This is a genomic window from Janthinobacterium sp. P210006 (genome assembly GCF_036231885.1).
Classification (GTDB): Bacteria; Pseudomonadota; Gammaproteobacteria; order Burkholderiales; family Burkholderiaceae_D; genus Janthinobacterium; species Janthinobacterium violaceinigrum.
Map to the genome: position 1 here is coordinate 797,146 of NZ_JAZARD010000001.1, position 57,398 is coordinate 854,543.

At 65.9% G+C, this 57,398-nt stretch carries 46 protein-coding genes (2 of these 46 only partly in view); 16 read left to right on the top strand and 30 right to left on the bottom strand.

The features are described from left to right. The 3 genes from VPH41_RS03520 to VPH41_RS03530 form a co-directional block, all read right to left on the bottom strand. On the bottom strand, positions 1-1,971 hold the 5' portion of the coding sequence (locus VPH41_RS03520; protein ID WP_328568982.1) for a M1 family metallopeptidase. The gene continues 405 nt to the left of window position 1, outside the view; the window shows 1,971 of its 2,376 coding nt (coding positions 1-1,971); it begins with the start codon at positions 1,969-1,971; its stop codon lies off the left edge, out of view. A gap of 165 nt (positions 1,972-2,136) precedes the next feature. Continuing rightward, positions 2,137-2,598 carry a MarR family winged helix-turn-helix transcriptional regulator gene (locus tag VPH41_RS03525; protein WP_287779716.1) on the bottom strand — a complete coding sequence of 154 codons (462 nt, stop codon included), beginning with the start codon at positions 2,596-2,598 and terminating at the stop codon, positions 2,137-2,139. Positions 2,599-2,663: 65 nt separating this feature from the next. Then, positions 2,664-3,530: an oxidoreductase gene (locus tag VPH41_RS03530; RefSeq protein WP_328568983.1), complete on the bottom strand. Its 867-nt coding sequence runs from the start codon at positions 3,528-3,530 to the stop codon at positions 2,664-2,666. A gap of 145 nt (positions 3,531-3,675) precedes the next feature. On the opposite strand from VPH41_RS03530, the gene VPH41_RS03535 reads away from it, so the two are divergent. Further along, the gene (locus VPH41_RS03535) at positions 3,676-4,614 is read left to right on the top strand and encodes a LysR family transcriptional regulator (RefSeq protein ID WP_328568984.1); all 939 of its coding nucleotides are present in this window, start codon (positions 3,676-3,678) and stop codon (positions 4,612-4,614) included. On the opposite strand, the gene VPH41_RS03540 is transcribed toward VPH41_RS03535, so the two are convergent. Together VPH41_RS03540 and VPH41_RS03545 are read right to left on the bottom strand one after the other, a co-directional pair. Next, positions 4,599-5,420 (bottom strand): sugar phosphate isomerase/epimerase family protein, encoded by an 822-nt coding sequence (locus tag VPH41_RS03540; protein WP_328568985.1) that lies wholly within the window; start codon positions 5,418-5,420, stop codon positions 4,599-4,601. The two genes, VPH41_RS03535 and VPH41_RS03540, sit on opposite strands and share 16 nt — an antisense overlap. Next, entirely contained in the window at positions 5,420-6,259 is an 840-nt protein-coding gene (locus VPH41_RS03545) for a phytanoyl-CoA dioxygenase family protein (RefSeq protein ID WP_328568986.1), read from the bottom strand. Before VPH41_RS03545 ends, VPH41_RS03540 begins: the two co-directional genes overlap by 1 nt. Positions 6,260-6,368: 109 nt before the next feature. On the opposite strand from VPH41_RS03545, the gene VPH41_RS03550 reads away from it, so the two are divergent. After that, entirely contained in the window at positions 6,369-7,322 is a 954-nt protein-coding gene (locus tag VPH41_RS03550) for a LysR family transcriptional regulator (protein WP_226941521.1), read from the top strand. A gap of 25 nt (positions 7,323-7,347) precedes the next feature. On the opposite strand, the gene VPH41_RS03555 is transcribed toward VPH41_RS03550, so the two are convergent. Continuing rightward, entirely contained in the window at positions 7,348-8,418 is a 1,071-nt protein-coding gene (locus VPH41_RS03555) for a hypothetical protein (RefSeq protein WP_328568987.1), read from the bottom strand. 316 nt (positions 8,419-8,734) lie between these two features. Between VPH41_RS03555 and VPH41_RS03560 the strand changes: the two genes are divergently transcribed. Continuing rightward, entirely contained in the window at positions 8,735-9,154 is a 420-nt protein-coding gene (locus VPH41_RS03560; protein ID WP_152284411.1) for a hypothetical protein, read from the top strand. A 192-nt stretch (positions 9,155-9,346) separates the two neighbouring features. On the opposite strand, the gene VPH41_RS03565 is transcribed toward VPH41_RS03560, so the two are convergent. Together VPH41_RS03565 and VPH41_RS03570 are read right to left on the bottom strand one after the other, a co-directional pair. Continuing rightward, complete coding sequence (locus VPH41_RS03565) at positions 9,347-10,849, bottom strand: hypothetical protein (protein WP_328568988.1); 1,503 nt, start codon at positions 10,847-10,849, stop codon at positions 9,347-9,349. Beyond that, entirely contained in the window at positions 10,846-11,721 is an 876-nt protein-coding gene (locus VPH41_RS03570) for a hypothetical protein (RefSeq protein WP_328568989.1), read from the bottom strand. The genes VPH41_RS03565 and VPH41_RS03570 overlap by 4 nt, the downstream gene beginning before the upstream one ends. A 168-nt stretch (positions 11,722-11,889) precedes the next feature. Between VPH41_RS03570 and VPH41_RS03575 the strand changes: the two genes are divergently transcribed. Continuing rightward, positions 11,890-12,819 (top strand): hypothetical protein, encoded by a 930-nt coding sequence (locus VPH41_RS03575; protein ID WP_328568990.1) that lies wholly within the window; start codon positions 11,890-11,892, stop codon positions 12,817-12,819. Positions 12,820-12,884: 65 nt separating this feature from the next. Here VPH41_RS03575 and acpA read toward each other — a convergent pair whose 3' ends face one another. Further along, positions 12,885-15,005: an acid phosphatase gene (gene acpA / locus VPH41_RS03580; protein ID WP_328568991.1), complete on the bottom strand. Its 2,121-nt coding sequence runs from the start codon at positions 15,003-15,005 to the stop codon at positions 12,885-12,887. Positions 15,006-15,180: 175 nt separating this feature from the next. On the opposite strand from acpA, the gene VPH41_RS03585 reads away from it, so the two are divergent. Together VPH41_RS03585 and VPH41_RS03590 are read left to right on the top strand one after the other, a co-directional pair. Further along, positions 15,181-16,452, top strand: coding sequence for a cytochrome-c peroxidase (locus tag VPH41_RS03585; RefSeq protein ID WP_328568992.1), 1,272 nt, complete (start codon positions 15,181-15,183; stop codon positions 16,450-16,452). Positions 16,453-16,602: 150 nt separating this feature from the next. Then, positions 16,603-16,932 (top strand): hypothetical protein, encoded by a 330-nt coding sequence (locus VPH41_RS03590; protein WP_152284406.1) that lies wholly within the window; start codon positions 16,603-16,605, stop codon positions 16,930-16,932. Positions 16,933-16,989: 57 nt separating this feature from the next. Here VPH41_RS03590 and VPH41_RS03595 read toward each other — a convergent pair whose 3' ends face one another. The 4 genes from VPH41_RS03595 to VPH41_RS03610 form a co-directional block, all read right to left on the bottom strand. Beyond that, a complete protein-coding gene (locus VPH41_RS03595; protein WP_328568993.1) occupies positions 16,990-19,023 on the bottom strand; it encodes a sensor domain-containing diguanylate cyclase in 2,034 nt (677 codons plus the stop codon). Positions 19,024-19,233: 210 nt separating this feature from the next. After that, positions 19,234-21,045 carry an ABC transporter ATP-binding protein gene (locus tag VPH41_RS03600; RefSeq protein WP_328568994.1) on the bottom strand — a complete coding sequence of 604 codons (1,812 nt, stop codon included), beginning with the start codon at positions 21,043-21,045 and terminating at the stop codon, positions 19,234-19,236. Further along, positions 21,035-22,786 (bottom strand): ABC transporter ATP-binding protein, encoded by a 1,752-nt coding sequence (locus VPH41_RS03605; RefSeq protein WP_328568995.1) that lies wholly within the window; start codon positions 22,784-22,786, stop codon positions 21,035-21,037. Before VPH41_RS03605 ends, VPH41_RS03600 begins: the two co-directional genes overlap by 11 nt. A 186-nt stretch (positions 22,787-22,972) precedes the next feature. After that, complete coding sequence (locus tag VPH41_RS03610) at positions 22,973-23,830, bottom strand: phasin family protein (RefSeq protein ID WP_328568996.1); 858 nt, start codon at positions 23,828-23,830, stop codon at positions 22,973-22,975. 383 nt (positions 23,831-24,213) lie between these two features. Here VPH41_RS03610 and VPH41_RS03615 point away from each other — a divergent pair, with 383 nt between their 5' ends. The 6 genes from VPH41_RS03615 to VPH41_RS03640 all read left to right on the top strand — a co-directional run bounded on the left by VPH41_RS03615 (position 24,214) and on the right by VPH41_RS03640 (position 32,071). After that, a complete protein-coding gene (locus VPH41_RS03615; protein WP_328568997.1) occupies positions 24,214-25,488 on the top strand; it encodes an amidohydrolase family protein in 1,275 nt (424 codons plus the stop codon). A gap of 86 nt (positions 25,489-25,574) precedes the next feature. Then, positions 25,575-26,093, top strand: coding sequence for a GNAT family N-acetyltransferase (locus VPH41_RS03620; protein WP_328568998.1), 519 nt, complete (start codon positions 25,575-25,577; stop codon positions 26,091-26,093). After that, positions 26,090-26,623, top strand: coding sequence for a GNAT family N-acetyltransferase (locus VPH41_RS03625; RefSeq protein WP_287779750.1), 534 nt, complete (start codon positions 26,090-26,092; stop codon positions 26,621-26,623). The genes VPH41_RS03620 and VPH41_RS03625 overlap by 4 nt, the downstream gene beginning before the upstream one ends. 134 nt (positions 26,624-26,757) lie before the next feature. Then, a complete protein-coding gene (gene xylB / locus VPH41_RS03630) occupies positions 26,758-28,233 on the top strand; it encodes a xylulokinase (protein WP_328568999.1) in 1,476 nt (491 codons plus the stop codon). A gap of 225 nt (positions 28,234-28,458) precedes the next feature. Then, positions 28,459-30,087 carry a methyl-accepting chemotaxis protein gene (locus VPH41_RS03635; RefSeq protein WP_328569000.1) on the top strand — a complete coding sequence of 543 codons (1,629 nt, stop codon included), beginning with the start codon at positions 28,459-28,461 and terminating at the stop codon, positions 30,085-30,087. A 169-nt stretch (positions 30,088-30,256) separates the two neighbouring features. Beyond that, positions 30,257-32,071: a putative bifunctional diguanylate cyclase/phosphodiesterase gene (locus VPH41_RS03640; protein ID WP_328569001.1), complete on the top strand. Its 1,815-nt coding sequence runs from the start codon at positions 30,257-30,259 to the stop codon at positions 32,069-32,071. Here the strand turns inward: VPH41_RS03640 and VPH41_RS03645 are convergent. The 12 genes from VPH41_RS03645 to VPH41_RS03700 all read right to left on the bottom strand — a co-directional run bounded on the left by VPH41_RS03645 (position 32,062) and on the right by VPH41_RS03700 (position 48,541). Next, on the bottom strand, positions 32,062-34,512 hold the full coding sequence (locus VPH41_RS03645) for a TonB-dependent siderophore receptor (protein ID WP_328569002.1): 2,451 nt from the start codon (positions 34,510-34,512) through the stop codon (positions 32,062-32,064). The two genes, VPH41_RS03640 and VPH41_RS03645, sit on opposite strands and share 10 nt — an antisense overlap. Before the next feature lie 79 nt (positions 34,513-34,591). Further along, positions 34,592-35,533 carry a FecR domain-containing protein gene (locus tag VPH41_RS03650; RefSeq protein ID WP_328569003.1) on the bottom strand — a complete coding sequence of 314 codons (942 nt, stop codon included), beginning with the start codon at positions 35,531-35,533 and terminating at the stop codon, positions 34,592-34,594. Then, positions 35,530-36,072: a sigma-70 family RNA polymerase sigma factor gene (locus VPH41_RS03655; protein WP_328569004.1), complete on the bottom strand. Its 543-nt coding sequence runs from the start codon at positions 36,070-36,072 to the stop codon at positions 35,530-35,532. Before VPH41_RS03655 ends, VPH41_RS03650 begins: the two co-directional genes overlap by 4 nt. Positions 36,073-36,220: 148 nt before the next feature. Beyond that, positions 36,221-36,574 carry a DUF3325 domain-containing protein gene (locus VPH41_RS03660; RefSeq protein WP_152257559.1) on the bottom strand — a complete coding sequence of 118 codons (354 nt, stop codon included), beginning with the start codon at positions 36,572-36,574 and terminating at the stop codon, positions 36,221-36,223. Next, complete coding sequence (locus VPH41_RS03665) at positions 36,574-38,196, bottom strand: PepSY-associated TM helix domain-containing protein (RefSeq protein ID WP_328569005.1); 1,623 nt, start codon at positions 38,194-38,196, stop codon at positions 36,574-36,576. Before VPH41_RS03665 ends, VPH41_RS03660 begins: the two co-directional genes overlap by 1 nt. Continuing rightward, entirely contained in the window at positions 38,193-38,540 is a 348-nt protein-coding gene (locus tag VPH41_RS03670; RefSeq protein WP_152283293.1) for a DUF3649 domain-containing protein, read from the bottom strand. The genes VPH41_RS03665 and VPH41_RS03670 overlap by 4 nt, the downstream gene beginning before the upstream one ends. 2 nt (positions 38,541-38,542) lie before the next feature. Then, positions 38,543-39,289, bottom strand: coding sequence for a DUF4198 domain-containing protein (locus VPH41_RS03675; protein ID WP_152283294.1), 747 nt, complete (start codon positions 39,287-39,289; stop codon positions 38,543-38,545). Positions 39,290-39,364: 75 nt separating this feature from the next. Beyond that, positions 39,365-41,626 (bottom strand): TonB-dependent siderophore receptor, encoded by a 2,262-nt coding sequence (locus tag VPH41_RS03680; RefSeq protein WP_328569006.1) that lies wholly within the window; start codon positions 41,624-41,626, stop codon positions 39,365-39,367. A 311-nt stretch (positions 41,627-41,937) separates the two neighbouring features. Then, on the bottom strand, positions 41,938-44,328 hold the full coding sequence (locus tag VPH41_RS03685) for a TonB-dependent siderophore receptor (RefSeq protein WP_328569007.1): 2,391 nt from the start codon (positions 44,326-44,328) through the stop codon (positions 41,938-41,940). An 83-nt stretch (positions 44,329-44,411) separates the two neighbouring features. Then, complete coding sequence (locus VPH41_RS03690) at positions 44,412-46,835, bottom strand: TonB-dependent siderophore receptor (protein WP_328569008.1); 2,424 nt, start codon at positions 46,833-46,835, stop codon at positions 44,412-44,414. A gap of 87 nt (positions 46,836-46,922) precedes the next feature. Then, on the bottom strand, positions 46,923-48,047 hold the full coding sequence (locus tag VPH41_RS03695; protein WP_328569009.1) for a FecR family protein: 1,125 nt from the start codon (positions 48,045-48,047) through the stop codon (positions 46,923-46,925). An 8-nt stretch (positions 48,048-48,055) separates the two neighbouring features. Beyond that, positions 48,056-48,541, bottom strand: a complete 486-nt coding sequence (locus VPH41_RS03700; RefSeq protein ID WP_287779785.1) for a sigma-70 family RNA polymerase sigma factor — start codon at positions 48,539-48,541, stop codon at positions 48,056-48,058. 183 nt (positions 48,542-48,724) lie between these two features. On the opposite strand from VPH41_RS03700, the gene VPH41_RS03705 reads away from it, so the two are divergent. Continuing rightward, positions 48,725-50,356 (top strand): alpha-D-glucose phosphate-specific phosphoglucomutase, encoded by a 1,632-nt coding sequence (locus VPH41_RS03705; RefSeq protein ID WP_328569011.1) that lies wholly within the window; start codon positions 48,725-48,727, stop codon positions 50,354-50,356. A gap of 45 nt (positions 50,357-50,401) precedes the next feature. On the opposite strand, the gene VPH41_RS03710 is transcribed toward VPH41_RS03705, so the two are convergent. The 5 genes from VPH41_RS03710 to groES all read right to left on the bottom strand — a co-directional run bounded on the left by VPH41_RS03710 (position 50,402) and on the right by groES (position 55,463). After that, complete coding sequence (locus VPH41_RS03710; protein ID WP_193317525.1) at positions 50,402-51,940, bottom strand: POT-type proton-dependent oligopeptide transporter; 1,539 nt, start codon at positions 51,938-51,940, stop codon at positions 50,402-50,404. Positions 51,941-52,057: 117 nt separating this feature from the next. Beyond that, positions 52,058-52,627, bottom strand: coding sequence for a GNAT family N-acetyltransferase (locus VPH41_RS03715; protein WP_328569012.1), 570 nt, complete (start codon positions 52,625-52,627; stop codon positions 52,058-52,060). Between the two features lie 94 nt (positions 52,628-52,721). Further along, on the bottom strand, positions 52,722-53,234 hold the full coding sequence (locus tag VPH41_RS03720) for a hypothetical protein (RefSeq protein ID WP_226941416.1): 513 nt from the start codon (positions 53,232-53,234) through the stop codon (positions 52,722-52,724). Between the two features lie 238 nt (positions 53,235-53,472). Next, entirely contained in the window at positions 53,473-55,122 is a 1,650-nt protein-coding gene (groL, locus tag VPH41_RS03725; RefSeq protein ID WP_152283302.1) for a chaperonin GroEL, read from the bottom strand. Positions 55,123-55,172: 50 nt separating this feature from the next. Beyond that, entirely contained in the window at positions 55,173-55,463 is a 291-nt protein-coding gene (groES, locus tag VPH41_RS03730) for a co-chaperone GroES (protein WP_010400979.1), read from the bottom strand. Between the two features lie 534 nt (positions 55,464-55,997). Between groES and VPH41_RS03735 the strand changes: the two genes are divergently transcribed. From VPH41_RS03735 to VPH41_RS03745, 3 genes are all read left to right on the top strand, one after another. Beyond that, positions 55,998-56,744, top strand: coding sequence for a hypothetical protein (locus VPH41_RS03735; protein ID WP_328569013.1), 747 nt, complete (start codon positions 55,998-56,000; stop codon positions 56,742-56,744). A gap of 156 nt (positions 56,745-56,900) precedes the next feature. Further along, the gene (locus VPH41_RS03740) at positions 56,901-57,164 is read left to right on the top strand and encodes a hypothetical protein (RefSeq protein WP_035821615.1); all 264 of its coding nucleotides are present in this window, start codon (positions 56,901-56,903) and stop codon (positions 57,162-57,164) included. Next, on the top strand, positions 57,164-57,398 hold the 5' portion of the coding sequence (locus VPH41_RS03745) for a cell division protein ZapA (RefSeq protein WP_034747344.1). 77 nt of this gene lie beyond the right edge of the window; only the first 235 of its 312 coding nucleotides appear in the window; it begins with the start codon at positions 57,164-57,166; its stop codon lies beyond the right edge, outside the window. The genes VPH41_RS03740 and VPH41_RS03745 overlap by 1 nt, the downstream gene beginning before the upstream one ends.

The window sequence follows — 57,398 nt, forward strand, 5'->3', positions numbered from 1 at the left end:
CAGCGCTTCGGCGTAGGCGTTGCGGTCTTTGTTGGTGACGGTAAAATCGTCGTGCTGGTTGTAGAAATCCTTCAGCTCCGGGTGCGCGTCGACCCGGCGCGGCATGCCCTTGTTGGCGCGGCTCGTGACGGATTCGGGCTGCGCATCCTTCTGCGCCTTCTTCCACGCCTTTTCCGTGTCCGGATTTTTCGAACTCACGCCATATTCGGTGATGCCGTCGATGCTGATGTCGACCGGGTCGGTGGTGTAGAACCAGCCGCGCCAGAACCAGTCCAGGTCCGTGCCGGAGGCGTCTTCCATGGTGCGGAAAAAGTCGGCGGGCGTCGGGCGTTTGAACTTCCAGCGCTGCGCATACTCCTTGAACGCGTAGTCGAACAGCTCGCGCCCGAGGATGGTTTCGCGCAGGATGTTCAGGCCCGCCGCCGGCTTGGCATAGGCGTTGTTGCCGAACTGCAGCAATGACTCGGAATTGGTCATGATGGGCACCTGGTCGCGGCTACGCATGTAGTCGACGATCTCGCGCGGCTCGCCGCGCGAGGCCGGGTAGTTTTCTTCCCACGCCTGCTGCGCCAGGTATTGCACGAAGGTGTTGAGGCCTTCGTCCATCCACGTCCATTGGCGCTCGTCCGAGTTGATGATCATCGGGTAGTAGTTATGGCCCACCTCGTGGATGATCACGCCGATCAGGCCATATTTTGTGCGCTTGGAGTAGGTCAGCTCGCCCGTCTTCTTGTCCTTGACGGGGCGCGGGCCGTTGAAGGAGATCATCGGATACTCCATGCCGCCCACGGGGCCGTTGACGGAAATGGCCGTCGGATACGGGTAGTCGATGCTGTACTTGTTGTACTGCTCGATCGTGTGCACGATGGCTTGCGTGCTGTACTTTTCCCACAGCGGGTTGCCCTCTTTCGGGTAGTAGGACATGGCCATCAGCTTGCTGCCGCCCTTGTTGTAGCCCTGCGCATCCCAGATGAACTTGCGGCTCGAGGCCCAGGCGAAGTCGCGCACGTTGGCCGCCTTGAAGTGCCAGGTCTTTTGCGCGCGGCTGACGGACTTTTCGGCCGCTTCCGCCTCTTTTTGCGTGACGATGACGACGGGCTTGTCGCTGGTGCGCGCTTTTTCCAGGCGTTCGCGCTGGGCGGAAGACAGCACGTCCTGCGGATTTTGCAGCTCGCCCGTGGAGGCGACGATATGGTCGGCCGGCACCGTCAGCTGCACGTCGTAGTCGCCGAATTCCAGCGTGAATTCGCCCGAGCCGAGGAACTGCTTGTGCTGCCAGCCGGCCGCGTCGTAATAGGCCGCCATGCGGGGAAACCACTGCGCCACTTCGAACAGGGCGTTCTTGTCGTCGAAGACTTCATAGCCGGCGCGTCCGCCCAGCACCTTCTGTTCGTTGATGCGGTAATCCCAGTCGATCTGGAAGACGAAATCCTGGCCCGGCTTCAGGGGCTGCGGCAGGTCGATGCGCATCATGGTGCGGTTGATTACGTACTTCAGGGGCTGGCCATCCGCGCCTGCCAAGCGGCGGATATTGAAGCCGCCCTGGAAGTCGCCGCGCGCGAGGATGCCGCGCAAGCCTTCGAACTTCATCGTGTCTTCGCCTGCCGTCCTGGCCCAGGCCTGGCGCGATGGCGCCGTGGCCACGCGGCGCGCGTCGGAATCGGGCTTGTAGATATTCTGGTCCAGCTGCACCCACAGGTAGCCGAGCGTGTCGGGCGACTGGTTATGGTAGGTGATGGTGCCGCTGCCGGCGATTTCGCGTTTGGCTTCGTCCAGGGTGGCGCGGATCGTGTAGTCGGCGCGCTGCTGCCAGTAGGCGTGGCCCGGCGCGCCGGACGCGGTGCGGTAGGTATTCGGGGTGGGCAGTATCTCTTCGAGCTGGCGGAACTTGTCGTCGAATGGCTCTGCAGCGAAGGCCGAGACGGTAAAGCAGAAAGCCAGCGAGGCTACGGAGCCGAAAGGTATGCGCATAGTCACCCTGATGTTGTTGTAAGGAAATAGTGGCAACTATTCTATACGCAGGGTGAGGCCATCCTTGTATCGATTTGTAATAAAGAAAGGCGGATTTCGCGCCAGCATTTGCCATGCGCAGCCGAAGCACGTGTCTGCCTGATTTTGCTCGGAAAAGCGGGGCGTTTACTCACTTTTCATCAGGCTGTCGCGCAACTGGTTCAGTTGTTGTTTCATGTCCACAACTTGTTCCACGCTGCAGTGGCTGGCCGTCAGGATGGCCTCGGGCAGCAGGGCCGCTTCGTGGCGCAGCTGGTCGCCATGTTCTGTCAGGGAAATGATGACCTGGCGTTCGTCGCTGGCCGCGCGCGTGCGCGTCAGCAGGCCCGATTGCTCCATGCGCTTGAGCAGGGGCGTCAGGGTGGCCGAGTCGAGAAACAGGCGCTCGCCCACTTCCGACACGGTCAGGCCGTCGCGTTCCCACAGCACCATCATCACCAGGTATTGCGAATAGGTCAGACCCAGCTTGCGCAGCAGCTTGCGGTACAGCTTGTTCATGGCGAGCGAAGTCGAGTACAGCGCAAAGCACAGCTGGCTGTCCAGGCGCGGCACCTGGTGCAGCGGGTTGGGGGCGGTGGTGGTATCCATGGGCACAGTATATATAGCGCGCTACTTAGTTGCAAGCTACCGCGCCACCCTGCTGCCTGGCGGCGTCACAGGGTATTCAATGCCGCCAGCGCCTGCGCGTCGAGCCTGAGCGCGCCGGCCGCGATGTTTTCGCGCAGGTGCGCCACCGACGAGGTGCCGGGAATGACCAGCATATTCGGCGCGCGCTGCAGCAGCCAGGCCAGCGCCACCTGCATCGGCGTGGCCTGCATGGCAGCTGCCACCTGGTTCAGGGCATCGGACTGCAGCGGCGAAAAGCCGCCCAGGGGGAAGAACGGCACGTAGGCGATGCCTTGCGCGGCCAGCGTGTCGATCAGCGCATCGTCCGCGCGGTGCGCCAGATTGTAGTGGTTCTGCACGCAGACGATGGGGCTGATCCGCTGTGCCTCGGTCACCTGGCCGGCATCGACGTTGGACAGGCCGATATGGCGCACCAGGCCTTCCCGCTGCAGCTGCACCAGCACGGACAGCGGCTCGGCAAGCGACGAGCCGTCCGGGCCGGCGATGCCCGGCGCGCGCAGGTTGACGACGTCGAGCACGTCCAGGCCCAGGTTGCGCAGGTTGTCGTGCACGGCGTCGCGCAGCTGTTGCGGCGACGCGGCCGACAGCCAGGACTGGTCGGCACCGCGCATGAAGCCGATCTTGGTGACGATGGTCAAGCCGCTGCGGTACGGGTGCAGCGCTTCGCGGATGATCTGGTTGGTGATATGCGGGCCGTAAAAGTCCGACGTGTCGATATGGTTGACGCCCAGTTCGACCGCTTCGCGCAGCACGGCGACGGCGGCGGCGCGGTCCTTCGGCGGACCCCAGACGTGCGGGCCGGCCAGCTGCATGGCGCCGTAGCCGGTGCGGTTGAACGCGATGTCGCAATGGGCGGGCGTGAATGGGGCGAGGGCGGGGGAAGAGGTGTGCATGGAAGCTCCGGTGTGGTGGTCGAGGACAGGAGCAGCCATCGTAACGGCGATTGCGCTGTATGATAATCGGGTCAATCCGGCACAGGCTGTACTCAATTACGTACAGTGAATTACGTCCAGTGAATTACGCACAGTGAGAATCCCCATGCATGCAGACAGTCCTTCCATGGCCGACCTGGCCGCCTTTGCCCAGGTGGCCCGCCACCAGGGGTTCCGCCAGGCCGCGCGCGCCAGCGGCCAGTCCGCGTCGGCGCTGAGCGAGGCGCTGCGCCGGCTGGAGCAGCAATTGGGCATCCGCCTGCTGGAACGCACGACGCGCAGCGTCACGCCGACAGCCGCCGGCGCATTGCTGCTGACGCGCCTGGGTCCCGCGCTCGATGAAGTAAGCAGCGCGCTCGACGTGCTGAACGACTTGCGCGACAGCCCGCGCGGCACCTTGCGCCTGAACGTGCCCGTCATCGCGGCGCGCTTCTTCTTGCAGCCCATGGTCGACCAGTTCCTGCGCGCCTATCCGCAGATCCGGGTCGAGCTGGTGGTCGATAATAATTTTGTCGACGTCGTCGCCAGTGGCTGCGACGCGGGCATTCGCTATGGCGAGCGGCTGGAGCAGGACATGATCGCCATCCCGATCGGCCCCCGCACGCAGCGCTTTGCGGTGGCGGGCGCAGCGTCCTACCTGGCGCAGCGGGGCGTGCCCATGCATCCGCGCGACCTGCTACAGCACGCCTGCCTGCTGGGGAAATTCCTCAGCGGCGCGATTCCACCGTGGGAGTTCGAGCGCGACGGGCAAAAAGTGAGCGTGGAGCCGGACGGCCCATTGATCGTCACGCCGACGGCGGCCGACCTCGCGGTCAGCATGGCCGTCGCCGGCCATGGACTGGTGTATCTGTTTGAAGAGTGGCTGCAGCCGTATATCGATGCGGGCCAGCTGCAGCCGGTGCTGGAAGACTGGGCGATGCCTTTTCCCGGTCCGTTTTTATACTATGCGGGCCGGCGCCATTTGCCAGCGCCGCTGCGCGCCTTCATCGATTTCGTGCAGGCCAATTTTGCGCCGCCTCCGCAGCTTTCTCACTCCGCGGGATAGCGCTGGCGCAGCAGCTGCAGCATGGCGACGTTCTGTTCCCAGGCGTCGGCCACCGGCTGTTGCGTCCAGGGCAGCGTTTGCAAATACGGCGCGGGGCCGAATTCGGGCGTGAACGTCATGCGCGCGGCGCCGGCTGCGCGGCGCAGCGCGACGATGGCATCCCACCACGCCAGGTGGGCGTCGAGCGCCGCTTTTGCTTCCGGCGCGCGGAAGTCGGCCACCTGCGGCCCTTGGGCATGGCCCACGCGCGCATGCACGTGGCGCACCAGCGGCAGCACTTGCGCCAGGGTCTGCGGCTGGTCTTCCAGCAGGGATTCGCAGGCGCAGCACCAGTGCGACAGGTCGGCCGTCAATGGCAACGCAGGATACTGCGCCAGGTAGGGCAGCAGCAGCATCGGATGGCCGGAAAAGCGGCTGCGGTGGATTTCATGCACGATGGGCACGCCGTGCTTTTCCGAGATGGCGGCGGCCAGGTCGAGCAGCTGCGCGTTTTGCGCCGGCGTATAGAAATCCTTGCCCGTGTGCGTGTTGACCAGCACGGGGCGCGCCAAACAGGCGTTCTCCAGCAGGTCGGCCAGGGCCGCGCGGTGCAGCTCGAAATCGCTGTGGAACACGGTTTCCCACTGTGCGGCGATCAGCTGCAGTCCCGCCCTGGCAATGCTGTCCGTCCATTCCCCGCGCAGGGCGGCGTCCAGCGGCAGCGACATTTCGATGCCGTCGAAGCCGGCCGCCAGTACCTTGTCGATGAAGACCTCGGGCGCCAGCTCGTTATTGCCCCAGTGGGCGGCGTAGACTTCGATGCGCATCAGACGAAGCCCCGCACGGGGAACGCCGCGTCGCGCTGTATCCAGTTGTGGGCCGCGTACTCGGTCTGGCCGTCTGTCGCGTGCAAAGTATAAGCGTGGCGCGAGACGGGCGAGCGGTTCGGCGCGCTGTAATGGGGCAGCAAGCCGTGGAAGCAGACGAGGGCGCCGGCCTTGACTTCCAGCGGCACGGCCGTGCTGTCGTCGGGCCAGGGCGTGGTGTCGAGTTTTTCCACGCGCACCTGATCGCCGTTGCGGATGAAGCGCTCGCGCAGGGGGCCGCGGTGGCCGCCCGGTTCCGCCCACAGGCAGCCGTTTTCCAGGGTCGCGTCTTCCAGCGCGAACCAGAAGGTGGTCACGCTGATGGGCGTGGTCTCGAAGTATGTGGCGTCCTGGTGCCAGCGCACTTCGCCGCCGATGCCGGGCTGCTTGAAGATGTACATCGATTGCCACACCTGCGCATCCGCCAGGCCCAGGTCGCGCGCCACTGCGGCCAGTTTCGGGTCGCTGGAAAAGCTGCGGAAGACGGGGTCCAGGTCATGCATGGCGTGGCCGATCTTGTTGATCGACAGGGACTTTGCCTGCTTCAGCTGGCCGTCCGCGCCGAACGCTTCTTCCTCGAAGAAGCAGCGGATGGTGTTGTCGGACGCGAGAAAATAATCGTTGGTGTTCTTTGCCTGGTCGCGCGTGGTGAAAATGGATTGACTCTGGCTGGGATCGAATTCGTTGACAATCTGTTCGGCGCGCGCGCGCAGGGCGGCGATTTCATCCGCCCCCTTGAAGCCGGGCAGGATGATGTAGCCGTCGCGTTGGTACTGTTCTTGTTGTTCGATCGTTAGCATGGCGGCGGCTCCGGAGGTCAATGGAAAGCGCCATTGTAGGATGGGCGGGGGCCGCAAACAATCGCCCCGCGGTTGACAGATTGTCGTCAAAACGAAGACAATCTTTGACATGGATCAATTAAAAGCGATGGAAATCTTTGTCGAAGTGGCGCGCCAGCGCAGCTTTACCGTGGCGGGGCAGCGCCTGGGCCTGACGCGTGCCATGGTCAGCAAGACCATCATGCAGCTGGAAGAGCGCCTCGATGCGCGCCTGCTGCACCGCTCCACGCGCGAAGTGAGCCTGACGGACGCGGGTCGCGCCTATCTGGCGCCGTGCATGGCCACCGTCAGCCAGGCACAGGAAGCGGCGCGCATGGTGGCGCACGTGGCGCAGGCGGGAGCCGGTTTGGCCGGGCCGCTGCGCATCCAGGCGCCATCGAGTTTCGGCAGCGCGTGGCTGGCCGATGCCGTCGCCCGTTTCAGCCTGCTGCACCCGCAGGTGCAGGCCGAACTGTTTGTCGACGATGCCCTGCTCGACCCCATACGCCACGGTTTTGACCTGACCATCCGCGTGGGTGGCATCCCGGACAGCAGCGCGCTGGCCATGCGCCCGCTGGCGCCTTGCCGCGCCGTGCTGTGCGCCAGCCCCGCCTACCTGGCGCAATGGGGCGTGCCGCAGGCGCCGCAGGATCTGTTGAAGCATCAATGCCTGCACTTCAGCCACCTGACCGATGGCACGAACTGGCATTTTCAGAAGGGAGTCGGGGAGCGGCGCGAGGAGGTCAGCGTGCGCGTGCAGGCGGGTTTTACGGCGAACAATGGCCTGGTGCTGCACCAGGCGGCGCAGCGGGGATTGGGCATCGTCTACAGCACCACGTTCCTGGCCTGGCGCAATCTGCTCGATGGCAGCCTGGTGCCCGTGCTGTCCGATTGGGAACTGCCCCTGAATCACTTGAGCGCCCTGTATCCGGCCAGCCGCCAGCCATCGCCCAAGGTGCGCGCGCTGATCGATTTCCTGGTGGCCGAATACCAGCCCGTGCCGCCGTGGGACCGCGAGCTGGCAGCGGCCGGATTTTTCAGCTGAGGGTCAGCGAAGGTTCAATTGAGGCTCAATTGAGTGCGACGGGTTCCACCGTCCACGCGCCATCGGCATACACGCGCTCGTCGTCCAGGTACACGGCTTCGGTGACGGCGAAGATGTCGACGTGGTAACGCGCATCCTTGCGCTTGAACTGGGGTTTTGTATAGACGCCGTGCTTGGCGCCCAGCGACAGATGGATGCCGCACATGCGTTCGTACGTACCGATGTCGTTGACCAGCTGCTCGCGCGAAAAGGCGCGGTTCATGCCGAAGCCCAGTTCGCGCACCCACACTTCGCCTTCGTGGGCGCGGATGATCTCCAGCATGGCGGTAAATTCCGGCGTGGCGTTTTCCGTGCCTGTCACTCTGCCTTTTTCGATGATCAGCGTGATCGGCGTGTCGGGGCGGTTGACCATGAAGTGCGTATCGCCAAAGACGAAGATGCGCACGCGCCCGTTCACCGCTTCCAGGTCCTGCGCTTCCGTAAACACTTCGCCCAGCGGGAACTGGCCGCCGATATTGTTCATGCCGCGGTAGTCGCCGATATTGAGCTTGGCCGATTCGAACGGCGAAGCGAAGACCAGCTGTTCGCCGCCGCTGTCGACCATGCCGTGGCGGGCGCTGTCGATGCGCGCCTTCAGTGCATGGCCCACGCCGCGGTAGTAGGCGGGGTCGTAGGCCAGCGAGGCGATGTAGTGCAGTCCCTGCACGCCGGGCATGCGCGACAGGTGCACGTGCTCGATCACTTTCAGGCCCCGCTTGAACAGCTCGATGCGGATGCGGAACGCTTCCAGGCGGAAGCTGGTGGACTGGATCAGCACGACGAGGCTGCCGGCCGGCAGTTCGGCAAACGCGGCCAGCACGGTATCCGGCGTGACCTCGTCGAAATCGACGAAGGTGGCGTCCGGCAAGGCCTGGCGGTACGCTTCCGTCAGCACGACATTGAGCCAGCTGCGCTTGTCGCAGACGATCAGGGCCGGTTCGTCCGGGCGGTGACAGATGGCCATGGCCAGCAGGTCGGCCACGTTTTGCGCGGCCACTTCGGTGGCGGCGGCGCTGATGGCATCGAGCCGGCTGGTGTCATTCTCGGGAAGCGTCATGGTGCGGAGGTGTCTGGCGTGAAGGAATCGCAGCATTATAAGGCGATTGCCACTGGGCACACCATTCCCCATCCGGCGGAGGACACGGGGCTGCCGCGCCGTCGATTATCTTGTGTAGTGCTTTACGGCAATGTATTATTTGATAAATGGTATGACAGCGGGTATGGCAGCGCGCCTGGAAGCGGCCAGCCGCAGCGGCCAAGGCACGCATGTGCACGGTACGCTCACGGTACGCTTTCAGTGATGCAGGGACAACAAGCCAACAGGCGATGATGAAGAGTGTGATGTGATGAGCATAATCGGACAAGATATTCCCATGGAACGGCCTGATGCGGATGGACGCGCGGCCGTGTTCGTTCCCGTCTCGGGCGTCAAGGAAGATGTCTTGTTGACTATACGCAAGGGAGCGGCCATCGTCGGCTTTGCCAACCACGACCGCACCATTACCGTGTATTTTGAAAGCAACCGCTTTGACGACCCCGTGCTGGCCAAGTGGGAGCACAAGGCGCGCAAGGCCTATGACCGCCTGGTCGACAATGCGCCCACCGTGTCGAAGCTGACCACCAGTCCCGCCAATTTCGAGCAGATCGGCTACATCAATGGCAAGGGCATCACCATCCGCCGCATGGAAAGCCTGCAGCGCTGGCTCGCGTATTCGGATGCGATGGCTTCGTGTCCGGAAAACGACATCATTCCCCGCACGGTGATTGCCAAGGTTGACGCTGTCAAGGTCTAAGAGCGGCTGATAGGGTGCCCAGGAAAGCGCCCAGGGCGTTGTTGCCTGCCCCTCGCTGTATTAAAGTACTGTCTTCGGGGCGGCGCCTGGCCCTGGGCATTTTCTCGGCCGCTCCTGGCGTGCAGGCGACGCCGACAATATTGTCGGATTGCGCGTGGCGTTGCCCCGCTAATCCGACCTCGCTTGACCCGATCACACCACGACGATATTAGCCTGCGCCTTGAGCGGGCAGGGCAGGCTGTCGTCGAAGGTGATTTCGATGGCGCTGGCGACGAACATGCCGCCGATGTGCTGGGCGGCGATTTCCGGCGGCGTGCCGGGCTTGGTCAGGTTGACGTCTTGCGCGAAGACGAAGACTCTCCAGGTGCCGAAGACTTTTTGCCCATATTGCAGCAGGGTCCGGTAAGCCCGCTTCAAGTCCAGGCTGCCTGCGTACACGCCATCGTTGGCGCCCGGGTCGAAACCCAGGCCGTCGTCGGTCAGCGATTCCACGAAATACAGGCCCTGCGGCGCCTGGAACAGCACGAACGCATACAGCTCCGGGCCGCGGAAGACCACGCCATTGTCGCGCTTGAAGCTGGCGCGTATCCACAGTGGTTCGTAGGCTTGCACGACGGCGGGCGTATCCGTTTCCACGGGACCGGCCACATGGATGTTGACCTGCGTCTCGTTCACCGCATGCTGGTAGGTGGCGCCCGTGGTGTAGCGCTCGTATTGCCAGCTGATGTCGGCCGTGTAGGGCAGGCCCGCATTCGGCGCTTCGGGCAAGACCCACTGCGCCACTACGCGTTCGGCCAGGGTCAGTTCCCCTGCGGCGGGCGGTGTGGCTTCCTGGCCACGCCAGAACGGGTCCGCGATATCGGAGCAGGCGACGGCGATGGCGCCCGAGGCGATGGCCGACGCCACGCCCGCCACCGTGAACTCGGGCTGGCCCGAGCCGGCCCCTTCCAGCGAGCAGCAATGCACGTCGGGTTCCGTTTCCTCGAAGCTGCCGCCCACGCTGAAGCTGGCTTTGCCGGAACCGAGCGCGGCGGAAATGATGGCCACCAGCGCGGCGATGATGGCGATGATGATGGCGAGTATTTTCCACCACGGGTCGGAAAACGGCAGTTCGCCATGCGTGCCCGCATAGGCGGGATTCGGCGTCCAGACGAGGGTCATGCCGGTCGGCACGATGGGCCCCAGGCCCGGCGGGCAGCGGCAGTCTTTCCCGTCGCCGCCCGTGCTGCCCCAGCGCTTGCCGGGCAGGTGGCCCTGCGGCTTGGACAGTTCCAGGGTGCCTTCCTCGACCGTGCAGGTGTAGGTATTGGTGGCGCTGTCAAAGCGCGTCTGCGAGACGAAGATTTGCTGGATCGAGCGGCGCGGCGTGTAGCCGTCCGCCTTGGCGACAAAGCTGACCAGGCGCTTGCCGGGCGCCGCATGCTGGAAGTCGGCATCCCACGTCACCAGCATGGCCGCGCCGGCGGGAATGCTGGCAAAGAAAAAGGTGCGCGACACGGGCACGATGCCTGGATCTCCCACGCTTTCCAGGTACACGGTGACATTGCTCAATGCGCTGCTGGACATGTTGGTGACGTGGGCGGCGATGCGCAAGCCATAGATGGCATTGTCGAAGATGCCATCCGGCAGCATGATGTTGGTGACGGGCTCGATCGCGAACGGCCGCGTCAGCACCTGCATGGGGGTGTCGCTCATGATGCCTGCTCCTCGGGGCTGTGCGCCGCTTGCGCTTGGTCTTTCTCCAGATCAATGACGATATACGTGATGCCGCCCATGACCTTGCCTTCCTGCGTCTCGAGCACGCGCAGCAGCGCATATTGGCGTGGCGGCAAGGACTCGGCGCGCACGCTCAGGTACGCAGCCTGCGCCTGGCCCCGCGGCACCTCGAGCGCCAGCTTTTGCTCGCCGGGCGCGTCGCCATTGCAGTGCGGCGTGCGCGCCAGCCCCGCGATCAGCCGCGCCTCCTTGGCCGGCTGCCATCGGTCCAGGCCCAGGGTGGCCAGCAGGCGGGCAGGCAGTTCGCCGCCCTGTTCGATGAGCAATTCCACCTTCCTGGCTGCGCGGGGCAGGGCGGCCACCGCGATGGCCAGCAGCTGCGCGCGCCGCGCCGCCAGCACCACGGTGACATTGCGCTGGGCGATCTGCTCGTGCAGGGTGGGCTGGAAGGGAAAGCCGTTGGGCAAGGGATCGGGCAGCGGGTTGATGTCGCCGGCGCCGTGCGCCACGGCCAGCAGGCATTCGTGGCCGCCATTGACGATGACGGGCACCCAGGGCACCAGGCACAGCACTTCCTGCGTGGCGCCGGGCGGCAGGTCGGCAAACGCGGAACCGATCTGCGTGGCGGCGCCGACGGCAATCTGGCCGGACGGGTCGGCCCAGTAAAAGTCCACGCGCACGCCGTTCGAGGCGCTGTTGCCCGTGTTGTGCACGCGGCCCCACAGGTAATTGCTGGTGCCGGCAATGGGGGCGCCGGGCGGGCCATTCGGATCATTGCCCGGCACGACCCAGATATCGGCGCTGTCCCACCACCAGGGCTGGCCGTCTTCGATGATCAGGTGCGCTGGCATGGTGATCTCCTTGTCCTTGGCCGGTGCTTGTAGCTTAGGCCGGGGCGGCGAATGCTTTTTGATTGGTATCAAGGCCATGGAACACGGCGCGGGTGCGCCCTGGCGGTACGCGCGTAAGGTAAGATTGCGGCAGAATGCAGTGGAATGACTCCAGGAAAAGGTTGGAATGTGCTTGAAACAGTGAATGACGTTTGCATCAACGCCGCTTGCGGCCGGACCCTGCTGCTGCGCGTGGCGCATTGCCCGTTTTGCGGCGCGCGCCAGGTGGCTGCCGCGCCCGTGCTCGAGAAAATAGCGGCGCCACCACCACCGGTCCCGCGCATGCCGCCGCCGGTGCCCGTCGCCCCACCGATTCCTGCGCCTGCTCCCATTTCCGCGCCGCAGCCCGCGCCGGCTCCCGCACCCGCTCCGCCGCCCGTCCCGCCGCCTGCCGCGCCAGCCAAGGCGCCGCCCGCGAAACCGGCCGCCCGGGGTTCGGTGCCGCCGCCGCGTCCGCCCGTGCGCTTGCGCACCTGGATCGCGGCGGCGCTGGTGCTGACGGGCATCTGGTTCTTTAACAAGCCCGCCGACAAGCCGGCCAGCGTGGCGGAACAGGTCGAGGCCGCCGCGGCGCTGGCGGCGCAGTGCGACCTGGACGGGGCGCGCAGCGCGCTGGCCGTGCTGAAAAGCGCCAAGGCGCCCGCGGCGCACATCAAGCGCTTGCAGGCAAGCATCACCAAGTCTGCCGCCGCCTGCGACAGGCAACAGCAGCGGGCGCAGGCGTGGACGGCGCTGCAGGACAGCGTCAGCCAGGCCCTCGATGGGGGCAAGCCGGATCTGGCCGCCGCGCGCCTGGCCGCGTACGTCAAGCGCTGGGGCGACGATCCCGATACCCTGGAACTCGACGCCAAGGTGAAAGTGGCGCAGGCCAGCGCCCAGCTCGATGCGGCTGACGCCTGCCTGGCCAGGTCGGACCGGGTGTGCCTGGAAAGCAGCCTGATCGCCGCCGAGCGCTACAAGCGCCCGGAACTGGCGGCGCGCACGCAGGCGCTGCGCGCGGCCTTGTCGCAATTGCTCGAGCATTCGCTGCTCGATGCGGCCCCGGGAGCGGGCCAATAATACCGGGATAAAAAACGCCCGCCGCGGCCAGGCCGGGCGGGCGTCGCGTCTGCCGGCGGGCGCGATTACTCTTGCGGCACCAGGGCCAGCGCGGCGCTGAAGTCGCCCATCGGCTTGCCGCCGTTGGCCACCAGCGCCTTGTCGCGCGTGGTCAAGCCGTCCAGCACGGGCAGCGCAAAGCGGTGCGTGATGGCGCGCAGGATCGAGGCCGAATCGTATTGCGTGTGGTCGACCAGTCCCTTCTTCACGTAGGGCGAGACGAGGATGGCCGGCACGCGCGTGCCCGGACCCCAGCGGTCGCCCTTCGGCGGCGCCGCGTGGTCGTAGAAGCCGCCGTTTTCATCGTAGGTGACGATGACCAGCATGTTCTTCCACTGCGGACTCTTTTTCAGCTGGGCGATGACGCTGGCGATGTGCGCGTCGCCATCGGCCACGCTGGCATAGCCCGCATGCTGGTTCAGATTGCCCTGCGGCTTGTAGAAGGCTACGGGCGGCAGCTTGCCGGCGCTGGCATCGGCCAGGAACTGGCTGTCGAAGTCGCGCAAGTGGGCGGCGCGGTAGGCGGGCGCCTTCACCGGGTCCATGTTGGCAAAGTAATTGAACGGCTGGTGGTGGAACTGGAAGTTCGGCGGGCTGGGGAAGCTGCTGCCGCGCGCGCTGGCCGTGGCCAGGGCCGTCGTGTCCTTCCAGGCGCCCGCATACCAGGCCCAGTCGATGTTCTTGCCCGACAACAGGTCGCCGATATTCGTCTGCGTCTGCTGAGGCAGGGTGGTGGCCTTGCCCGTGTCCGCATACAGCTTGCTGCTGTCGCCAGAGGCCGGCGCGTTGCTGCTGGGCTGGAATGGCGGCTGCATGGTGTTCACGGCATAGAACATGCCTGTGCTGTCGGCCGGCGTCAGCGCGCCGTCGTTGGCATAGCCGGGCGCGCCGTTCAGCACCGTGGCAGGCGCCGTGGCGGATGGCGTCAGGCGCACGAAGTTACCGTTGGCATCGACGTCGATCTTGGCAATCGAGCCCTTGGCCACCGAGGTGTCGGCGTTCGGATAGGTGGGCGCGCAGGCGCAGATCAGGTACTGGTGCGTGAGGAAGGAGCCGCCAAACGCGCCGATGAACAGGTTGTCGGCCAGCGCATACTGCTTGGCGATGTCCCACAGCTGCATCTTGCTGCCGTCGTAATAGCCCATGGTCAGGCCGCCCGCGTCGGAATATGCCGCGAACTTGTCGTTGGCGCCGCCGTTGATCTGCATCTGGTTGTTATAGAAGCGGTGCACCAGGTCGCGCGTGATCACCGATTGCGGCATGTACAGGGGGCTGCTGACGTCGTCGATCTGGAACGGCTTGTTCGGCAGGTTGGCCGACTGCGCCTGCGTGATGACGGTGCTCTGGCCGGCCGCCGCCATGCCGCCCCAGGTGGGCGGCAGCACGGGCAGGGTGCTGCCGTCGATGTCCTTCTGCGCCACATAGGATGAGGTCGAGGTGGGATTGACGCCCGGCACGCCGTTCGCGCCCGGGAACAGGCCGTACAGATTGTCGAAGCCGCGGTTTTCCGCGTAGATGACGACGATGGTCTGGATGTTGTTCAGCGCCAGGCTGCCATTCAGGGCGGCCAGAGCGTCGGCGGGCGCCGCCTGGGCGCTGGCGCTGGCGATCAATGCCGTCACGCTGGCGTTTTCCGCCTTCAGTTTGGCCAGTTCGTCGCCGGCGGCCTTGTTGAAGTCGGACGCCAGGCCCGCTTCCGACACGCCCAGGCGCGCGGCCAGCTTGCTGCTGGCGGCCGCGAAGTCGCCGCCGTTGCCGTCCATGATCTGTGCCAGTTCCGTCGACAGGGCGCTGACGAACGCGCTGTGGCCGCTGGGGGCGCGCAGCAGCAGTTTTTGCGTGACCTTGCTGCCGACGTCGCCGATGGCTTCGTGGCGGATGGCGTCCGTGCCGATGGTCACCAGCACGGCGCCCTGGCCGTCGAGCGTGTAGCTACCGTCGGCGGCCGTGCGCACGGCGGCGGAGGCGCTGTCGCACGTCAGCTTGGTCGTGGCGCTCTCCAGGCACACCTGGGCGTTTTCATAGTAGCTGCCGATGACCTGGCCCTGGGTGCTGGGCGTGATCGCGTAGTCGCTGCCGCAGGCGGCCAGGCCCAGCGACAGTAACAACGGCAGGGGCCGTAAAGAGGTTTTTGCGTGCAAGTTCATGTTCATGCCTTCTGGGTGGAAAACGTCGCATGCTAGGCAGGCAATATGTCAGCTGCGTGACATGTCAGCGCCTGTTACATGACGTAATGTACGGACTTGATACATTACTTTTTGCAGGGGCTTGTCACGCAGTTGTCACATACCGTTGCTACGCTGCCAGCCCATGAAGAAACCGATGCCCTCCCTGCTGCTCGCCACGCTCGGCGCGATCAGCGCCGCCTGCCTGCTGGCCGCCTGCCGGCCCGCGCCGCAGAAAGACGCACCCGCCGCACCGGCCGCCTACCTGGCGGGCGCGTATGCGCCCACCCTGAAACACCAGCCTTCGGTGGCGGCCATGACGGCGATGGGGCGCGCCATGTTTTTTGAACCCAGCCTGTCCGTGTCGGGCAAGCTGGCCTGCGCCAGCTGCCACAGTCCCGAACATGCGTACGGTCCGCCGAATGCGCTGGCCGTGCAGCTGGGCGGCCCGGAATTGAAGGATGCGGGCACGCGCGCCGCGCCGTCGCTGCGCTACATCCAGAACGCGCCGGCGTTCACCGAGCACTATCACGACGACGATGGCGACGATAGCGTCGACGCGGGTCCCACGGGCGGGCGCAACTGGGATGGCCGCGCCCAGTCCGGCCACGAACAGGCGCTGGCGCCCCTGCTGTCGCCGCGCGAGATGGGCAACCGCGACGGCGCCGCCGTGGTCGCCAAGCTGCGGGCCGGTCCGCTGGCGGCGCAGTTCCGCCAGACGTATGGCGACGATATCTTCGAGCAGCCGGAGCAGGCCCTGCGCTGGGCGCTGATGTCGCTGGAAGTGTTCCAGGAAAGCCCTGCCGATTTCTATCCGTACACGAGCAAGTACGACGCCTTCCTGCGCAAGCAGGCCAGCTTGACGCCGCAGGAAACGCGCGGCCTGGCCCTGTTCAACGATGAAAACAAGGGCAATTGCGCGTCCTGCCACATCAGCCGCATCAGCCCCGGCGGCGCCTTCCCCCAATTTACCGACTACGGCTTGATCAATATCGGCGTGCCGCGCAATGCCTCGCTGCCGGCGAATGGGGACCCTGCGTACTTCGACCTGGGACTGTGCGGCCCGGACCGCACCGACTTGGCGGAGCACAAGGAATACTGCGGCAGTTTCAAGACGCCGTCCTTGCGCAACGTGGCCCTGCGCAAGGTGTTTTTCCACAACGGCAGCTTTGACAGCCTGGAGCAGGTGTTGCGCTTTTACGTGCAGCGCGACACGGCGCCGCAGAAATGGTATCCAAAGGATAAAAATGGCAAGGTGCGCAAATACAACGATATGCCGCCGGGAATGGAAGCAAATGTGAACGTGGAAGCGCCGTTCGACCGCCAGCCGGGCCAGGCGCCCGCCCTGAACGAGCGCGAGATCGCCGACGTGATCGCTTTCCTGCACACGTTGACGGATGGCTATCGGCCGGCCCCTGCCGCACATTGAGCGAGACATTGAAAAGATATCAAGATACCATTGCTTACAAATGCGCCGTCAAAGCGTGTTTTTATGTGCGTTAGCGCACGCTGGAAAAATTTAGGCCGGTGTATATTGCGAACTGATCTGTGTCTTTTGATAACAATGAAAGGGAATATCATGAAAGTAAGCAAAAATTGGATGACCGTGTGCGCCGCCGGGATGATGGTCGTGGCACTGGCTGCCTGCCATAAGAAGGACGATGTCGCTGCCGGTCCGGCCGAGCAAGCGGGCCAGAAGATCGATGCGGCCGCCGCCAAGGCTGAAGCCGACATCAAGGCTGCCGCCACCAAGGCCGACGCTGCCGTGAGCCAGGCCGCTTCCGATACGGGCGCCAAGATGGACCAGGTCGCCGCAGACGCCGACAAGAAAATGAGCGAAGCGGCCGATGCCGTGGGCAAGAAAGTGGAAAAAGCGGGCGAAAAGATGCAGGACGCCGCGCACAAGTAATCATCGTACTGACTGCGCCAGGGCCGGCCGCTGCCGGTCCGGCCCCCGCAGCGGCCGTCAGCTGATGGCCGCTGCGGCGACGGCGCCACTGGCGCCAGCCGGGCTGCCATGCGCCGCCGTCGCCGTACTTGTATTGTCAAGCCCGTCCGTTCCCCCCAGCACCACGCTCAAATCGACAAAGCCGTCGCGCCACGCGCGTTCCAGGTCTTGCTCCACCGCTTCCAGGGTCGTTCTTTCCACCTGCTGAAAACCACGCAAGCCATAGGCCCGGTTGCGCCCGTGCGCCTTGGCCAGGTACAGCGCCATGTCGATGAGGTTGACGCTGCGTTCCCACGTGAGCGGCCGTCCCAGCGGCGCCAGCGGATAGGGCGCAAATCCCACGGACACGTGCACCTTGATGGCCTGTCCCTGGTAGTGGACGTCCTGCGCGGCCATGCCGTTGAGGATGCGCCGCGCGATATCGTCGAGTCCGTCGCGCGCGACGGCCGGCAGGAAGGCGAGGAATTCCTCGCCGCCCCAGCGCACGATCATGTCCGTTTCGCGCAGTACGTCATGCAGGGTTTCGGCGATGGTGGTGAGCACCAGGTCGCCCGCCGCATGGCCGTAGCGGTCGTTGATGTGCTTGAAATGGTCGACATCGAGCAGGAACAGGGCGCCCACGACATCGGCGCCGCCGTAGGCCTGCTGGGGCTTGCCTGCATGGCTGCGCATGAATTCCTGGAAGTGGCGGCGGTTGTACAGGGCCGTCAGCGGGTCGCGCGAGCTTTGGCGCTTGAGTTCCTGGTTCTTGACTTTCAGCTGCACGTTCGCATGGCGCACCTTGCGGTACAGCAAGCCGACGATGACGGACGCCATGGCCAGTACCAGCGCCAGCAGCCACCACACGCGCTGCTGCAGGCGGCGGTTGTCGATCTCCGTGCTCTTGAGCTGGTTTTCCCGGCTCAGCAGCTCGATCTGGCGCTGCTTCTTCTCCGCCTCATATTTTTCCTGCAATTCGTACACGGCCTTCTGCCGCTGCTTTTCGAACAGCTGGTTGGAAATGTCGCGTTCGCGGTGGTACGCGGTGACGGCGCCGCGCAGGTCGCCCGCCTTTTCCAGCGCCGTGCCGTATTCCAGCAGCACGGCCTGCATGTCCGGCTGGTTGGCCGTGCGTTCGTAGTAGGCCAGGCCCGTGGCCACGCTTTGCTTGCCCTCCTGCAGGCGGCCCTGGCCGATCAGCGCCTGGCCGATGTTCAGGCGCGCCGTCGCTTCCACCTGCTCGTTGTTGACGAGCCGCCCCGCCGTGATGGCTTCATTCGCATAGCGCAGCGCGCGCGCGTAGTCGCCTTCCTTCAGGTAGCTGTCCGACAGGTTGACGAGGGTAACGGCCACCATGCCGCGGGCGTCCAGCTGGCGTTCCAGCGCCAGGGCCGCCAGCAGGGCGCGCTGGCCCCGCTGCGGCTGCTGCGCGTCGAGCGCCAGCCCGTACTCCGTATTCTTTGCCTGCGCCATGCGGCCCGGCGATGCCAGGGTGCTGGACACGGCCAGCAATTCATCGAGCACCTCGAAACCCTTGTCGTATTCGCGCATCTGCGTGTACAGCAGGGTGAGGGCATTCAGGGCCGCTGCCAGGCTGGTGGGGGAGCTGCTCTGGCGCGCCAGGTCGACGGCCGCCTGCAGCTTGGCCAGCGCAAACGGGAAATTGCCTTCCTCGGCCCACGACTGGCCCGCGCTGATGGTCGCCTGCACGCGCACGGGCAGGTCGTCCGTGCGGTTGGCGATGCGTTCCGCTTCAAAGGCCAGCAGGTGCGAGGCGCGGCGTTCGTTCATGGCAAACGTGATGTAGGCCTTGCATAGCATGCCTTTCGCCAGCGCCACGTCGTTCTTGTTCAGGCGGGCGTAGGCGATCAGCTCCTCGGCCAGTTGCATGGCGAGGTCGTTCTGTCCCAGGCGCATGCGGACGGTGCTCAGCTGGGTAAGGAATTCCGCGCGCACGGGCAGGGGCGCGCTGCGCGCCTGCGTTTCCACCTCTTGCAGGCGCTGCAGGGCGCGCGCGGGCACGAAGCGGCCATCCTCGCGCACGGCGGCGATCTGCTGTTCAAGGTTGCCCACCTGGGCATGGATGGCAGGCGGCAGCAGGCAGGCCAGTACCAGCAGCCAATGCGCCTTTCGCCACGATGCCCGTCTCTGTCTGCCTGCCAACTTCCCGCCCCCGCAATGACCCACTGTCTGCAACTGATTATATTCTGTTGCAATCAAGAAATATCATGCGGGGCGCAGAAATTTGCGAAAGTGCACACTGCCGGCATTGACAAAACAATATTATTGCGCCAGCTGCTGCAGCAGATACAGGCGCTGGTACAGGCCGCCCTCGATCTGCATCAGCGCGTCGTGCGGCCCCGCTTCCGTGATGCGGCCGTGGTTGAGCACGATGATCCGGTCGGCTTCGCGGATGGTCGACAGGCGGTGGGCGATGGCGATGATGGTCACCTTGCCGCGCAATTCATTGAGGGCCAGCTGCACGATCTGCTCCGTCTGGCTATCGATGCGCGACGTCGCTTCGTCCAGCAGCAGGATGCGCGGCTGGCCGGCCAGCGCGCGGGCAATGGCGATCAGCTGCTTCTGCCCCGACGACAGGCGCGAGCCGCCTTCGCCCAGCGGCGTGTCGTAGCCGTGTTCCAGCGCGGCGATGAAGTCGTGCGCATGCGCGGCGCGCGCGGCCGCCTCGATCTGCGCCTGCGTGTAGCCGCGGCCCATGTCGATGTTTTCGCGCGCCGAGGCGGCCAGCAGGAAGGGGTCTTGCGGCACCAGGCCCACGTCGGCGCGGAAACGCTCGTTGTCGATGTTGTCGAGGGCGACGCCGTTGATGGCGATGCTGCCCTGGGCGACGGGATAAAAGCGCAGCAGCAGGGACAGCAAGGTCGACTTGCCGCTGCCCGTGTGGCCGACGATGCCGAAGAACGCGCCCTGCGGGATGGTCAGCGACAGGTCGTGCAGCACGGGCTGGTTTTCCACGTAGGCAAAGGTCAGGTGCGCGATGTCCACGGCGGGCGTGCTGCCGTCGCTGGCGCCATGCCGGGTGGCGGAGGCGGCCTTGCCCGGCGCGTGTTCGAGCGCCTGCGCTTCGTCCAGCAGGGCCGAGACGCGGGCCGTGGCCACCACCGACTGCTGCAGCTGGCTGAACTGCATGGTGATCTGGATCAGCGGCTCGATCACGCGCGCGATGTAGCTGATGAACGCATACAGCACGCCCACTTCCACTGCGCCCATTTCGCGCCGGCCGAAGCTGAAGATGACGACGGCCAGCAGCACGATGTTGAGCATGTCGAGCGCGGGGCGCAGCAGCCAGGCGTTGGCGCGCAATTCCTGCATGCGCGCCGTGTAGTGGTCCTGGTTGATGCCCGTGAAGCGCGCGCCGAAGCGCTTTTCCGCATTGTTCGCCTGCAGCACGCTCATGCCGCCGATCGATTCGGCGATCTGTCCGTTGATTTCGCTGCGCAGGGCGCGCGCGCGCGTGACGGCCGGCGCGCTCCAGCGCTGGTACAGGAAGACGATGACCAGCACGGCAGGCAGCAGGGCCAGCACGATCAGCATCAGCCGCCAGTCGAGGAAGGCCATGGCGGCCATGGTGCCGACCAGCACGATGGAGCTGTCGAGGATGACGAACAGCACCTGCACGTACAGCGATTTCACGGCTTCCGTGTCGTTCGTGACGCGGCTGACCAGCTGGCCCGTGATGGCGCGGTCGAAGAAGGCCATGGGCAGGCGCAGCACGTGTTGGTAGACGGTTTCGCGCAGGCGCTGCACCGAGCGCATGGCCAGGCCGGACAGGCGCACCAGCTGCAGATAGCGCAGGCCGGAAGCGACCCAGCCCGTCAGCAGGCAGCCGCCCAGCAGCAGGGACATGCGCGTCCAGTCCAGGTTGCGCGGCAGCAGATGCTGGTCGATCAGGGCCTTGCCCAGGATCGGCCCCGTCACTTCCAGGGCGGCGGCGAGGATCAGCCAGAACGTGGCCCAGTACAGGTGGCGCAGGTCGGGCGCGGCGGCGCGGCGCAGCAGGCCGATCGCTTGCGCGGCCTGGCGGCGCACGGATTGCGTGGCGGTGGCGGCTTGGTCGTTCTTCTTAGATGGCATCGAGGCTGGCCTCCAGTTGTTGATAGCGCCACTGGCTGGCGTACCAGCCGTCGCGCTGCATCAGCGCGTCGTGGTTGCCCGTTTCCGTCACGTGGCCATCGCGCAGCACCAGGATCAGGTCTGCGTTGACGACGGCGCTCAGGCGGTGGCTGGCGATGATGGCGCTGCGCTCGGGGCGCTTGCTGCGCAATTCTTCCAGGTGCTGCAGGATGCGCGTTTCCGTGCCCGTGTCGACGGCCGACAGCGCATCATCCAGGAGCAGCAAGCCGTTGTCGGCCAGCAGGGCGCGGGCAATGGCCACGCGCTGGCGCTGGCCGCCGGACAGGGTGATGCCCTTTTCGCCCACGTGGGTCTGGTAGCCGTCGGGGAATTGCAGGATGTCCGCATGGATGTCGGCCAGTTGCGCCGCCCGTTCCACTTCCTCGCGCGTGGCGCCGGGACGGGCCAGCGCGATATTGTCGGCGATGGTGGCGGAGAACAGGAAGGACTCCTGCGGCACCCAGCTGATGGCCGCGCGCAGCGCTTGCAGGGTGTAGGCGTCGAGCGGCTGGCCATTCCACGTGGCCGTGCCCGATTGCGGCGTGACCTGGCGCAGCAGCACGCGCAGCAGGGTCGACTTGCCGCTGCCCGTGGGACCCACCAGGCCCAAAGTCTGGCCCGGTTGCAGGCGCAGCGAGATGCCGGACAGCGCGGGCGCCGTCTGGCCCGCATACGCAAAGCCGATATCCTGCAATTGCAAGGGGCCGGGCGTGAGGGTGTCGATGCTGCCATGGTCGTCGATGGCCAGCGGCGCGTCGAGCATCGGCTGCAGGCGCTGCCAGGCGGCGCGGCCCCGTTCGATCAGGGACAGCACCCAGCCGGCGGCGAACATGGGCCAGATCAGCTGGCCCAGGTACATGGAAAAGCTCGTCAGCGCACCGATGGTCAGCTGGTCTTGCCACACGAGGTAGCCGCCCAGGCCCAGGGTCAGCGCCGTGGCGGCCGTCAGGGTCAGGCCGACGGCCGGTTCGTACGCCGCTTCCCAGCGCTGCGCCGTCAGGCTGGCATTGGCCGCGTGGCCGGCCAGGGTGGAAAACTGCTTGCTGCTGCGCTCTTCCAGGCCCAGCGCGCGCAGGGTGCGCACGCCCGACAGCGATTCCTGCACATGGTCGTTCAGCGCGGAAAAGCGTTTCAGCGAATCCGTCGACGCCGTGTGGATATGGCTGGAGATGCGCCAGAAGGCCAGTCCCATCAGGGGGAAGGGCAGGAGGGCGATGCAGGCCAGGCGCCAGTCCACGCCCAGCAGCATGATGCCCAGCACCATCAGCAGGGTCAGGGTGCCGTCGAAGCCGGCCAGCATGGCTTCGCCGGCGGCCATTTCGATGGCGTCGATGTCGTTCGTCGCCAGCGCCATCAGGTCGCCCGTGCGCTGGTTCTGGTAAAACGACGCGCCCTGCTGCGACATGCGCGTGTAGAAGCGCGTGCGCAGCATCACGCCCAGCTGGTAGGCGGCCTTGAACAGCGTGATGCGCCAGCCCACGCGCAGGAAGTAGATGACGACGCCGACGGCGAGCAGGGTCAGCAGCTCCAGCCACAGTTCGGCCGCCGTCATGCGGTGCGCGGCCAGCGCGTCGATGATGGCGCCCACGCGGCGCGGGATCCAGACGGTCAGTGTTGCCACGCCGGTCAGCATGACGGCAGCGGCGGCATACGCCGGCCAATGCTGACGCACGAAGCCGGCGATGAGCCTCGATAAACTCATGGTTACCTTTTGTTTTGAATAATGGGGTGTCGCGGGGCGGAAGGACGGGCACGCGGACGGAAAGTACGCGTAGGATACAACAAGGCGGAAAAGCGCGCTGTGGACGGGCACGCAAAAAACGGGCCGTAGCCCGTTGTTTTGCGCGATGCGGCGCCGCTGCCTGGAACTGCAGGCTTGACTGCTGGCTTACTTGCGGCTGCTGCCTTTGCCGCCGCCCAGCATGTCGAGCTGCTTCGATGGCGCGCCCTTGGGCGCTGGCTTGGCTGCCGGCTTCACGGCGACCTTGGCCACGGTCTTGCCGGCGGCGCTGGCCGGCTTGGCGACTGGTTTGCTTGCAGGAAATGACTTGGCCGGGGCCGGCGCGGCCGCTTTTGCTGGCGCGGCGGCGGGCGCCGGTGCGGGCTTGGCTGCCGGCTTGGCTTCGGCCGCTTTCACGGCGGGCTTGTCGGCCACGGCCTTGCTGGCCACGGCTTTCTCGGCGACCTTGTCGGCGACCTTCTCGGCCGCCTTGGCGGGGACAACTGCCGGCTTGGCTGCCGGTGCGGCGGCTGGGACGGGCGCTGCCTTGGCCGCTTCGGCGGGCTTGGCGGCGGGCGCAGGCGCTGCGGCTACGGGCGCCGGTGCGGGCGCGGCGGCCGGCTTCGGTGCAGGCGCGACGACGGCCAGCACGGGCTTGGCGGCGACGGCAGCGGGAGCGGCAGCAGGGACGGCCGCATCGAGGCGGGCCTTGGCCGAGGCCAGCAATTCAGCCTGGGTGCTCGAGGCGATGCCGAACAGCTGGCGGCTGTACGCAAGCACGCTTTCGATATTCGGCTGCGCCTGGCTGCTGCTGTAGCTGAAGAAATCGCGCGGATCCTGCGTTTCCAGCAGGTGCTGCGCCGTTTCCGCCGTCTGCGACAGGGCCGCCTTGCCGGCGTTCAGGTTCAGGGCGATGATCTTTTCGGCGCTTTCGAAGACTTTGCTGGTCAGGGTGCTGAAGATCTGCAGCTGGCTTTCCAGTTGCGATTTGGCGGCGCTGGAAATTTGTTCTGGAAGCGGAAACATATTTACTCCTTTGTACGGATTAAAATGCTGGCAAAACGCTCTGCAAAATCCCGAAAACCAGAGTTGGCCGCGTTTTGTAAAGTGGGTAGCGTGCTGAGTAACGGGTCAGAGCCTGATTATGATGCAACGCAATATGAATATTCTAGCGGTGATTCGAGTTAGTTGAAAGTTATTTTATTTAACCCGTGCGGCGCCTGCCCGCCCCATTCATGGGCCCGGCAGCATTTGCAGGAAGTTTGCGCACGCGCAAGGTGTTGCCAACGAATCTATGGCTACGCTTTTGGGAGTAGCTACGTTCTTGCACTGCAGCATTGCGGGGAAGTGGATAAGATGGCAATCAGCTGGCAGCGCCAGGCACCGTAGTCAACCGAAGGAGTGTCCGCATGGACCTAGTCATCCGCAATGCCAGCCTGCCCGATGGGCGCCGCGCCATCGATATCGCCATTGACGGCGGCCGCATCGCCGCCGTCGGCCCCGCCTTGCCCGTGACGGGCGCGCGGGAGATCGATGCGGCCGGCGACCTGGTCACGCCGCCGTTCGTCGACGCGCACTTCCACATGGACGCCACGCTCAGCTATGGCTTGCCGCGCGTGAACGCGTCCGGCACTTTGCTGGAAGGCATTGCCCTGTGGGGCGAGCTGAAACCGCAGCTGACGCAGGATGCACTGGTGGAGCGCGCCCTGCAGTATTGCGACTGGGCCGTGGCGCGCGGCTTGCTGGCCATCCGCTCGCACGTGGATATCTGCGACCCGCGCCTGCTGGCCGTGGAAGCGCTGCTCGATGTGAAACGCCAGGTGGCGCCCTACCTGGACCTGCAGCTGGTGGCCTTTCCGCAGGATGGCATCCTGCGCAGCCCCGGCGCCTTCGACAACCTGAAGCGCGCGATTGCCATGGGCGTCGACGTGGTGGGCGGCATCCCGCATTTCGAGCGCACGATGGCCGACGGCGCGGAATCCGTGCGCCTGCTGTGCGAATTTGCCTGCGAGCGGGGCCTGATGGTCGACATGCATTGCGACGAGTCGGACGATCCGCTGTCGCGCCACATCGAAACCCTGGCCTTCCACAGCCAGCGCCTGGGCATGCAGGGCAGGGTCACGGGTTCGCACCTGACGTCCATGCACTCGATGGACAATTATTATGTGAGCAAGCTCCTGCCCCTGATCCGCGAGGCGGGCGTGGCGGCGATTGCCAACCCCCTCATCAACATCACCCTGCAGGCGCGCCACGATACGTATCCGAAGCGGCGCGGCATGACGCGCGTGCTCGAGATGCTGGCGGCCGGCATCCCCGTCGCCTTTGGCCACGACTGCGTGATGGACCCGTGGTACAGCCTCGGTTCGGGCGACATGCTGGAAGTGGCGCACATGGGCTTGCACGTGGCGCAGATGACGGGCCAGCAAGCGATGCACGACTGCTTCCTGGCCGTGACGGAAACGCCGGCGCGCATCCTGGGCCTGGACGGCTATGGCATCGCGCCCGGCTGCCATGCGGATCTGCTGATCCTCGATTGCGGCAGTACCGTGGAAGCGCTGCGCCTGCGCGCGGCGCGGCGCCTGGTGCTGCGGCGGGGGAACATCGTCAGCGAGGCGCCGCGCGCGCAATCGCGCCTGCATCTGCCGGGCCGCCCGGACAGCGTGGATTTCCGCCTGGGGCGTTGACGCCGGCGCGCCTGCGCGCGTGCACGGCTGGACGGCCCTGTCCAAATCACTGACAATCAGCGTAACTTGTTTGCCGGAGCTTTACCTTGAAAGAAATTGACATCCGTCCCGCCCAGGAATCCGACTTCGAGGCCATGTGGCCGATTTTCCAGACGCTGGTGGCCGGCGGCGACACCTACACCTTCCCCGCCGATACCTCGCGCGAAGAGTGCCACGCCTACTGGTTCGGCCCCGGCGTGCAAAGCTTTGTCGCCATGATGGGCACGGAGCGCCTGCTGGGCATGTACAAGCTGGTGGCGAACCCGCCGGGCCACGGATCGCACGTGGCCAATGCCTCGTTCATGGTCGACCCGGCCGCGCAGGGCGTGGGCGTGGGCCGCCTGCTGGGCGTGCACTGCATGGAAGAAGCGCGCCGCGCCGGCTACCTGGCGATGCAGTTCAACTTCGTCGTCAGCACCAACCTGGCTGCCGTCACCCTGTGGAAAAAGCTGGGCTTCAGCGTGGTCGCCACCCTGCCGCTGGCCTACCGCCACGCGCAGCTGGGCTATGTCGACGCCTACGTGATGTACCAGCTGCTCAGCGATCCGATGCAGTGGCCGGCATGAGCGGCGCCATGACGGTCATCGAGACGCCGCGGCTGCGGCTGCGCACCGTTGCTGCCGACGATGCGGCGTTCTACCTGAAACTGGTGAACGACCCGTCGTGGGTCGCCAATATCGGCCAGCGCAATCTGCACACCGTGGAAGCGGCCCGCGCAGCCCTGGAGGCGGGCGCGATGGCGCAGTTCCGCCAGCATGGCTATTCCTTCTGCATCGTCGAACGGCGCAGCGACGGCATGGCCATGGGCATCTGCGGCCTGATACTGCGCGCCAGCCTGCCCGGTCCCGACATCGGCTACGCCCTCCTGCCCGCCTACTGGGGGCAGGGCTATGCCTACGAGGCGGCTGCCGCCGTCATGCGCCATGCGCAGCACGTGCTGGGCCTGCCCACCGTGTATGGCATCACCTCGCCGCAGAACCAGGCGTCGAACAATCTGCTCAACAAGCTGGGACTGCGTTTCGAACGCTTTGCGCGGCTGCCGCCCGATGGCAAGGACACGAATGTGTACCGGCGCGACTTCCGCCAGCATGGCTGACGGCGCTGGCTGGCGCGTATCGGCAAAGTGCGGAAAAGTATGCGGAAAGGCGCGCTGCCGGCGGCGCCGGGCGATTACCATACGGTGACATCGCCGCCGCGCGCGGCCGCCCATTCACTTTTCATGGAACCATCGTGACCTATCTCGGTATCGATATCGGCACTTCCGAAGTCAAGGCCATCCTCACCGATGATGCGCAGGCCATCCTCGCCAGCAGCGGCGTGGCCCTGCGCGTCGCCAGCCCCCGTCCCGGCTGGTCGGAACAGCATCCCGAAGACTGGTGGCGCGCCACCCTGGACGTGATCGCCGCCATCCGCGCCGCGCAGCCCGTGGCGTTTTCCGGCTTGCGCGGCATCGCGCTGTCGGGCCAGATGCACGGCGCCACCCTGCTCGACAAGCAGCAGCACGTGCTGCGCCCGGCCATCCTGTGGAACGACACGCGCGCGTTTGCCGAATGCGCGGAGCTCGAGGCGCTGGTGCCCGAGTCGCGCGCCATCACGGGCAACCAGGCCATGCCGGGCTTCACGGCGCCCAAGCTGCTGTGGCTGCGAAAGCACGAAGCGGCGATGTTCCGCGCCACGGCCAAGGTCCTGCTGCCCAAGGATTACGTGGCCTTGCGCCTGACGGGCGAGTACGTATCCGACATGTCCGACGCTTCCGGTACCCTGTGGCTGGACGTGGCCAGGCGCGACTGGTCCGAACGCATGCTGGCCGCGACAGGCCTGACGCGCGAACACATGCCGCGCCTCGTCGAAGGCAGCGCCGCCGCCGCGCAGGTGCGCCCGTCCCTGTGCCAGGAATGGGGCATCGCGCACGCGGTGCTGTTGGCCGGCGGCGCGGGCGACAACGCGGCTGCCGCCGTGGGCCTGGGCGTGGTGGAGCCGGGCGCCGGCCTGCTGTCGCTGGGCACGTCCGGCGTGCTGTTTGCCGGCAGCGACGGCTTTGCGCCCAATCCGGGCCAGGGCGTGCATGCGTTCTGCCATTGCCTGCCCGGACGCTGGCACCAGATGAGCGTGATCCTCAGCGCCGCGTCCAGCCTTGCCTGGGTGGCGCGGCTGACGCAGTCGGCCGACATCGGAGAACTGGTGACCCTGGCCGAAGGCGTCGAGGCGCGCACGGCGCCCATCTTCCTGCCGTATTTGAGCGGCGAGCGCACGCCGCACAATGACGCCACGGCGCGCGGCGTGTTCTTTGGCCTGTCGACGGAACACGGGCGCGCGGAACTGGCCTATAGCGTGATGGAAGGCGTGGCCTTTGCCATGGCCGACGGCAATGCGGCCCTGCGCAGCGCCGGCACGCAGCTGCGCGAAGCGTCGTTCGTGGGCGGCGGTTCGCGCAGCCGCTTCTGGGCGCAGCTGTGCGCGACTGCCTCGGGCTTGCACGTGCTGCGCCACGACCACGGCGTGGCGGGCGGCACCCTGGGTGCGGCGCGCCTGGCGCAGATGGCGGTGACGGGCTTGCCGCCGTCCCAGGTGTGCACGCGGCCTGCGGTGCAGGAAACCATCGCGCCGCAGGCGTCCGCCGTGCTCGACGAGCGCCTGGCGCGCTACCGGCGCCTGTATCCGCTGCTGCGCGCGGAGTTCGCAGGTGCGGCCGAGGCGGCGCGCTAGCCCTGCGACAAGATTGCCGGCCCGACCATGCTGCACGCGTGGCAATATGGCCAGACAGTTAATCTTTCTGTGTAATTTGTTGTTTCTATGCTGAAAGTGTTTCACTAGCGAAAGCGCCGCTTGGTTTTTCACGGGGCACGCTGCATGATTTCCCCATTTGGTGAGAATTGGATAGTTTTGGCAACCCCTTTGTTGCCATCCTGTTCTTGCCGCAAGGAGAAACACATGCAACTCGCGAATCTGAAAATCTCCGTCCGCCTGGGTCTGTTGGGCGCCTTCTTCTTTCTCGCGCTGGTGTTCGTCGGCGTGCGCGGCTGGAGCGCGCTCGACGCGGCCAGCGTGCGCAGCGCGGACGCCATGCAGCGTTCCGTGGCCCTGACGGAAGCGGTCGACGCGGCGCGCAGCGCGCAGGTGGAATTCAAGATCCAGGTACAGGAATGGAAAAACATCCTGCTGCGCGGCGGCGACGCGGCCGCCTTCCAGCGCTACCGCGAAGCGTTCGTTGCCAGCGGCGCGCAGACGCGCAAGGAACTGGCGGGCCTGCAAACCATGATGGCCGCGCTGAAGCTCGATACGGCGCCCGTGGCGCAAGCCATGCAGGCGCACGACGCGCTGGGCGTCAGCTACCTGGCGGCGCTGCAAAAGTATGACGGCGCGCGCGCCGACAGCGCGCAGGCCGTCGATGCGCTGGTCAAGGGCATGGACCGCGAACCGACGCGCCAGATCGACGCCATCGTCACGGCCATCGGCAAGCAGTCGCACAGCCTGATGGCGCAGATGAAGGAGCAGGATGACGCGGCGCACCGCAGCGCCAGCATCGCCATGCTGGCCACCGTGCTTGTGACTTTGGTTGTGGGGTCCGCCACCGTGTGGTGGCTGATCCGCAGCATCACGGTGCCGCTGGGCGCGGCCGTGGGCATCGCCCAGCAGGTGGCGGCCGGCGACTTGCGCGCCGTGGTGGCCGACAGCAGCCGCGATGAAATCGGCGACCTGCTGCGCGCCTTGAAAGCGATGAGCGGCAACCTGGCCGCCATCGTGGGACGGGTGCGCGCCGGCACGGACGCCATCGCCACGGCGTCCGGCGAAATCGCCAGCGGCAATATGGACCTGTCGTCGCGCACGGAGGAGCAGGCCAGCTCGCTGGAAGAAACGGCCGCCTCGATGATCGAGCTCACTTCCACCGTGCGGCAGAATAACGACAATGCGGACCAGGCGCGCCAGCTGGCCGGCGGCGCGTCCGACGTGGCGCAGCGCGGCGGCGAGGCCGTGGCGCAGGTGGTGCAGACCATGAGCCATATCAATGCCTCGTCGAAGCGCATCGTCGACATCATCGCCGTCATCGACGGCATCGCGTTCCAGACGAATATCCTGGCCCTGAACGCGGCCGTGGAAGCGGCGCGCGCGGGCGAGCAGGGACGCGGCTTCGCCGTGGTGGCGACGGAAGTGCGCAGCCTGGCGCAGCGCTCGGCAGAGGCGGCGCGCGAGATCAAGCAGCTGATCGGCGAATCCGTGCGCACGGTGGAAGAGGGCAGCGTGCTGGCCGGCCAGGCGGGGCGCACGATGGACGACGTGGTGAGCAGCGTGCAGCGCGTGAACGCCATCATCGGCGAGATCGCCGTGGCCAGCGTGGAGCAGCGCGACGGCATCGAGCAGATCAGCATCGCCATCAGCCAGATGGACGGTGTGACGCAGCAGAATGCGGCCCTGGTGGAGCAGGCCGCCGCCGCCGCGGACGCGCTGCAGCAGCAGGCGGCCAGCCTGGCCGACGCCGTCAGCATCTTCAAGCTGCATGGCACGTCCGGCGCGGCTGCGCCGGCGGGGGCCGCCCTGGCCCGGACGCTGTCGCTGGCGTAACGCAAGCCTTGCTCCGCGCCGCTTGATGCCAGTCAAGCGGTGCCCGATCAGGCAAACAGTCCGGCGAAATTCTTATACTATTTCCTTTCCGCATGTATCTGCGCCCGGCCGCATGGCGCGCGTTGCAAAGGAAAACCATGTTCCTCACTTTCCGCCTGCCGGGTGACGCATGACGGCGCTGCTGCTGGCACTGTGCCTGAGTCTGGCCGTGGTGCTGAGCGTGCTGCTGGCCTGCCAGTGGCAGGCGGCGCGCACGTGGCGCATGCGCCATGCGACCGGCGTGGTGCGGCAGGCGGCGCAGGCGCAGGTGGCGGCAGAGGCGCTGGCGCTGCTGCACGCGCTGCCGGCGGCCGTCATCGGCACCGACCAGGAGGGCGTGGTGCGCTACCTGAATCCCCGCGCCAGCGCCATGGGCGGGCTGCCGGGCGGCGATGGACTGGGCCAGCCCGTGACGCAGCTGCTGCCGCTGTTCCACGACGGCACGCCCATCGATGCGGCGCGCCAGGTGCGCGATTGCGTGGCGCAGCAGGAAGTGCTGGAGGTGGCGCGCGGCGCCGTGCTGCTGCGCCACCTCGACGGCAAGCGCATCGACGTGCAATACAGCTGCGCGCCGCTGGCGCAGGGCGGCGCGGTACTGCTGCTGCACGACGTGTCGGCCCGCCGGCGCGCCGAGCAGCAGCTGGAATTCATCGCCCACCACGACGGCCTGACGGGCCTGCCCAACCGGCTGCATTTCCAGATCCGCTTCGAGCACGGCATCGCCTACGCGCGCCGCCACCAGGGCTTGCTGGCCGTGCTGTTCGTCGACATCGACCGCTTCAAATCCATCAACGACAGCCTGGGCCACGACGTGGGCGACCAGGTGCTGACGGAGTTCGCGCGCCGGGTGCAGCAGTGCGTGCGCAAGGTCGATACGGTGGCGCGCCAGGGCGGCGATGAATTCATCATCCTGCTGACGGAATTGCGCACGGCGCACGATGCCGAGCGGGTGGCCGAGAAGATCGTCGCTGCCATCGCCGCGCCCTTCGTCATCGGCGAATACAGCCTGTCGGTGGCGGCCAGCGTGGGCGTGGCCCTGTACCCGGACGACGACGACGACGTCAATGCGCTGATCGAAAAGGCCGACCTGGCCATGTATGCGGCCAAGCGCCACGCGCCGGGCACCTGCCTGCGCTACGCCGCGCGCATGCAGGCGCAATCGTATTCGCGCACCATCCTCGAGACGGCCCTGCGCCATGCGCTCGAGCGCGACGAATTCGCGTTGTTCTACCAGCCGCGCATGGACCTGAAGACGCGCAGGATCACGGGCGTGAAGGCGCTGCTGCGCTGGAAACACCCGGAACTGGGTCTGATGATGCCGCTCGACTTTTTACCGGTACTGGAGGAAAGCGCCTTGATCCTGCCGGTGGGGGCCTGGGTGATGGCCACGGCGGTGGAACAGGCGCGCAGCTGGATCGCCCAGGGGCAGATGCTGACGGTGTCCGTCAGCCTGTCGGCGCGCCAGTTCTACCAGCGCGATATCGCGCGCAATTTCGCCGCCGCGCTGCAGGCGGCCGGCGTGCCGGGACATTGCATCGAGCTGGAAATCGCTGCCGGCATCCTGATCGACCGCAACCAGAACTGCGAACTGATACTGCGCCAGTTCCGCCAGCTGGGCATGGCGATCGCCATCAGCGATTTCGGCACGGGCGACGCTTCGCTCAATTACCTGAAACGCTTTCCCACGGATGCCGTGAAGATCGAAAAGTGCTTTGTCGACGACGTGGGCAAGCCGGGCGGCGATGGCGCCATGGTGCGCGCCATCGTGGCGATGGCCCGCACGCTGGGACTGCGCACCATCGCCGGCGGCGTGGAAAGCGGCGAGCAGCTGGAACTGCTGGCCGAGATGGGCTGCGACGAGGCGTTTGGCTATTTCCTGGGCCGCGCCATGGCGCCCGAGGGCGTCGAGGCGCTGCTCAAAACCAGTGAAGCCATTCAGAACTGATAGCGCAGCGACAGCATGGCGTTGCGCGGATCGCCGTAGTAGCCGCCCATGCCCGTCGAGTAGTACTTCTTGTCGAAGACGTTGTTGACGTTCAGGGTCGCCATCAGCTGCGGCGTGAGCTGGTACTGCGCCATCAGTCCCGCCACCGCATACGCTTTCTGCGTGAAGCGTTCGCCGTTCGGCCCGCGGTCATCCATGTAGATATCGCTCTGCCAGTTCACGCCGCCGCCCAGTACCAGGCCAGGCACGCCCTGCGCCAGGCGCCACGTGGTCCACAGCTTGGCCATGTTCTGCGGCTGGTTGGTCTGGATGCGCTCGCCGGCGGCGTTGCGGATGCGGTTATACGCATAGCTGGCCGTCAGTTGCCAGTCGGGGCGCAACTGGCCCGATATTTCCGCCTCGAAGCCGCGCGTGGTGGCGCCCTTCACCGTGTGATAGGCGTAGGAGCCGCCGCCCGTGCCGATGATCCAGATGTTGCCCGGATCGGCTTCAGCCAGGTTTTCCTGCTTCAGCTGGAACAGGGCCGCGCTGGTGGTGAGCTTGCCGCCGAAGAATTCGCCCTTGGCGCCCACTTCGTAGTTCTTGCCTTCCAGCGGCGCCAGGAAGCGGCTGTTGACGTCGCGCTGGCTTTGCGGCGTGAAGATGCTGGTGTAGCTGGCGTAGGCCGACCAGTGCTGGCCCAGGTCGTAGACCACGCCCGCATACGGCGTGATCTTGCCGTTTTCGCGCATGGCGTCGTACAGGTCCGTGTCGTTGAAATAATCGCTGCGGATGTCGCGCTTCCAGTACGACAGGCGCGCCCCGACAATCACCGACAGCGCGTCCGTCGGGCGCAGGCGCAGGGTCGAGTACAGGCCGCTTTCCCGCTCCTTGTCGTACGAGGAGCCCAGGCGCGTGCCGCTGTAGTCGGGCACGGGCATGGCGCCATGCCAGGCGTGGATGTCCGGCACCGTGTAGTCGTAGCCGTCGAGGCGCCAGTTCGGGTAGATGGGGCTATCCGTCTTCAGTTCCGAGGCGCTCACGCCCAGCACCAGTTCATGCTGGCGGCCGAAGGCCTGGAACGGGCCGCTCACGTACGCGTCGAGCGAGGTCTGTTGCGGCTTGCTGTGCCAGTTGGCCAGCCACAGCTTCATGCCGCCGCCCGTCACGCGGTCCGGGTAGCCGTTGCCGGAAAAACCCTGCAGGGCGTCGTACTGGTTGCTGCTGCGGCTGACGGCCACCTTGGCGATCCAGTCGTTGTCCAAATAGTGGTCGAGCGTGGCGAACAGCATGTTCTGTTCGCGGTCATACGTGCTCCATGCGGCCGTGCCGTTCATCGAACGGGGAAAATGGGTCTGCGCGCCGTCGGCGTAGAACACGGGGAATTCGCGCCCCGCGCCCTTGAGCTTTTCCTTCTGGTAGTTGATGCCGGCGCTGAGCACCGTCGACGGCGACAGGTCCGCTTCGACGATGGCGTACAGCACGTCCTTTTTCTGCTGGTAGCGGTCGATGAACGAGCGCTGGTCTTCATGCGCGGCGACGAGGCGCGCGCGCACCTTGCCGTCCGCCGTCAGGGGCATCGAAACGTCGCCTTCGATGCGGTAGCGGTCCCATGATCCCAGCTGTGCGCCGGCCGTGGCGGCAAACGTGCGGCCCGGGCGCTTGCGTACCAGGTTGACGGCGGCAGAAGGGCTGCCCGTGCCGCTGATCAGGCCCGTGGCGCCGCGGATGATCTCGACGCGGTCGTAGATGGCCATGTCGTAGGTGCGCGCTTCCAGGTTCTTGCTGGTCGGGATACCGTCGAACATGTACGAGGTCACTTCGAAGCCGCGTGAAAACACCTGGTCGTATTCGCGCGTGCTCGAGGAATGGTCGACGGTGATGCCCGGTGATTGCACCAGCACGTCCTGCAGGGTTTTCAAGCCCTGGTCTTCGATCTGCTGGCGCGTGATGACGCTGACGGCTTGCGGCGTTTCGCGCAGCGACAGGTTCAGGCGCGTGGCGCTGGTCAGGCCCGCGTAGCTGCGCTTGCCTTCTGTGGTGCCGTCGCGCAGGGCGCTGGAACTGACGGCGACCTCTCCCAGTGTGGCGGCGATGGGCGCGGCGGGCGATGCGGCGCCCGCCTTGCGCAGCACGTAGCTGCGTTCCCCGCTGGGCAGTGCTTCCAGGCCCGTGCCGGCCAGCAGGCGGGCCAGCGCCTGCGGCACCGTGTAGCTGCCGCTCAGGCCCGGCGTGCGCATGCCTTGCAGCAGTTCGGCCGCCGCGCCCACGCTCACCTTTGCCTCGATGGCAAAGCTGGCGATGGCGGCGGACAGCTCGCCGGCCGGAACGTTGAAGGCCGTGTGCGCCGCGGCCGGCGCGGCAGGCATGTCTGCCGCCGTGGCGGGCGCCTGCGCCAGCGACAGCAGGAACACGGCGCTGCCGACGGCGCGCGCGAGGGGAGTCAAACGAGGTTGGTACATGGTCTTGCCTTTCCGGTGGAGTGACGTTGCAATACCCACAGGACAGGCGGTGGCGAAAAAAAGGGCCAACTTTTCACGCTTATTTTTTGCGGGCCGCGATGGTGACCCAGTACGGGGTGCGGTACAGCACGTCCACGGGCAGCATGCGCACCAGGCTTTTCAGCACGGCGTCGGTGTCGTCGAGCTGGAAGGCGCCCGACAGGCGCAGGCCCGCCGCCTGCGGCTCCACGCGCAGCAGGCCGGGGCGGTAGCGCGACAATTCGGCAGCGAAGGCGTCGAGGCGCATGTCCTGCACCGCCAGCATGCCGCTCGCCCACGCATCGGCTTGCAGCGGCGCCGGCGTGGGCAGGTTGGCGTGCTTGGCGTCGAAGCGGCTTTGCTGGCCTGCCGCGACGGTGCGCACGGTGGCCGAGGGCGCGCGCGGCGTGATTTCCACCGCATGCTCGAGCACCGTCACGCGGCTGCTGTCGTCATCGACGCGCACGATGAAGCGCGTGCCCAGCGCGCGGATGCGGCCATGGCAGGTGGCGACGATGAGGGGCCGGCTGCCTGCGTGGTCCGGGTGTGTCTGCACCAGCAGTTCGCCGCGGCGCAGGGTCAGCAGGCGCTCGGCGGCGCCATACGCCACGTCGACGGCGCTGTCCGTATTGAGCACCAGCGTGCCGCCATCGGGCAGGGAGACGTCGCGCCGCTCGCCCACGCCGCTGCGGTAGTCGGCCAGCATCTCGTGGCGCGCCAGCAGCCAGGCGGCGGGCGCCGCCATCAGCGCCAGCAGCACCTGCATGGCCACGCGGCGCTGGGGCCGGCGCAGCACGGGCACGGCCAGGTCCGGCGGCAGCAGACTGGCCGTTTGGCCCACCTGCTGCACCTTGCTCCAGGCGCGCGCATGTTCGGGGTCGCGCGCGCGCCATTGGGCGCTGGCGGCCAGGTCGTCCGGCGTGGCCTGGCCCGATTGCTCCAGCAGATACCATTCGACGGCCTGGCGCGCCACCTTGCGCGACAGGGGCATGGCCGCGCTCATGCGGGCAGGTCCGGCGCCTGCAGCACGCACTCGGTCAGCGCCTCGGCCATGTAGCGCTTCACGGAGCGCTCGCCCATGCCCAGCAGCGCGGCGATTTCCGCATACGCATAGCCTTCGATCTGCGCCATGATGAAGACGGCGCGCACCTTCGGCTTCAGGCCGTCGAGCATGGCATCGACGGCTTGCAGCGCCTGCAGGATTTCCGCGCGCTGCTCGGCCGACGGCACATGGTGTTCGGGCAGGGCAGCGAGCGCGTCCAGCCACGCGCGTTCCAGCGACTGGCGGCGCAAGTGGTTGATCAGCAGATGTTTGGCGACCGTCGCCAGGTAGGCTTTCGGCGCGCGCAGGGCCGGCGTTTGCGGCTGCATCGGCGCGCCGGCCAGCAGGCGCGCGAAGGTATCCTGCATCAGGTCGGCGGCCTCGGCAGCATTGCCCAGGCGCCGTTGCAGCCAGTGTGCCAGCCAGCCGTGGTGTGCGCTGTAGTAGCTTTCCAGCTGCGTGGGCAGCAGGGGGGAGGGCGCGAACGGACTGCCTGGCATGGTGGAGAAAGCCTTAATGCAAATAAGAATTATTCTCATTTTAGCGCGGCAGCGCGGGCGATGCAATCTGCTGTTGCTATGCCGCCACGCGCTTGCCGTTCAGGTATGCCGCCCGCGCATGGCGTCGCGCATGACGGCATGCCGGCAGCTACAGCACTGCCAGCGCAATGGCGGCCAGCACGGCCGCGCCGCCGACGAGGCGGGCCAGGCGCATGGCCTGGTGGGGTGCATAGGGCAGCAGCCAGATCAGCAGCAAGCCGCAGCCCGTCAGGCTGCCGGTCCAGTAGACGAGGCCATAGCCGCCGCCCGCGATATGCATGGCCCAGGCCAGGCCGGCCGCCAGCGCCAGCGACCCCGTCCACTGCAAGCGGCGGCGCAGGGGGGCGGGCGGTTCGGCGCCGCGTCCGTGCAGGTCGGCGTAGTGGCGGTCCATGGCCAGGCACAGCGCCGACAGGCCCGCATAGCACAGGGCAAAGACGAGGAAGTTCGACAGCAGCTCCATCACGCGGCCTCCATCGTCGTTGCCGGCTTGGCGGCAGGCGCCGGCTTGGGCGCTTTCACGGGCAGCGGCTTCAATTTGAACGCCGCATACGCGAGGCCCAGGCCCAGCACCAGCACCACCAGGTCGAAGGCGGCCACCGCCACGGGACCGCGCCCCAGGAACAGGGTCACCCCGAGGTGCGACCCCGTGGTGAAAACGTTCAGCACGGGCAGGGATGCCAGCATGAATGCGCCCACGCCCAGCTGCATGCGCCACATGGCGCGCGACGGGCGCAGCTGGGCGATGATGGCGGCCAGGGCCCAGGCGCCGAAGAAGCAGGCGATTTCCTCTTTCGGCCGGTCTTCCATCGTTACCGACAGCAGGCGGTTGGCCCAGAAATACGCGCCGAAGGCGATCGGAATGCCGGCGATGGCGCCGATATTGAGCGCTTCGACCAGGCGCAGGCCGAAGCTGGGGCGCTTGCCGGCGGCCAGCGCCTTGGCCTGCTTCTGGCGCGTCTTGACGGCCCACAGCAAGGCGCCCGTGGCTACCATGGCGCAGCCGGCCAGGCCGGACAGGAAGAACAGCGCGCGCAGCAGCGGGCCGCCGAAACGGGCGATGTGCAAGCCATACATCACGCCATGCGTGGCGGCCGCGCCGGGCAGCGCGTCGCCGTCCGATGACAGCAGCTTGCCCGTGACGCCATCGAATTCCATCGATGGCTGCTTCGACGAGATGTCGCGTCCGGCCGCGCGCGACAGGGTCACGGTGGCGTGGGCGTCGCCCGGATGATTCACGGAGATGCGCTCGACCTTGCCGCCCCACTGCTGCTCCGCCTGGCGCACGAGCGGCGCCAGCGGCGTCAGGGGCGCGGCCACGCCGGCCGCCTTGCGCTCGTCCGAGCGGCCCGGGAAGGCTTCGGCAAAGAAGGCATCCTGGTCGCCCTTGTAGGCGGCCGTGGCGCCGGACGGCATGTACAGGAACATCAGCGTGACGAGGCCCGTGTAGGTGATCATCATGTGATAGGGCAGGGCCAGCACGGCCGTCACGTTGTGCGCGTCCAGCCACGAGCGCTGGCCCTTTTTCGGCCGGAACGTAAACAGGTCCTTGAAGATGCGCTTGTGCGTGACGATGCCGCTGATGATGGAGACGAACATGAACATGGCGCAGAAGCCCACGATCCAGCGGCCCCAGATGGCGGACATGTAGTGCAGGTCGAAATGCAGGCGGTAGAAAAATTCGCCGCCCCGCGTGTCGCGCGGCTTGGACAGCACCTCGCCCGTGGCCGGGTCGGCCGCTTCGCTATGGAAGTTGCCGCGCCGTCCGCGCTTCTTTTCACCCGGTTGCGACGGCTTGCTCCAGCCCAGCTGCAGCGAGGGATTGCGCTCGCCGGGCAGGCCGATGAACCAGCGCGTGGCGCCCGTGGCCCGCTCCTGCATCGCCTGCTGCGCCACCGTGGCCGCGTCTGGCGTCGTCACCTGGCTGGCGGCGGCGCCATGCAGTTCGGGCTGCATCCACAAGGTGATTTCGTTGCGGTAGTAGCTGGCCGTGCCGGCGCAAAACACCAGCAGCAAGATCCAGCAGACGAGCAGCCCGGACCAGGTGTGCAGCCATGCCATCGACTGGCGGAAACCTTCTTTCATGCGAGACTCCAGGATAGTGCGTCCATCCACTGCAGGATGGCGGCGATGACGGCGGCGGGGATCGCGAGGCCCAGCCAGGCGCGCAGGGCGCTGCGCGTGGCGAAGACCCACATCACCACGCAGGTGTAGATGGCAAACGACAGCAGGGTGGCCGTCATGACGGCTTCGGAGCGGGCCATGGGCAGGCTCACCGACAGCAGCATGGTGACCAGCGCGGCCAGCACGTAGCCGCCAACGATGGCAGCCACGCTGCGCGAGGCCACGCCGAGCCGGTACACGGCATTGGCGGACAGGCGCAGGCGCGGCGCTTTTTCAGCGGTATCAGGATGGGCAGGCGCTTGCATGGTCAGTCGTGGTCCTTGCTTGGCGGCAGGGCCGGGCCGGCCGGCAGCGGCGCCACGCCCTGCGGCTGCACCAGGCTCAGGGTGGTGACATACATGGCCTTGTCATAGTGTTCGGCGCCGCGCTGGCCGGCCGTCTTGTCCGTGTGCTGCACTTCCAGCACATACGTGCCCTTCCAGGGCAGCGGGAAGCTGACCAGACCTTGCGCATCGCTCCACGCTTCCTTGCCCCAGCCCGACTGCACCACGGCGTTGACCTTGGCTTCGGCCAGCGGCTTGCCTTTGTAGCTGACCTGGAACTGGCCCGGTTTGCCCGTCGGCACCAGGTCCAGCGCCAGCGCGGGCGCTTGCGCCTTGCCGTCGGCCACCAGGCGCGCGGCGGGGATCCACACGGTGCGCGTGGCCTTGCCATCCTTTTTCTCTTCCCACGACGGATAGGCGTTTTCCTCGACGATGATGCTCTCGCCGGCCGCCACCTTGCCGTTCAGCACGAAGGCGCCGGCCGTCTTGTTCGCCTGCAGCGGCTTGCTGCCGGACGGCGCAATCCACGTCGCGCTCTGGATGCGGAACTTGTCGAGCTGGCCGGGCGACGCTTCGCGCAGGTTGTCGCCGAATTCGCCGAAGTACACGTGGGCCGCCTGGCCCTTCTGCTCGAGCCAGATCTGGTGCGCGCCGGCGTTGCCGCAGACGGTGGCCGCGCCCAGCAGGGCGGCGGCGAGGGCGCCGAGGCGCGCGATGGAAGTGAGGTGCATGGTGTATCCCTTGTATTTTTTATGCAAAACAGTCAAAACGGCCGCGTTCCCGAAGAAGGCGGCCGGCACGGTGCATCAGTACTGGTAACGCAGGTTCAGCGCCACGCTGCGCGGTTCGCCGTAATAGCCGCCGTTATAGAAACCCACGCGGCGGAAATACGTCTTGTCGAACAGGTTGTTGACATTCAGGCTGGCCGACAGTTTCGGGTTGATCTGGTAGCGCGCCATCAGGTTGGCCAGCGCATAGCTGCCCTGGCTGACCCGCGTCTTCGTCTTGTTCGGCAGGGTGGCCGTCGTGTAGATCTCGTTCTGCCAGTTCAAGCCGCCGCCGATGGTGAGGTCTTGCCACTGGCCCGGCAGGCGGTAGGTGGTCGAGACGCGCAGCATGTTGCTCGGCTGGATGGTGTTGGTCAGCACGCCCTTGCCCGTCTTCGAGGTGCTGTGGGTAAAGCCGGCGAACAGCTGCCAGCCCGTCAGCGGGCTGCCCGACACTTCCGCTTCGTAGCCGCGGCTTTTCGTGCCCTTGCCCGTCGAGACATACGGACGGCTGCCGTCGGGCAGCAAAAAGGTCAGCGGCACGGAGCTGTCTTCCTCGCCCAGGTTGTCCTGTTTGGCTTCATACACGGCAAACGAGGCATTGACGGCGCCGTCGAAGAATTCGCTTTTCACGCCGCCCTCGATGTTGCTGCCCGTGATCGGGTCGAGGAAGGCATTGTTCTTGTCCTTCAGGTTCTGCGGCTTGAACAGGTCCGTGTAGCTGGCGTACAGCGAGGTGCTCTTGCTCACGTCCAGCACCACGCCCGCATACGGCGTGACGACATCGTCCGTCTTGTAGGCCGAGCTGCGCTTGGCAAAGCGGCCCTGCGTGTCGTAGCGGTCGTTATACGTTTCCCACTTCGAGATGCGCGCGCCGGCCAGCACCTTCAGGTTGTCCGTGACGTTGATGCGCGTGGCGATGAAGGCGCCCGACTGCTTGGTGGTGGCGACGTCGCGCGCGCCCGTGCGCAGCATGGCCGGCTCGGGCACGTCGCCCGTCCAGTGGCGGAAGTCGGGAATGGTGGTGGCGAAGGGCAGCGGGTCCTCGAACTGCGTTTCATTCGTCGTGCCCGTGCGCTTCCAGCCGTTGGCGCCCAGCACCAGGTCGTGCCGGCGGCCGAACAGGGGGAAGGTGCCGTTGGCCGACAGGTCGAAGTTGTCCTGCTTTTCATCGTAGGGGAAGGCGCTGCTCCACACGCCCAGGCCGGAGCCGTCGCGGTTCGGGTAACCGCTGCCGCCGTAGAACAGCTTGCCGTTCGAGGAGCTGTCCAGGCGGCCATACGCGGCCTTGACCTTCCAGTCGTTGGCGAAGCGGTGTTCGAGGTAGACGTATTTGTTTTCGAACGCGCGCTCCCAGCTGCTCCACTTGGCCGCCATGTTGAACGAGCGCGGCATGTTCGCTGGCGTGCCGTCCGAGAAGAACAGGGGCGTGGTGCCCCAGCTCGTGCCTTTCGGCGTGTTTTTCTGGTAATCGATGCCGGCCGTCAGCAAGGTGTCCGGCGTCAGGTCCGCCTCGACGATGACGGCGCCCACCAGCTTGCGCTCCTTGTACAGGTCGAGGTGGGAATGGCGGTTCTGGCCCGCCACCACGACGCGCCCGCGGATGCTGCCATCGGCATTGAGCGGAGCGCCGATGTCGCCTTCGAGCCGGACCTTGCTCCAGGAACCGACGGTCAGGCCGGCCGAGGCGGCGAACTCCTTGCCCGGACGCTTGTGCAGCATGTTGATGGTGGCCGACGGGTCGCCATTGCCGCTGACCAGGCCCGTGGCGCCGCGCACGATTTCGATGCGGTCATAGATGGCCGTGTCGAACAGCGCATTGCTGCCTGAATTGACGGCCACGCCGTCGATCTGGTAATTGCCGATGGAAAAGCCGCGCGCCGAAAAGTTCGTGCGTTCGCTGTCGTTTTCCTGCACCGTCACGCCCGTCGACTGCACCAGCACCTCGGCCAGGCTGTTCAAGCCCATGTCGTCCATGCGCTGGCGCGTCACCACGGAGATCGATTGCGGCGTTTCGCGGATGGACAGGCCCATGCGCGTGGCCGTGGCCATCTCTTTCGTCGTGTAGGAACCCGTGTTTTCCGTCGATGCTTTGTCTTGCTGGCCCAGCACCTTGATCTCGCTCAAGGTGGCGACCTCGGGATTGGCCGGCGCGTCGGCGGCCAGGGCCGCGCCTGCGCCCAGCGCCGCCGTCAGCAGGGCCGAATGCACGGCGCAGGCCAGCGGGCGGATGCGCAATGGGGGGACGGCGGGGGACATCGTGGCGGCAACGGTGCCGGCCAGCGAACGTGTTCGTGCCATGAAGCATCCTTCTTCTCGTGTGCCTGCCGTCATGCGGCAGGCTTGTTATGGGTATGGAATGCTTGCTTGGCGGCGATGCCTGGCTGGCGCAGCGTGTCATCCAGCCGCGTGCCAGTCATGTGGGCCCGGCGGGACATCGTCGATGGGCGCAGGCGGAAGCGGCGTTGTGCGGGCCCTGGTCGAGGCCTAAATGTGAATGAGAACTATTCTTATTATAGTGCGGGGTTGCGAGACATGCAAGAGTGCGATGTTGTAAACGAGCACGGCCACCGCCTTTGCGGTGGCCGTGCATCGGCCCGGCTGGCGGGCGCTTACAGCTGGCCGCGCAGGGTCAGCATGGCGTTGCGCGGTTCGCCGTAGAAGTTGGAGCCATAGGCGGCCCACACGCGCGTGTAGTATTTCTTGTCGAACAGATTGTTCACCGTCAAGGACAACTCCAGCTTGGAACTGAGACGGTAGCCCGCCTGCAAGCCCACCGTGGTGACGGGACCCTGTTCGAACTTCACGGGACCGTTCAGGCGGTACATGCTGCTGACGCTGCGCAAGCCGCCGCCCACGCTGACCTTGTCGAGCGCGCCGGCCAGCCGGTAAGTGGTCCACACGTTGACGTTGTGGCGCGGCGCGATGAAGGTGTACAGCTGGGCTTTCTGGTCGTCGCTGCCTTCCAGGGTGCGCGTGCTGGTGTAGGAATAGCCGCTCGTGACGTTCCAGCCCGGCAGGGGGCTGCCGCTCAGTTCGGCTTCCACGCCCTGGCTGCGCATCTTGCCCGCGCCGATCGAAAACAGGGGGTTGGCCGGGTCGGGCATCACGCGGTTTTCGTCTTCCATGCGGAACAGGGCCGCATGCGCATTGACGTTCTTGTCGAACAGCTCCGCCTTCAGGCCCAGCTCGAATTGCTGGCCCGTGCGCGGCTTCAGCGTCTGGCCAGCCGCATCCGTGGTGGACTGGGGCGAGAAGATGCGCGTGTAGCTGCCGTAGGCCGACAATTGCTTGTCGAGTTCGTAGACCAGGCCCGCATACGGCGTGAACTTGGCCTCGATGGTGTTGCTGACGTCGGTGAACTGGTTGAAGTACGCGTTGCGGTTGACGGTATGGTTGTCCCAGTGCGTCAGGCGTCCGCCCAGGTTGACGGCCAGCCGGTCCGTTGCCTGCAGGCGGGTGCGCGCGTACAGGCCGAACTGCTTGGTGCGGTTGTCATTGCCATTGGAAAAGGTATAGCTGGGCTGCGCGATATTGTTATCGGGATGGAAGATGTTGATCGGCGCATTGTCGCCGCCGCCATACTGGAAATGCTTGTGCACCTGGCGGTAGTCGGCGCCCACGATCAGGTCGTGGCTGCGGCCGAAGGCCTGGAACGGCGTGGCCAGCCAGGCATCGAGTCCCTGCGTCTTCCAGTGGCTGCGGTAGTTCCAGCTGACGAGGCAGCTGTCGCCCGTGACGGGATCGGCCGAGCAGTCGGACCAGCCGAATGTGCGCGACGGCTCGTCCTGTTCGCGGTACAGGGCCGTCACCTTGAACTGGCCGCCGTTGTCCAGCTTGTGATCGAGTTCGGCGAAATATTCCGTGACCTGTTCCGTGATGTGGTTCCAGGCCGGGTCCAGGTAGGTGGAGCGGGGCACGTCGAGCAGGCGCCCGTCTTCGTACGCGGGCAGGCCGAAGGCGGGACGGCCCCTGTATTGCTGCCAGGTGACGCCGCCCGTCAGCACGGTGCCGGGCGCCACGTCGACGGCGACGGTGCCATACAGCAGCGGTTTTTCCGCATACACATGGTCGACGAACGAGCGCCGGTGTTCGTAGGCGGCCACCAGGCGGCCGCGCACCTTGCCGTCCGCGCTCAGGGGACCCGTGACGTCCGCTTCTGCGTAGTAGCGGTCCCAGGAACCCGCGCTGAGCACGCCGCTGGCGGCAAAGGTGTCGCGCGCGCGCTTGCGCACGAGGTTGATGGTGCCGCCCGGGTCGCCCGCACCCTGGAACAGCCCGGCGGGGCCGCGCAGCACTTCCACCCGGTCATAGATGGCCAGGCCGAAGCCGGCCGACAGGTCGTTGCCCGTGCTGGCCGGCGTCATCACGCCATCGACCTGCACCGCATCGAGCGCATAGCCGCGCGAATAAAAATTGCCGTGGTTGCCGCCCGTGCTGCTGGCCTCGACGGTGATGCCCGTCACGCCGCGCATGGCGTCGTCCAGGCTCAGCAGATTCTGGTCGTTCAGCTGCTGGCGCGTCAGCACGGAGACGGACTGGGGAATCTCGCGCAGGCTTTGCTGGCCCTTGCCGATGCTCACCGCCTGCGCCGTGTACGACTTCGTCAGTTCGGTATCGGTCGCCGCGTCCTGGCGGGCGCTGACGGTGATTGCCGCCAGGGTCGCCACCTTGCCCGTGGCGGCGGGCGCGGGGCGGATGATGACGCTGCTGCCATCGATGCTGGCCGCCAGGCCGCTGCCGGCCAGCAGGCGCTCGAGGCTGTCGGCCACGCTGAATTTGCCGTTGACGGCGGGCGCCGTCTTGCCTGCCACGAGCTCGGGCGCGAACAGCAGTTGCAGATTGGCTTGCCGCGCCAGTTCATTGAGGGCCGTTCCCAGCGGCTGGGCGGCGATGGCCAGTGCGACGGTGGGGGCCGTTTGCGCCTGGGCCAGGGAAGGCGTGCCGAGGGCCAGCATGGCGGCCAGGGCGATGGGGGTAGCTTGGAGATGGAAAGGTCGCATCGGATATCGGTATCGAGAGAGGGAGGAAATACAGCACGGTGGCGCGGGCGCCACGATGCTGCGGGAATGGGACCATGGCGCAGCTACAGCGTCGGCGTGTAGCGCAGGGTCAGGATGATGTTGCGCGGTTCGCCGAAGTAGTTGCCGCGGCGCAGTTCGCCCGTGGCGGCCCAGTAGGTCTTGTCCGTCAGGTTGGCGATGCTGAGGTTGGCGCTCCAGTTGCGGTTGACAATATAGGAGGCGCGCGCATCCCATACGGTGCGACCGCCGTTGCGGAAGCTGACGTCGGGATTGTCGTCCGCCTGGTACAGATAGCCGCTTTGCGCCGACACGCCGCCGCCGATGGTCCAGTGGTTCCACGCGCCGGGCAGGCGGTAGCTGGTCGACACGCGCAGCATGTGCTTGGGCGTGACGGTGGGCGGCGTTTCGCCCGCTTCGCCGCGCGCGATGTTGTAGGTGTAGCCGGACGACAGCTGCCAGCCCGGCAGTACCTCGCCGCTGGCGTCCGCGTCGATGCCCGTGCTGCGCAGCGGGCGGCCATTGCGGTAGCAGCTGCCGGTCACGTCCCACTTCAGGCAGTCGTCGTTGCTGGCCTCGTCGTAGATGGCCGTGTCACGCTTGTTGATGCGGAAGGCGGCCAGCGCCACGTTCAGGCGGCCGTCGTACAGCTCGCCCTTCACGCCTGCCTCGTAGGTGTCGCCCACCACGGGCTTCAGCGGCTGGCCGCCCAGGGTGTAGTACAGGCTTTGCGGCTGGAAGATGCTGGTGTAGCTGCCGTAGACGGACCAGCGCCGGCCCAGGTCCTGCACCAGGCCCGCATACGGCGTGAATTCGCGGCTCTCCTTGTAGCGGCTGACGGGGTCCGTGGCCAGCCGGCCCGTGGTCTGCTTGTCGAACCAGCTCAGGCGTCCGCCCAGCAGCAGGTGCAGCTGCGGATGAAGTTCCCAGCGCGTGCTGGCGTAGGCGCCGTAGTGCTGTTCGTTCAGGTGCGGCAGCGAGTCCCAGGCCGGGTGCGCGGGGCGGGCGAGCAGGGCGTTGTTCGGATGGAAGACGTCGAAGGGCAGGCCGGGCGAGGTCGAGGCCGCGTAGTCGTCCGTGATGGCGCGCGAGGCGTTCATGCCCAGCAGTACTTCATGCCTGCCGCCCCAGGCGCCGAAACTGCCGCCTACGTTGGCGTCCAGGCCCGTGGTGACGATATCCTGCTTGCGGTAGTTGACCGTGTACAGGCGCGCGCCCTGCTGCGTGGCTGAATTGATGCTGCCGCGCACGATGGCCGCCTGCTGGTCGAAGTGGCCATAGGTGCGGTTGACGGCGGCCTTGGCCTTCCAGTCGCCCCTGAAGCGGTGTTCGAGGTCGGCAAACAGTTCGCTGATGGTGGCGTCGTGGCGGTTCCAGTCCTGCGCCAGCGAAGTCGAGCGGCGGACCGGCAAGGTGGCGCCATTGCTGTAGCGGGGCAGGCCGAACAGCCAGTAGCCGTCCGTGACCGTGTGCTGGCGGCGCGCGCCCGTGCGCACGGTGGTGGCGGCGTCGACGTCCGCTTCGACGATGCCGTAGAACAGGGGCATGCGGCTGTGCGCCGCGTCATAGAAATAAGCGCGGTCTTCATAGGCCAGCAGCGCGCGGCCGCGCACGCTGCCGGCTGCATTCAGCGGACTGCCCGCATCGAGTTCCACGCGGCGCTGGTTCCAGCTGCCCACGGTGGCCGTCGCTTCCGCATGCGCTTCGGTGCGGGGGCGCTTGCGCACCAGGTTGGCCACGCCGCCCGGCGTGCCCGCGCCGACGATCAGGCCGGCCGAGCCGCGCAGGATTTCCACGCGGTCGTACACGGCCATGTCGGGGATCAGCCAGCCCGTGGCATTGTCGGAAATGCCGGGCATGCCATCGATCAGGTAGGACAGGGCATTGCCGCGCGACAGGAATTCGTGCGAGCCGAAGCTGCGGTTCATGCGCGTCAGGCCCGTGCTTTGTTCCAGTACCTGGTCCAGGGTGAACAGGTTCTTGTCATCCATCTGCTGGCGCGTGACGACGGAGACCGATTGCGGCGTTTCGCGCAGCGCGCGCTCCGTGCCCGCCAGGGTCACGGTCCGCGTCGCGTAGGCGCCCGTGCCGTCGCTGGCGGCCGAGCGTTCGCCATTGGCGCTGACCGTGATTTCCGACAGGGTCGCCGTTTCTCCCGAGACCTTGGGCGCGGCCTTGATGATGACGGCATTGCCGTCGATGGACGCGAGCAGGCAGCTGCCGGCCAGCAAGCGCTCGAGGCCTTCGCGCACGCTGACGGTGGCGCTGATGGCGGGCGCCGTCTTGCCGGCCACGAGGTCGGGCGAAAACAGCAGTTGCACGCCGGCCTGGCGCGCCAGCTCGTTCAGGGCCTGGCCCAGCGGCTGGGCGGCGATGGACAGTTTGACGGCGGGCAAGGCCTGCGCCTGCGCCGCGTTGACGGTGCCCAGCGCCAGCATGGCGGCCAGGGCCAGGGGGACGGGTGTCGGATTGAAGCGGGGGGACCACATGCTGCATTTCTCCAGGTTAATTTATTGCCGATTAACTTGGTAGACGCGGCAGCGGGGAAAATCCTCACCTGCGAATGCGAATTATTTTCATTTATTTTTTGGGAGCTGCATGGCCGGCGCCTGCGCGGCGGCTTTCGGCGCCATGCTGATGGTGCTGGTCGCGCCGCTGCGCACTATCTGCACGGGCAACAGCTGGGGCAGGGCGGCGGCGAAGCGGTCCAGCTGGGTCAGGCTGAAACTGCCGCCGATGCGCAGCCGCGCCACGGCGGGATCGCGCACGACCAGGCCCGTGTCGCCGTAGCGCTCGAATTCGGCCAGCGCCGCGCCCAGCGGCACATTGTCGAAGGTGACCCTGCCGGTGCGCCAGGGCGCCACGCTGTCCGGCGCCAGGCTGGCGACCGCAGACAGGCGGCCGCCGGCGTCGGCAGTGATTCCCTGGCCGGCCGTCAGCGCGACCTGCTCCTGCCGCGCGCCCGCCACGCGCACATGGCCGTGCTGCACGGCCACGCGCACATGGCCGTGCTGCACGGCCACGCGCAGCTGGCCGTCGTGCGCCAGGGTGTTGCGTACGGAAAACTGCGTGCCCACCACCGTCACCGTCACGGGACCGCTGAGCACGTTAAACGGCTGGCCCTGCTTCGATTGCACCTGGAACAGCGCCTCGCCATGCGCCAGGCGCACTTCGCGGCGCTGGCGGTACAGCGTGACGTGCAGCTGCGTGGCCGTGTCGAGCTGCAGCGTGCTGCCGTCGGGCAGCGCGACGGCCAGGCGCTGGCCGCGCGCGCTGGCATACGACTGGCTGAACACGGGTTGCTGCCACCAATGGTAGCCGCCCGCGCCCACGCCGAACAGCAGCATGGCGGCCGCCGCATATGGCAGCAGGGAGCGCAGAAACGGGCGGCGGGGCGCTTGTGCTGGCGCTGGCGCCGCCTGCGGCACGGCCCAGCGCGCAGCGATGTGCGCAGGAATCCGGCGCGCCACGCCGTGCGCATGCTGCAGTTGCGCATACGCGTGGGCGTGCAGCGGGTCGGCCGCCAGCCAGGCGGCCAAGCCAGCCTGTTCCTGCGCATCGAGATGCTGGCGGCGGCTGAACCAGGTGGCGGCCGCCAGCGCCACGCCGTCCTGTGTGGCGGCAAAGTCGGCGTACTCGCGCAAGTCTGTCTGCTCCTGGGCGGAGGGGCCGAAAGCGTGGCGGGACGGGAGAGCGGTCATGGGCGCCATTATGTGGCTTTCCGCAGGGAATGCAACTGCGCCTGGCAACTGAGCATGCCGCGCGCGATATGCTTTTCCACCATGCTCACGGAAATGCCCATGCGCGCGGCGATCTGTGCGTGCGGCAATTCCTCGAACACGTGCAGCACGAAGGCGTCGCGGCAGCGGGGCGGCAGGGCATCGATGGCGGCCACGCAGGCTTGCCAGTCCTGGCGCTGTTCCAGCGCCTGTTCCGGCTGCAGATGCCATGGCGCGGCCGGATGCGCCGTATCGGGCAGGGCGTCGAGTTCCTCGTGCTGGCGCACGGCGGCACGGCGGTGGCTGTCGACCAGCAGGTTGCGCGCCGTGTGGTACAGCAGCGCGCGCGGTTCGCGCACGGCCTGTTCGCCCAGCACGCGCACATAGCTTTCCTGCACCAGGTCGGCAGCAGCCTCGCGGTTGCGCAAGCTGCGCCAGCAAAAGTTCAACAGTTCTTGGTAATAGCGTGCAACCACGGCGTCCGATGTTCTTGTGATCCTGCAGCCTGGGAGCGCCACATATGAGAATGATTCTCATTATATTGCAAGAGTTGGCCCGGTGGGATGCCTTGCTAAGCGGTTTGGCGCACCGTGGCAGGCGTACAACGCTTTGTCCGGCGGCCCGCATCGATTAGCATTGGAAGTTAATGGGGAGATAACATGGCTATTCAAATCATCAATACGGCGCCGATTGCCGGCCAGCGGCCCGGCACCTCGGGCTTGCGCAAGAAGGTGGCGGTCTTCAGCGCGCCCCAATACCTGGAAAACTTCGTCCAGAGCGTGTTCGATACCGTGGGCGACTGCCGCGGCCAGACCCTGGTGCTGGGCGGCGACGGCCGCTTCTACAACCGCGCGGCCATCCAGACGGTGCTGCGCATGGCGGCCGCGCACGGCTATGCGCGCGTGCTGCTGGGGCAGGGCGGCATCCTGTCGACGCCGGCCGTCAGCTGCGTGATCCGCAAGCATGGCGCCAGCGGCGGCATCATCCTGTCGGCCAGCCATAATCCGGGCGGCCCCGATGGCGATTTCGGCATCAAGTACAACATCGCCAATGGCGGACCGGCGCCCGAAAAGGTCACGGAAGCCATGTTTGCGCGCACGCAGGCCATCACTGAATACCGCATCAGCGACGCCGCCGACATCGACCTCGACCAGCTGGGCACCGTGCGCATCGAGCAGATGGAGGTCGAAGTGATCGACCCGGTTCTCGATTACGCGGAACTGATGCAGCAGCTGTTCGATTTCGACGCCATCCGCGCCCTGTTCGCGGGCGGCCTGCGCATCTGCTTTGACGGCATGCACGCCGTCTCGGGACCGTATGCGACGGCCATCCTGGAAGGCATGCTGGGCGCGCCCAAGGGCAGCGTCATCAACGGCGTGCCCCTGGAAGACTTCGGCGGCGGCCATCCCGACCCGAATCCCGTCAACGCGCAGGAACTGATCGCCATCATGGCGGCGGACGATGGGCCGGACTTCGGCGCCGCCTCGGACGGCGACGGCGACCGCAACATGATCGTGGGCCGCCGCTTCGACGTCACGCCCTCGGACAGCCTGGCCATCCTGGCCGCCAACGCCGCCGTGGCGCCCGGCTACCGCGGGGGATTGGCGGGCATCGCCCGTTCCATGCCCACGTCGGGCGCGGCCGACCGGGTCGCTGGCGCGCTGGGCATTCCCTGCTTCGAGACGCCGACGGGCTGGAAATTCTTCGGCACCCTGCTCGACGCGGGCATGGCGACCTTGTGCGGCGAGGAAAGCTACGGCACGGGTTCGCATCACGTGCGCGAAAAAGATGGCGTGTGGGCCGTGCTGTTCTGGCTCAACCTGCTGGCAGCGAAAGGACAGTCCGTGGAAGCCATCGTGCGCGCCCACTGGGCCGCCCATGGCCGCAACTATTATTCGCGCCACGACTACGAAGACATCGACAGCGCCGGCGCGCAGCAGCTGATGGAGGCCGTGCGGGGCCGGCTGGCCGCCTTGCCGGGCCAGGTATTCGATGGCTACACGGTGGCGCTGGCCGACGATTTCAGCTACACGGACCCCGTCGACGGTTCCGTGGCCACGCAGCAGGGCATCCGCATCGTCATGACGGATGGCGCGCGCATCGTGCTGCGCCTGTCCGGCACGGGCACGGAAGGCGCCACCCTGCGCCTGTACCTGGAGCGCTACGCAGCCGATCCCGCGCAGCACGCCATACCCACGCAGGAAGCGCTGGCGGGCTTGATCGGCGTGGCGGAAACGGTGGCGCAGATCCGCGCGCGCACGGGGCGCGACGCGCCCACGGTGACGACGTAAAAAAGGGCGCCCGAAGGCGCCCTTTTGCGTCAGCTCACACCGGCATCACGCTTTTGCCGGGATGGCTGCCTGGCGGTAGTTGTCGACCATCTTGTAGCGCTTCGCATACAGGCCGAAGGCCAGCATGGCGACGGCGGCAAACGCGGCGAAGAAGAACATCTGGAAGGCCGTCACGCTGATGCCGCTCTCGGCGATCTTGCCGATCACGCCTTCGTTCATGACGCTGCGGTTGACGATCAGCACCCACAGGTTGCCCACCGTGGTCGACAGGTTCCAGAAGCTCATGATGGCGCCCTTCATGGACACGGGCGCCTGGCTGTACGCAAACTCCAGGCCCGTGGCCGAGACCAGCACTTCGCCGAACGTCAGCAGCGCATACGGCAGGATCTGCCACATGATGGAGACGGCATTGCCGCTGTCGAGGGCCAGCTGCAGCAGACCGATGACGATCCAGGCCAGCGAGGAAAAGCCGATACCGGCCGTCATGCGGCGCAGGGCCGTCGCTTCCAGGCCGAAGCGGTTCAGCATCGGGTACAGCACCAGGTTGTTGAACGGGATCAGGAGCATTACCAGCATCGGGTTCAGCGCCTGCATCTGCGCCGGCAGGAACCAGCTTGGTTTTTCCATGGTGTTCGCTTGCACGATCCACGTCGAGGCCTTCTGGTCGAACAGCGAGAAGAACGGCGTGACGAGGGCGAAGATGACGAGGATGCGCAGCACGGCGCGCACGCCTTCGACGGCTTCGTCCGGGTGGATGCCGCGCGCGCGTTCCAGCTGCATGGCCGTGCCGATGCTGCCGAAGGCCAGCAGCAATACCAGCGCCGTACACGCGGAAATCACGAAGCCCCATTCGGGAATGCTGTAGAACGCATACAGGGCGCCGATCACGCCCACATACGCCACGTACAGGCCGGGACGCGAACCGCCGTCGACGCGGGCCAGCAGGGCCGTGCGGGCCACGCGGGTGAACGAATCGGGATTGGGCGGCGCCGGCGGCACGTGCACGTATTTCTTGGCGCCCATCCAGAAGACGACGGTGGCGGCCAGCATCATCAGGCCCGGGATGCCGAAGGCGATCGACGGACCGTAGTCGCGCAGGAATATCGGCATCAGCAGCGAAGCGAAGAAGGAGCCGAAGTTGATGATCCAGTAAAACATGTCGAAGACCAGCTTGGCCTTGTGCTTGTTGGTCTGGTCGAACTGGTCGCCGACGAACGAAGCGACGAGCGGCTTGATGCCGCCGGAGCCGAAGGCGATCAGGAACAGGCCGAAATAGAAGCCGTTGACACTGTTTTCAAAGATGGCCAGGCAGGCATGGCCGGCGCAGTACACGAGGCTGAGCCAGAAAATGGTGTTGTATTTGCCAAAGAAGCGGTCGGCCAGCCAGCCGCCCAGCAGCGGGAAGAAATACACGCCGATGACGAAGGTGTGGAACACATGCTTGGCTTCGCCCGTGCGCTGGTCGATCGGGATCATCAGCAACAGGGTGCTGATGAGGAATGGCGTCAGGATGTTGCGCATGCCATAAAAGCTGAAGCGTTCGCAGCCTTCGTTGGCAATGATGTACGGTATTTGCCGGGGCATTTTGCCCGTGGCGGTTTGTGTCTCGGCCGATGACATTGGCTCTCCCCAAGTTTTTTTTGTAAGCCGCGATGCTAAGGCCTGCCGCGTTTGCTTGCAACAGAAAAAACGGCCTGTCCGCTATTTCGCAGGGATTTGTAAGGTATTGATTTTCATAAAGACATTACTTTCGGCACTTGCGCTTGCATTGGCACGCGCCGGGCGGGGCAGCATCCGCTGCATTTGCAGCATGCCATCCGTGGCGGGACTGTCCTCCAGGGTAAAACCGCAGCTCAGGTACAGGGTCAATGCGGCCAGGTTGTCCTGCGCCACGGCCAGGCGCACGCGGCCCAGCTCGGGGATGGTGCAGGCATGCGCGATGGCCGCCTGCACCAGCTGCCGTCCCGCGCCGCGTCCGCGCCCCTGCGGCGCCACGTACACGCCCCACAGGCTGGCTTTGTCATGCACGACGGCGATCGGTTCGCGGCGCAGGCCGGCCATGGCGATCAATTGTTCCCCGTCGAAAACGCCAAATATTATTTGGTGCGCAGTGGCGCGCAAGCGCTGGGCTATCTGTGCCAGCGGCAAGCCGCTTTCCGCTGCGTGCGTGGTGCAGAAGGTGGCGGGCAGTTCGGCGATGCCGGCCAGGCGCAGCGCGCGGTAGGCGCGGGCGTCGTCAGGCGTGAGGGGGCGGACGGTGGTGGCGGGCATGTGGGCGAGTATCGGGCTTCGATGCCATAAAGTAAAGCTTGCGCTGCAAGGTAAGCGTCCCTGGCCATCGCGCCCGCAGATGGCGCAGGGGGCTTTACTGGGTGGCGACGCGCTGCATGGGCGCATTGTCCTTGCGCCATTGTTCCAGGCTGATCAGCTCAGCGCTGACGATGTCGTCGACGAGGATGCGCTTGCCGTCTGGCGAGACGACAAAGCTTTCCCAGCGGTGGGCGGCGTCCGGCGTGTTTTCGAAAAAGCTCAGCTGATAGTAGGCGGCGCCATCGACGAGGCGCGTCTCGGGCGACGTTTCCATCACGGCGCCATGGGCGCGGCCGCCCGACGCCTTTTCGATATGCGCGGACCACGCCTTGATTTCCGGCAAGGCCATCAGCGCATCGATGGCGCGCGCGTTCTGTTCCGGCGCCGCCGTCTGGCTGCTCGCGGCCGGCGCTTTGTCTGCCTGCGGCGCCGATTGCTGGTGCAGGTAGAAAGCGCCGAGCCCGGCGGCCAGCAAGCCGGCCAGGATGCCGGCGATGACGGTGGTTTTGGAAGAGGAAGCGCGTGGCGGCATGATGGTGGCGTGAGAAAGAGGGACGATGGCGGCCATGCTAAAGCAAAACGCCCAGGCCGGCAATCGGCAGGCTTGCCACACGGGCTTACCACATGGGCTTACCATACGGGCCAGCCTGGAAGGCTTGCTGAATCAACAGGCGAAAAAAAAGCTACCTTCCGTAGAAGATAGCTTTCGGGGCCGCCGGGCAGGTGCACGCAGCTTTTGGTCTGCCTGTCCTGTCCCGGCGTATGCGTCCCTGCGCGCCGTCGCCTGCGCGCGGGGACGCCGGACATTACATCATGCCGTCCATGCCGCCCATGCCGCCCATACCACCCATGCCGCCGCCCATGCCGCCGGCTGCCTTGTCGTCAGCGATTTCGCAGACCATGCAGTCGGTCGTCAGCATCAGCGAAGCGATCGAAGCGGCGTTTTGCAGCGCCGAACGGGTCACTTTGGCTGGGTCCAGGACGCCCATTTCAACCATGTCGCCATACGTGCCGTTGGCAGCGTTGTAGCCGTAGTTGCCCGAGCCAGCCAGTACGGCTGCCACGACGACCGAAGCTTCTTCGCCAGCGTTTTGCACGATCATGCGCAGTGGCTCTTCCATTGCGCGCAGGACGATCTTGATACCAGCGTCTTGATCAGGATTGTCGCCCTTGACCGTGATGTTGGCGCGTGCGCGCAGCAGGGCTACGCCGCCGCCTGGCACGATGCCTTCTTCCACGGCAGCGCGGGTTGCGTGCAGTGCATCTTCAACGCGGGCTTTCTTCTCTTTCATTTCGACTTCGGTGGCTGCGCCAACCTTGATCACGGCAACGCCGCCAGCCAGTTTGGCTACGCGCTCTTGCAGTTTTTCACGGTCGTAGTCCGAGGTCGCTTCTTCGATCTGTACACGCACTTGTTTCACGCGTGCTTCGATCGAGGCAGCTTCGCCGGCGCCATCGATAACGATGGTGTTTTCCTTGCCCACTTCGATGCGTTTCGCTTGGCCCAGTTCGGCCAGGGTCACTTTTTCCAGGGTCAGGCCGACTTCTTCAGCGATCACTTGGCCGCCGGTCAGGACAGCGATGTCTTCCAGCATGGCCTTGCGGCGGTCGCCGAAGCCAGGGGCTTTCACTGCGCAAGTTTTCAGGATGCCGCGGATGTTGTTCACAACCAGGGTGGCCAGCGCTTCGCCTTCGATGTCTTCTGCGATGATCAGCAGTGGACGGCCAGCTTTGGCGACTTGTTCCAGTACCGGCAGCAGGTCACGGATGTTCGAGATTTTCTTGTCGCACAGCAGGACGAATGGGCTGTCCAGTACGGCAACTTGTTTCTCTGGGTTGTTGATGAAGTATGGCGACAGGTAGCCGCGGTCGAACTGCATGCCTTCAACGATGTCCAGCTCGTCGTTCAGCGACTTGCCGTCTTCTACGGTGATGACGCCTTCCTTGCCGACTTTTTCCATCGCTTCAGCGATACGCTCGCCGATCGATGCATCCGAGTTGGCCGAGATCGAACCGACTTGGGCGATTTCCTTGGTCGTGGTGCAAGGACGGGCGATTTTCGCCAGTTCTTCGACGGTGGCGGCAACGGCTTTGTCGATACCGCGCTTCAGGTCCATCGGGTTCATGCCGGCGGCAACGAACTTCATGCCTTCGCGCACGATGGCTTGTGCCAGCACGGTGGCGGTGGTGGTGCCGTCGCCGGCGTTGTCGCTGGTGCGGGAAGCAACTTCCTTGACCATTTGCGCGCCCATGTTCATGAGCTTGTCTTTGAGTTCAACTTCTTTCGCTACCGACACACCATCCTTGGTGACGGTAGGGGCGCCGAACGAGCGCTCCAGGACCACGTTGCGGCCTTTCGGGCCCAGCGTTACTTTGACTGCGTTGGCGAGGATGTTGACGCCTTCGACCATCTTGGCGCGCGCTGCGTCGCCGAATACTACTTCTTTAGCTGCCATGTTCAATTCTCCTGAGTTTCGGGATGTATCTGTCTACAACGTGGAAACAATTACTTGACGACGATCGCCATGATGTCTTCTTCGCGCATGACCAGCAGCTCATCGCCGTCAACTTTGACGGTTTGGCCGGCGTACTTGCCGAACAGGACGCGGTCGCCCACTTTGACATCCAGAGGACGGACTTTGCCGTCGTCGAGAATCTTGCCATTGCCTACGGCAAGGACTTCGCCTTGATCCGGTTTTTCAGCAGCTGCATCAGGAATGATGAGGCCGGACGCAGTCTTGGTTTCCTGGTCGAGGCGTTTGACGATGACGCGATCGTTCAATGGGCGCAGATTCATACAAAACTCCTTAAAGTTCAATGGATAAGTGTTGCTAAATGAACACATGCCTGGCACAGCGCCAGACGTGCTTTCACTGACCGCCGTTGAAAGCAGCCCGCAACGGTCAAGCAAACCCCCGGTCATCCTGTCCTTGCCCGTATCCGGCAGTGGTGCATCGCGGCGTCGCCCGCCGCGTAGCGTTCCCTGCAGTTGCCTGGCAAGCACCATCAGTCCTGAGGATTGCTACGAAAGAGTTTGTTAGCACTCTCTACTAACGAGTGCTAATTATAGGGACGGTAGGGGGCTTATTCAAGGGCTTATTCTCCGGGGAGATATGCATAGACGTTCTGCGCAGCCTGCATTTACGCAGGGTTTGCGCTGGCGCAAGCCAACTCCCCGGGCGTCAGCAACAGGCGCGACTCTAGCATGTCGTCCGGCAGGGGGGCGTTCCTGTACGCACGGGAAACAGAGTTTCACTATGGGATTTGATAAGATGATTGTAATTGCATATCAATATCGCCACACATCCCCACTTGCACGAGAAAGCACACCATGCCATTCCCCCTTTTCCATCCCGCGCTGCGCCTGCTGGGCGCCACTGCCATCGGCCTTGCCTGCCTGGGCAATGCCGCCGCACAGACGCCCACCATCGCCGACGAGATCACCGTGGCGGCCCTGACGCCGCTGGAAAAAGAAATGCTGCTCAATGACTTGTTCAACGATTTGAACAAGGACGACGACGACCAGCAAGCCCATGTCTGGGACAACGGCGGCGACCGCGGCGTGCTGGTGACGGTCACGTATAACTTCAGCAACTCCGGCATGACGGAGCACAGCTTGAAGGCGCATGTCTGCCGCGACCTGAAATTCGTCGTCACGGCGGGCGGCAAGTCGCAGGACCTGAGCCGCCGCACCTGTTCGCAGAACAGCGGCCGCTGGGATGTGCAGGGCAAGGATCCGGCGCCCGTCGTGTCTCCGCCTTTCCTGTCCGACGTCACCATCGCCAAGCTCAATGCGAAGGAAAAACAGGCCTTGCTGACGGCTGCCGTGCGCACCTTGAAGGATGAGGAGGATGGCAAGACGCGCCAGTGGAGCAACAAGGGCCTGGGCAATGCCGTGCCGCTGGCAGTGCGCCTGACGCCTTCGGGGACGGACGCCAAACCCGGCAGCTACCGCCAGACTTGCCGCGACTTGACGATGGTGCTTGACGGCAAGGGCGGACAACAGACGCTGACGCGCCGCTCGTGCGAAAACCGCTATGGCGGACTCGATATCGAACCCGATTACGTCGACGAGTAAAACGCCGCCGTCGCGGCGCTGGCGGATGCGCGCAGATGGCGAAAAGCGCCGGAAAAAGCGTGTATTGTCCGCCAACTGCCCTGCATTGATGTAAATATGTGTGACAGCGGCGTGATTCGATTGACGCCCATGGAGCGTCCGCCCTATAGTGGCGGGATGATTTCCGAATTCAACGAATTATCCGACAAAATAGGCCTGCTGGCCGAAATGACCCATGCGCTGCGCCGTGAAAACGCGCAACTGCGCAAGGACAATGCCGCGCTGGCCGCCGACAACGCCCTGTATGTGCAACGCATGCGCGAGGCGCAGGAGCGGGTGGAAGCGTTGCTGGAGAAAATTCCCGAACTGGTGCAAGCTGGCCTGGAGCAAGCCGCTTCGGAAGCGGGCGCCTATATTGCCGAGAACGAGAAGGAAGCGTAATGCCGCGTGTCGATGTCAATATCATGGGCCAGTCCTACAGCATGGTGTGCCGCGACGGCGAAGAGCGCGCGCTGCGCGAAGCGGCGATCTATCTCGATAGCAAAATGAAAGCCATCCGCGACGCGGGCAAGGTCAAGGGCAATGACCGCATCGCCGTGCTGGCCGCCCTGGGCGTGGCCGCGGAATTCCTGTCCGTGAAGTCGCCGCAAGGTCCGCTGTCGGAATTGACGATAC

What these genes read in the sequence shown, in the direction of transcription:
- VPH41_RS03525 (WP_287779716.1), bottom strand. Translation starts at nt 2,598, where the DNA reads ATGGATACCACCACCGCCCCCAACCCGCTGCACCAGGTGCCGCGCCTG.
- VPH41_RS03530 (WP_328568983.1), bottom strand. Translation starts at nt 3,530, where the DNA reads ATGCACACCTCTTCCCCCGCCCTCGCCCCATTCACGCCCGCCCATTGC.
- VPH41_RS03535 (WP_328568984.1), top strand. Translation starts at nt 3,676, where the DNA reads ATGCATGCAGACAGTCCTTCCATGGCCGACCTGGCCGCCTTTGCCCAG.
- VPH41_RS03540 (WP_328568985.1), bottom strand. Translation starts at nt 5,420, where the DNA reads ATGCGCATCGAAGTCTACGCCGCCCACTGGGGCAATAACGAGCTGGCG.
- VPH41_RS03545 (WP_328568986.1), bottom strand. Translation starts at nt 6,259, where the DNA reads ATGCTAACGATCGAACAACAAGAACAGTACCAACGCGACGGCTACATC.
- VPH41_RS03550 (WP_226941521.1), top strand. Translation starts at nt 6,369, where the DNA reads ATGGATCAATTAAAAGCGATGGAAATCTTTGTCGAAGTGGCGCGCCAG.
- VPH41_RS03555 (WP_328568987.1), bottom strand. Translation starts at nt 8,418, where the DNA reads ATGACGCTTCCCGAGAATGACACCAGCCGGCTCGATGCCATCAGCGCC.
- VPH41_RS03560 (WP_152284411.1), top strand. Translation starts at nt 8,735, where the DNA reads ATGGAACGGCCTGATGCGGATGGACGCGCGGCCGTGTTCGTTCCCGTC.
- VPH41_RS03565 (WP_328568988.1), bottom strand. Translation starts at nt 10,849, where the DNA reads ATGAGCGACACCCCCATGCAGGTGCTGACGCGGCCGTTCGCGATCGAG.
- VPH41_RS03570 (WP_328568989.1), bottom strand. Translation starts at nt 11,721, where the DNA reads ATGCCAGCGCACCTGATCATCGAAGACGGCCAGCCCTGGTGGTGGGAC.
- acpA (WP_328568991.1), bottom strand. Translation starts at nt 15,005, where the DNA reads ATGAACTTGCACGCAAAAACCTCTTTACGGCCCCTGCCGTTGTTACTG.
- VPH41_RS03585 (WP_328568992.1), top strand. Translation starts at nt 15,181, where the DNA reads ATGCCCTCCCTGCTGCTCGCCACGCTCGGCGCGATCAGCGCCGCCTGC.
- VPH41_RS03590 (WP_152284406.1), top strand. Translation starts at nt 16,603, where the DNA reads ATGAAAGTAAGCAAAAATTGGATGACCGTGTGCGCCGCCGGGATGATG.
- VPH41_RS03600 (WP_328568994.1), bottom strand. Translation starts at nt 21,045, where the DNA reads ATGCCATCTAAGAAGAACGACCAAGCCGCCACCGCCACGCAATCCGTG.
- VPH41_RS03605 (WP_328568995.1), bottom strand. Translation starts at nt 22,786, where the DNA reads ATGAGTTTATCGAGGCTCATCGCCGGCTTCGTGCGTCAGCATTGGCCG.
- VPH41_RS03610 (WP_328568996.1), bottom strand. Translation starts at nt 23,830, where the DNA reads ATGTTTCCGCTTCCAGAACAAATTTCCAGCGCCGCCAAATCGCAACTG.
- VPH41_RS03615 (WP_328568997.1), top strand. Translation starts at nt 24,214, where the DNA reads ATGGACCTAGTCATCCGCAATGCCAGCCTGCCCGATGGGCGCCGCGCC.
- VPH41_RS03625 (WP_287779750.1), top strand. Translation starts at nt 26,090, where the DNA reads ATGAGCGGCGCCATGACGGTCATCGAGACGCCGCGGCTGCGGCTGCGC.
- VPH41_RS03635 (WP_328569000.1), top strand. Translation starts at nt 28,459, where the DNA reads ATGCAACTCGCGAATCTGAAAATCTCCGTCCGCCTGGGTCTGTTGGGC.
- VPH41_RS03640 (WP_328569001.1), top strand. Translation starts at nt 30,257, where the DNA reads ATGACGGCGCTGCTGCTGGCACTGTGCCTGAGTCTGGCCGTGGTGCTG.
- VPH41_RS03645 (WP_328569002.1), bottom strand. Translation starts at nt 34,512, where the DNA reads ATGTACCAACCTCGTTTGACTCCCCTCGCGCGCGCCGTCGGCAGCGCC.
- VPH41_RS03650 (WP_328569003.1), bottom strand. Translation starts at nt 35,533, where the DNA reads ATGAGCGCGGCCATGCCCCTGTCGCGCAAGGTGGCGCGCCAGGCCGTC.
- VPH41_RS03655 (WP_328569004.1), bottom strand. Translation starts at nt 36,072, where the DNA reads ATGCCAGGCAGTCCGTTCGCGCCCTCCCCCCTGCTGCCCACGCAGCTG.
- VPH41_RS03660 (WP_152257559.1), bottom strand. Translation starts at nt 36,574, where the DNA reads ATGGAGCTGCTGTCGAACTTCCTCGTCTTTGCCCTGTGCTATGCGGGC.
- VPH41_RS03665 (WP_328569005.1), bottom strand. Translation starts at nt 38,196, where the DNA reads ATGAAAGAAGGTTTCCGCCAGTCGATGGCATGGCTGCACACCTGGTCC.
- VPH41_RS03670 (WP_152283293.1), bottom strand. Translation starts at nt 38,540, where the DNA reads ATGCAAGCGCCTGCCCATCCTGATACCGCTGAAAAAGCGCCGCGCCTG.
- VPH41_RS03675 (WP_152283294.1), bottom strand. Translation starts at nt 39,289, where the DNA reads ATGCACCTCACTTCCATCGCGCGCCTCGGCGCCCTCGCCGCCGCCCTG.
- VPH41_RS03680 (WP_328569006.1), bottom strand. Translation starts at nt 41,626, where the DNA reads ATGGCACGAACACGTTCGCTGGCCGGCACCGTTGCCGCCACGATGTCC.
- VPH41_RS03685 (WP_328569007.1), bottom strand. Translation starts at nt 44,328, where the DNA reads ATGCGACCTTTCCATCTCCAAGCTACCCCCATCGCCCTGGCCGCCATG.
- VPH41_RS03690 (WP_328569008.1), bottom strand. Translation starts at nt 46,835, where the DNA reads ATGTGGTCCCCCCGCTTCAATCCGACACCCGTCCCCCTGGCCCTGGCC.
- VPH41_RS03695 (WP_328569009.1), bottom strand. Translation starts at nt 48,047, where the DNA reads ATGACCGCTCTCCCGTCCCGCCACGCTTTCGGCCCCTCCGCCCAGGAG.
- VPH41_RS03705 (WP_328569011.1), top strand. Translation starts at nt 48,725, where the DNA reads ATGGCTATTCAAATCATCAATACGGCGCCGATTGCCGGCCAGCGGCCC.
- VPH41_RS03710 (WP_193317525.1), bottom strand. Translation starts at nt 51,940, where the DNA reads ATGCCCCGGCAAATACCGTACATCATTGCCAACGAAGGCTGCGAACGC.
- VPH41_RS03715 (WP_328569012.1), bottom strand. Translation starts at nt 52,627, where the DNA reads ATGCCCGCCACCACCGTCCGCCCCCTCACGCCTGACGACGCCCGCGCC.
- VPH41_RS03720 (WP_226941416.1), bottom strand. Translation starts at nt 53,234, where the DNA reads ATGGCCGCCATCGTCCCTCTTTCTCACGCCACCATCATGCCGCCACGC.
- groL (WP_152283302.1), bottom strand. Translation starts at nt 55,122, where the DNA reads ATGGCAGCTAAAGAAGTAGTATTCGGCGACGCAGCGCGCGCCAAGATG.
- groES (WP_010400979.1), bottom strand. Translation starts at nt 55,463, where the DNA reads ATGAATCTGCGCCCATTGAACGATCGCGTCATCGTCAAACGCCTCGAC.
- VPH41_RS03735 (WP_328569013.1), top strand. Translation starts at nt 55,998, where the DNA reads ATGCCATTCCCCCTTTTCCATCCCGCGCTGCGCCTGCTGGGCGCCACT.
- VPH41_RS03740 (WP_035821615.1), top strand. Translation starts at nt 56,901, where the DNA reads ATGATTTCCGAATTCAACGAATTATCCGACAAAATAGGCCTGCTGGCC.